At 72.0% G+C, this 57,472-nt stretch carries 50 protein-coding genes and 5 pseudogenes (1 of these 55 cut by a window edge); 34 read left to right on the top strand and 21 right to left on the bottom strand.

Translation table 11 applies throughout. The features are described 5' to 3' along the window. On the bottom strand, positions 1-268 hold the 5' portion of the coding sequence (gene mftB, locus KME75_RS07725) for a mycofactocin biosynthesis chaperone MftB (RefSeq protein WP_219413840.1). Its footprint begins 26 nt before the window's first position; the window shows 268 of its 294 coding nt (coding positions 1-268); the start codon lies at positions 266-268; the stop codon falls past the left edge of the window. A 47-nt stretch (positions 269-315) separates the two neighbouring features. Next, on the bottom strand, positions 316-432 hold the full coding sequence (mftA, locus tag KME75_RS07720) for a mycofactocin precursor MftA (protein ID WP_219413839.1): 117 nt from the start codon (positions 430-432) through the stop codon (positions 316-318). Positions 433-525: 93 nt separating this feature from the next. On the opposite strand from mftA, the gene mftR reads away from it, so the two are divergent. Both mftR and KME75_RS07710 read left to right on the top strand, forming a co-directional pair. After that, positions 526-1,128: a mycofactocin system transcriptional regulator MftR gene (gene mftR / locus KME75_RS07715; protein ID WP_219413838.1), complete on the top strand. Its 603-nt coding sequence runs from the start codon at positions 526-528 to the stop codon at positions 1,126-1,128. A 214-nt stretch (positions 1,129-1,342) separates the two neighbouring features. Next, positions 1,343-1,951, top strand: coding sequence for a dihydrofolate reductase family protein (locus tag KME75_RS07710; protein WP_219413837.1), 609 nt, complete (start codon positions 1,343-1,345; stop codon positions 1,949-1,951). Here KME75_RS07710 and KME75_RS07705 read toward each other — a convergent pair. The 6 genes from KME75_RS07705 to KME75_RS07680 all read right to left on the bottom strand — a co-directional run bounded on the left by KME75_RS07705 (position 1,921) and on the right by KME75_RS07680 (position 8,037). Continuing rightward, on the bottom strand, positions 1,921-3,195 hold the full coding sequence (locus tag KME75_RS07705; protein ID WP_219413836.1) for a benzoate/H(+) symporter BenE family transporter: 1,275 nt from the start codon (positions 3,193-3,195) through the stop codon (positions 1,921-1,923). The genes KME75_RS07710 and KME75_RS07705 overlap by 31 nt on opposite strands. Positions 3,196-3,300: 105 nt before the next feature. After that, positions 3,301-4,686 (bottom strand): MFS transporter, encoded by a 1,386-nt coding sequence (locus KME75_RS07700; RefSeq protein ID WP_219413835.1) that lies wholly within the window; start codon positions 4,684-4,686, stop codon positions 3,301-3,303. A gap of 75 nt (positions 4,687-4,761) precedes the next feature. Next, positions 4,762-5,076, bottom strand: a complete 315-nt coding sequence (gene catC, locus KME75_RS07695) for a muconolactone Delta-isomerase (protein WP_219413834.1) — start codon at positions 5,074-5,076, stop codon at positions 4,762-4,764. Beyond that, positions 5,073-5,933 (bottom strand): catechol 1,2-dioxygenase, encoded by an 861-nt coding sequence (catA, locus tag KME75_RS07690; RefSeq protein ID WP_219413833.1) that lies wholly within the window; start codon positions 5,931-5,933, stop codon positions 5,073-5,075. Before catA ends, catC begins: the two co-directional genes overlap by 4 nt. 68 nt (positions 5,934-6,001) lie before the next feature. After that, positions 6,002-7,105: a mandelate racemase/muconate lactonizing enzyme family protein gene (locus tag KME75_RS07685; RefSeq protein WP_219413832.1), complete on the bottom strand. Its 1,104-nt coding sequence runs from the start codon at positions 7,103-7,105 to the stop codon at positions 6,002-6,004. Next, entirely contained in the window at positions 7,102-8,037 is a 936-nt protein-coding gene (locus KME75_RS07680) for a LysR family transcriptional regulator (protein ID WP_219413831.1), read from the bottom strand. The genes KME75_RS07685 and KME75_RS07680 overlap by 4 nt, the downstream gene beginning before the upstream one ends. Before the next feature lie 228 nt (positions 8,038-8,265). Here KME75_RS07680 and benA point away from each other — a divergent pair, with 228 nt between their 5' ends. The 4 genes and pseudogenes from benA to KME75_RS07660 form a co-directional block, all read left to right on the top strand. Next, positions 8,266-9,624: a benzoate 1,2-dioxygenase large subunit gene (benA, locus tag KME75_RS07675; RefSeq protein WP_219413830.1), complete on the top strand. Its 1,359-nt coding sequence runs from the start codon at positions 8,266-8,268 to the stop codon at positions 9,622-9,624. 5 nt (positions 9,625-9,629) lie between these two features. Then, positions 9,630-10,145 carry a benzoate 1,2-dioxygenase small subunit gene (gene benB / locus KME75_RS07670; protein WP_219413829.1) on the top strand — a complete coding sequence of 172 codons (516 nt, stop codon included), beginning with the start codon at positions 9,630-9,632 and terminating at the stop codon, positions 10,143-10,145. An 11-nt stretch (positions 10,146-10,156) separates the two neighbouring features. Continuing rightward, the gene (benC, locus tag KME75_RS07665) at positions 10,157-12,421 is read left to right on the top strand and encodes a benzoate 1,2-dioxygenase electron transfer component BenC (protein WP_219413828.1); all 2,265 of its coding nucleotides are present in this window, start codon (positions 10,157-10,159) and stop codon (positions 12,419-12,421) included. A 60-nt stretch (positions 12,422-12,481) separates the two neighbouring features. Beyond that, positions 12,482-15,121 (top strand): annotated as a pseudogene (locus tag KME75_RS07660) (AAA family ATPase); the annotation flags it as partial. Positions 15,122-15,252: 131 nt separating this feature from the next. Here KME75_RS07660 and KME75_RS42810 read toward each other — a convergent pair. Continuing rightward, positions 15,253-15,882, bottom strand: a complete 630-nt coding sequence (locus tag KME75_RS42810; protein ID WP_308282631.1) for a TetR/AcrR family transcriptional regulator — start codon at positions 15,880-15,882, stop codon at positions 15,253-15,255. Between the two features lie 101 nt (positions 15,883-15,983). On the opposite strand from KME75_RS42810, the gene KME75_RS42805 reads away from it, so the two are divergent. From KME75_RS42805 to KME75_RS07570, 19 genes and pseudogenes are all read left to right on the top strand, one after another. Continuing rightward, on the top strand, positions 15,984-16,955 hold the full coding sequence (locus KME75_RS42805) for a flavin-containing monooxygenase (RefSeq protein WP_246631676.1): 972 nt from the start codon (positions 15,984-15,986) through the stop codon (positions 16,953-16,955). A gap of 881 nt (positions 16,956-17,836) precedes the next feature. After that, positions 17,837-20,080 (top strand): HNH endonuclease signature motif containing protein, encoded by a 2,244-nt coding sequence (locus KME75_RS07650; protein WP_219413826.1) that lies wholly within the window; start codon positions 17,837-17,839, stop codon positions 20,078-20,080. Then, positions 20,034-20,249: a hypothetical protein gene (locus KME75_RS07645; protein WP_219413825.1), complete on the top strand. Its 216-nt coding sequence runs from the start codon at positions 20,034-20,036 to the stop codon at positions 20,247-20,249. The genes KME75_RS07650 and KME75_RS07645 overlap by 47 nt, the downstream gene beginning before the upstream one ends. Continuing rightward, positions 20,246-21,655, top strand: coding sequence for an FAD-binding oxidoreductase (locus KME75_RS07640; RefSeq protein ID WP_219413824.1), 1,410 nt, complete (start codon positions 20,246-20,248; stop codon positions 21,653-21,655). Before KME75_RS07645 ends, KME75_RS07640 begins: the two co-directional genes overlap by 4 nt. A 188-nt stretch (positions 21,656-21,843) precedes the next feature. Then, complete coding sequence (locus KME75_RS07635) at positions 21,844-22,476, top strand: D-sedoheptulose-7-phosphate isomerase (protein WP_219413823.1); 633 nt, start codon at positions 21,844-21,846, stop codon at positions 22,474-22,476. Between the two features lie 146 nt (positions 22,477-22,622). Further along, complete coding sequence (locus KME75_RS07630; protein WP_219413822.1) at positions 22,623-22,835, top strand: HypC/HybG/HupF family hydrogenase formation chaperone; 213 nt, start codon at positions 22,623-22,625, stop codon at positions 22,833-22,835. A 29-nt stretch (positions 22,836-22,864) separates the two neighbouring features. Continuing rightward, a pseudogene (locus KME75_RS07625) lies at positions 22,865-23,556 on the top strand (D-sedoheptulose-7-phosphate isomerase). Positions 23,557-23,688: 132 nt separating this feature from the next. Continuing rightward, positions 23,689-24,770 (top strand): annotated as a pseudogene (locus KME75_RS07620) (NADH-quinone oxidoreductase subunit B family protein). Positions 24,771-24,792: 22 nt separating this feature from the next. Next, positions 24,793-26,588: pseudogene (locus KME75_RS07615) on the top strand (nickel-dependent hydrogenase large subunit). Between the two features lie 4 nt (positions 26,589-26,592). Continuing rightward, positions 26,593-28,209 (top strand): DUF5947 family protein, encoded by a 1,617-nt coding sequence (locus tag KME75_RS42800; RefSeq protein WP_246631675.1) that lies wholly within the window; start codon positions 26,593-26,595, stop codon positions 28,207-28,209. Continuing rightward, positions 28,202-28,846, top strand: a complete 645-nt coding sequence (locus tag KME75_RS07600; protein ID WP_219413821.1) for a DUF6084 family protein — start codon at positions 28,202-28,204, stop codon at positions 28,844-28,846. The genes KME75_RS42800 and KME75_RS07600 overlap by 8 nt, the downstream gene beginning before the upstream one ends. Continuing rightward, positions 28,843-29,169 (top strand): hypothetical protein, encoded by a 327-nt coding sequence (locus KME75_RS42795; protein WP_246631674.1) that lies wholly within the window; start codon positions 28,843-28,845, stop codon positions 29,167-29,169. The genes KME75_RS07600 and KME75_RS42795 overlap by 4 nt, the downstream gene beginning before the upstream one ends. Further along, positions 29,157-30,260 (top strand): hypothetical protein, encoded by a 1,104-nt coding sequence (locus KME75_RS07595; RefSeq protein WP_308282630.1) that lies wholly within the window; start codon positions 29,157-29,159, stop codon positions 30,258-30,260. Before KME75_RS42795 ends, KME75_RS07595 begins: the two co-directional genes overlap by 13 nt. Continuing rightward, the gene (locus KME75_RS07590) at positions 30,257-30,775 is read left to right on the top strand and encodes a hydrogenase maturation protease (RefSeq protein ID WP_219413847.1); all 519 of its coding nucleotides are present in this window, start codon (positions 30,257-30,259) and stop codon (positions 30,773-30,775) included. The genes KME75_RS07595 and KME75_RS07590 overlap by 4 nt, the downstream gene beginning before the upstream one ends. A gap of 5 nt (positions 30,776-30,780) precedes the next feature. Then, the gene (locus tag KME75_RS46625) at positions 30,781-30,882 is read left to right on the top strand and encodes a DUF6893 family small protein (protein WP_372452573.1); all 102 of its coding nucleotides are present in this window, start codon (positions 30,781-30,783) and stop codon (positions 30,880-30,882) included. Positions 30,883-30,944: 62 nt separating this feature from the next. Next, positions 30,945-31,217, top strand: coding sequence for a HypC/HybG/HupF family hydrogenase formation chaperone (locus KME75_RS07585; protein WP_219413820.1), 273 nt, complete (start codon positions 30,945-30,947; stop codon positions 31,215-31,217). A 12-nt stretch (positions 31,218-31,229) separates the two neighbouring features. Further along, positions 31,230-32,386: pseudogene (hypD, locus tag KME75_RS07580) on the top strand (hydrogenase formation protein HypD). After that, positions 32,383-33,480 carry a hydrogenase expression/formation protein HypE gene (gene hypE / locus KME75_RS07575; RefSeq protein WP_219413819.1) on the top strand — a complete coding sequence of 366 codons (1,098 nt, stop codon included), beginning with the start codon at positions 32,383-32,385 and terminating at the stop codon, positions 33,478-33,480. The pseudogene hypD and the gene hypE overlap by 4 nt, the downstream one beginning before the upstream one ends. Before the next feature lie 62 nt (positions 33,481-33,542). After that, positions 33,543-33,911, top strand: a complete 369-nt coding sequence (locus KME75_RS07570; protein ID WP_219413818.1) for a hypothetical protein — start codon at positions 33,543-33,545, stop codon at positions 33,909-33,911. A 98-nt stretch (positions 33,912-34,009) separates the two neighbouring features. Here KME75_RS07570 and hypF read toward each other — a convergent pair whose 3' ends face one another. The 4 genes from hypF to KME75_RS07550 form a co-directional block, all read right to left on the bottom strand. Continuing rightward, positions 34,010-36,274, bottom strand: a complete 2,265-nt coding sequence (gene hypF, locus KME75_RS07565; protein ID WP_219413817.1) for a carbamoyltransferase HypF — start codon at positions 36,272-36,274, stop codon at positions 34,010-34,012. 13 nt (positions 36,275-36,287) lie between these two features. Further along, the gene (gene hypB, locus KME75_RS07560; RefSeq protein WP_308282628.1) at positions 36,288-36,692 is read right to left on the bottom strand and encodes a hydrogenase nickel incorporation protein HypB; all 405 of its coding nucleotides are present in this window, start codon (positions 36,690-36,692) and stop codon (positions 36,288-36,290) included. A 192-nt stretch (positions 36,693-36,884) separates the two neighbouring features. Next, positions 36,885-37,217, bottom strand: a complete 333-nt coding sequence (hypA, locus tag KME75_RS07555; RefSeq protein WP_219413815.1) for a hydrogenase maturation nickel metallochaperone HypA — start codon at positions 37,215-37,217, stop codon at positions 36,885-36,887. 92 nt (positions 37,218-37,309) lie between these two features. Beyond that, on the bottom strand, positions 37,310-39,178 hold the full coding sequence (locus KME75_RS07550; RefSeq protein ID WP_308282627.1) for a sigma-54-dependent Fis family transcriptional regulator: 1,869 nt from the start codon (positions 39,176-39,178) through the stop codon (positions 37,310-37,312). Between the two features lie 304 nt (positions 39,179-39,482). Between KME75_RS07550 and KME75_RS07545 the strand changes: the two genes are divergently transcribed. The 5 genes from KME75_RS07545 (at position 39,483) to groL (ending at position 45,673) form a co-directional block, all read left to right on the top strand. After that, complete coding sequence (locus tag KME75_RS07545; protein WP_219413845.1) at positions 39,483-41,120, top strand: ferritin family protein; 1,638 nt, start codon at positions 39,483-39,485, stop codon at positions 41,118-41,120. Positions 41,121-41,246: 126 nt separating this feature from the next. After that, positions 41,247-42,302, top strand: a complete 1,056-nt coding sequence (locus KME75_RS07540; RefSeq protein WP_219413814.1) for an FAD-binding oxidoreductase — start codon at positions 41,247-41,249, stop codon at positions 42,300-42,302. Beyond that, entirely contained in the window at positions 42,299-43,501 is a 1,203-nt protein-coding gene (locus tag KME75_RS07535; RefSeq protein ID WP_219413813.1) for an aromatic/alkene monooxygenase hydroxylase subunit beta, read from the top strand. The genes KME75_RS07540 and KME75_RS07535 overlap by 4 nt, the downstream gene beginning before the upstream one ends. Then, positions 43,498-43,869, top strand: a complete 372-nt coding sequence (gene mimD / locus KME75_RS07530; RefSeq protein ID WP_219413812.1) for a propane 2-monooxygenase effector subunit MimD — start codon at positions 43,498-43,500, stop codon at positions 43,867-43,869. Before KME75_RS07535 ends, mimD begins: the two co-directional genes overlap by 4 nt. Positions 43,870-43,984: 115 nt before the next feature. Continuing rightward, positions 43,985-45,673 carry a chaperonin GroEL gene (gene groL / locus KME75_RS07525; RefSeq protein WP_219413811.1) on the top strand — a complete coding sequence of 563 codons (1,689 nt, stop codon included), beginning with the start codon at positions 43,985-43,987 and terminating at the stop codon, positions 45,671-45,673. A 59-nt stretch (positions 45,674-45,732) separates the two neighbouring features. On the opposite strand, the gene KME75_RS07520 is transcribed toward groL, so the two are convergent. Genes KME75_RS07520 through KME75_RS07510 form a run of 3 tightly spaced genes read right to left on the bottom strand, consistent with a single transcriptional unit; the run spans position 45,733 to position 48,543 of the window. Continuing rightward, positions 45,733-46,434, bottom strand: coding sequence for an iron-sulfur cluster assembly protein (locus KME75_RS07520; protein ID WP_219413810.1), 702 nt, complete (start codon positions 46,432-46,434; stop codon positions 45,733-45,735). Then, complete coding sequence (locus KME75_RS07515; RefSeq protein WP_219413809.1) at positions 46,434-47,498, bottom strand: amidohydrolase family protein; 1,065 nt, start codon at positions 47,496-47,498, stop codon at positions 46,434-46,436. Before KME75_RS07515 ends, KME75_RS07520 begins: the two co-directional genes overlap by 1 nt. Positions 47,499-47,514: 16 nt before the next feature. Beyond that, positions 47,515-48,543, bottom strand: coding sequence for an NAD(P)-dependent alcohol dehydrogenase (locus KME75_RS07510; RefSeq protein ID WP_219413808.1), 1,029 nt, complete (start codon positions 48,541-48,543; stop codon positions 47,515-47,517). A 107-nt stretch (positions 48,544-48,650) separates the two neighbouring features. Between KME75_RS07510 and KME75_RS07505 the strand changes: the two genes are divergently transcribed. The 3 genes from KME75_RS07505 (at position 48,651) to nicT (ending at position 50,814) form a co-directional block, all read left to right on the top strand. Then, positions 48,651-48,905 carry a hypothetical protein gene (locus tag KME75_RS07505; protein ID WP_219413844.1) on the top strand — a complete coding sequence of 85 codons (255 nt, stop codon included), beginning with the start codon at positions 48,651-48,653 and terminating at the stop codon, positions 48,903-48,905. Positions 48,906-48,946: 41 nt separating this feature from the next. After that, positions 48,947-49,561 (top strand): hypothetical protein, encoded by a 615-nt coding sequence (locus KME75_RS07500; RefSeq protein ID WP_219413807.1) that lies wholly within the window; start codon positions 48,947-48,949, stop codon positions 49,559-49,561. A 137-nt stretch (positions 49,562-49,698) separates the two neighbouring features. Then, positions 49,699-50,814: a Nickel transporter NicT gene (gene nicT, locus KME75_RS07495; RefSeq protein ID WP_219413806.1), complete on the top strand. Its 1,116-nt coding sequence runs from the start codon at positions 49,699-49,701 to the stop codon at positions 50,812-50,814. A gap of 33 nt (positions 50,815-50,847) precedes the next feature. On the opposite strand, the gene hpaD is transcribed toward nicT, so the two are convergent. From hpaD to KME75_RS07470, 5 genes are read right to left on the bottom strand one after another with little or no spacing between them, the layout of a single operon-like run. Further along, positions 50,848-51,927 (bottom strand): 3,4-dihydroxyphenylacetate 2,3-dioxygenase, encoded by a 1,080-nt coding sequence (gene hpaD / locus KME75_RS07490; RefSeq protein WP_219413805.1) that lies wholly within the window; start codon positions 51,925-51,927, stop codon positions 50,848-50,850. A gap of 18 nt (positions 51,928-51,945) precedes the next feature. Then, the gene (gene hpaE / locus KME75_RS07485; protein WP_219413804.1) at positions 51,946-53,478 is read right to left on the bottom strand and encodes a 5-carboxymethyl-2-hydroxymuconate semialdehyde dehydrogenase; all 1,533 of its coding nucleotides are present in this window, start codon (positions 53,476-53,478) and stop codon (positions 51,946-51,948) included. Positions 53,479-53,482: 4 nt separating this feature from the next. After that, positions 53,483-54,430, bottom strand: a complete 948-nt coding sequence (gene dapA, locus KME75_RS07480) for a 4-hydroxy-tetrahydrodipicolinate synthase (RefSeq protein WP_219413803.1) — start codon at positions 54,428-54,430, stop codon at positions 53,483-53,485. After that, positions 54,427-55,110, bottom strand: coding sequence for a GntR family transcriptional regulator (locus KME75_RS07475; protein WP_219413802.1), 684 nt, complete (start codon positions 55,108-55,110; stop codon positions 54,427-54,429). The genes dapA and KME75_RS07475 overlap by 4 nt, the downstream gene beginning before the upstream one ends. Beyond that, positions 55,107-56,552, bottom strand: coding sequence for a fumarylacetoacetate hydrolase family protein (locus KME75_RS07470; RefSeq protein ID WP_219413801.1), 1,446 nt, complete (start codon positions 56,550-56,552; stop codon positions 55,107-55,109). Before KME75_RS07470 ends, KME75_RS07475 begins: the two co-directional genes overlap by 4 nt. Before the next feature lie 160 nt (positions 56,553-56,712). On the opposite strand from KME75_RS07470, the gene KME75_RS07465 reads away from it, so the two are divergent. Continuing rightward, entirely contained in the window at positions 56,713-57,318 is a 606-nt protein-coding gene (locus KME75_RS07465; RefSeq protein WP_219413800.1) for a TetR/AcrR family transcriptional regulator, read from the top strand. Positions 57,319-57,472 lie beyond the last annotated feature (154 nt).

Here is a 57,472-nt window from a genome sequence, read left to right as displayed (position 1 = left end):
TCATGTCGGCGGCGGCGAGGCCCGCCAGCGCGTGGGCGTAGGCGCCGTGCTCGCGCTCGGGGACGCCCGCCGCGACGAGCGCGGACCGCACGTCGGGGTGCTCGGCCAGCCCCCGCACGGCCGCGACGAGCTCGGGCCGCTTGAGGAAGGTGAGCTTCCGGTTGCCGAAGTGGTAGGCAAGGGCACCGAACGGCTCGGGGCGCAGGGCGACCGGCGGCGCCAGCGCCCATGCCTCGTCGAGCATCCCCACGGTGGTCGATCGCGTCATCGCGGCGGGCCCGGGCTCAGTATCACTGTTCGCTCCGCAAGCTTCGCTCAGTAGACGCCGCACATGCCGTCGATCGAGACCTCCTCGACCAGGACCTCGACCGTCAGGTCGTCGGCGGCCGGGGTCTCGGCGTGCTCGCGGGTGCTGTGCTCTCCGTGGTTCATCGCGGTGGTCCCTTCGTTGTGACGGCGTTCACGAGGAAGTTATGGCACTCGTGGCCAAAAAGGCAACACCCGCGGCTGTACTAGCGTTGGCCCATGCCGGTCGGCGACCCCCCACGCACCCCGGCGAGGGGACGGCCGGTCGCGACGTCCCACGGGGAGATCGAGCAAGCCGCGTTCCGGCTCTTCCGGCAGCACGGTTTCGCGCGTACGACGCTCGACGACATCGCCCGCGAGGTGGGTGTGGGGCGGCGCACGCTGTTCCGCTACTACGCCTCGAAGAACGACATCCCCTGGGGGCAGTTCGACCGCACGCTCGACGGCTTTCGCGCGATCTTGGACCGGATGCCCGAGGACATCCCCGTGCACGAGGCCGTGCACCGCGGGGTGCTGCTGTTCAACGACTTCCCCGCCGACGCGCGCCCGAGCCACCGGGAACGGATGCGCCTGATCCTCACCACTCCCGAGCTGCAGGCCCACTCCGTGCTCCGGTACGCGGAGTGGCGGCACGTCATCGCCGAGTACGTCGCGCGGCGTACGGGCGAACGGCCGGGTGACCTGCTCCCCCGGACCGTCGGCCGGGTGTCGCTCGCCGTCGCGCTGTCCGCCTACGACGTGTGGCTCGACGACGAGTTCGCGGTGCTGTCCGACCTGCTCGACGCGAGCATGCGCGCGGTGCGCCGGTACCTGCGGTCCTGAGACGGCCAGGAGCACCTCGACGAGCGCCGGTCAGCGCGTCGTCCCCCACACCGCATGGCGTGCGTGCACACGGCCCGAGATGTCCTCACCACCGTCGACATGTGCACAGGAACCGAGAACCTCCGGCGGCGATGTCGAGACCGCCGCGGGCGCTCCGACCAGTGGGCGACGGCGCGGGCGAGAGGCCCCGCCACGACCGGAGGAGCGATCGACGATGAGCACGGTCACCTGTGACATGGCGATGTCGATGGACGGCTTCGTGGCCGGCCCGCACCAGGGCCCGGACGCGCCGTTCGGGGAGGGCGTCGGCGACAGCCTGCACCGCTGGATGTTCGAACGGCCCGAGGAGCACGCCGACGAGCTCGCGGCGCTGACCGAGGCGGGCGCGTTCGTCATGGGCCGCAACATGTTCGGGCCCGGCCGCGGCGCGTGGGACCTGGAGTGGACCGGCTGGTGGGGCCCGGAGCCGCCGTACCACGCCCCGGTCTTCGTCCTCACCCACCACGGGCGGGAGCCCGTGGAGATGGCGGGCGGCACGACGTTCCACTTCGTGACCGGCGGCATCGACGAGGCGCTGCAGCGGGCCCGCGCTGCTGCGGACGAGCGGCCCGTCGCGATAGCGGGTGGCGCAGCCACCGTCAACCAGTACCTCGCCGCCGGCCTGGTGGACGAGTTGCGCCTGCACGTCGCGCCGGTGGTGCTGGGCCGCGGCGAGCGGTTGTTCGACGGCGTCGGCCGCCTCGACCTCACGCCCGTCGCCGTGCGGCACACCGACCTGGTCGCGCACGTCCGCTATGCCGTCGGCCGCCCGGCCGGCTCCTGAGCGGCGAAGTCCTTCCGCTCCAGCAGCCACGAACACGCCAGCCCGGCGAGGAGCCCCCAGAACGCCGCTCCGATGCTGAGGACGGTGACGTCGGCGACCGTCACGACGAACGTCACCAGCGCGCCGAGGGTGAACCGGCTGCGGAAGGCGGTGACGAACGCGGCCTGCAGCACGCGCAGCATGGCCAGGCCCGCGAGCGCGGCGATGAACGCGGGCGGCGCGGCCAGCATCAGCCGGGTGAACAGCGGGGCGAACAGCCCGAACCCGATCGCCAGCAGTCCGCAGCAGATCCCGGCGACGTAGTGCCGGTCCCGTTCCCCGGACGCCGCCAGCAGCGCGTTCGTGGGCCCGGTCAGGCAGGTCGACACCGCGCCGACCGCGGCCGCCAGCATCGACCACAGCCCGCAGGCCACGGTGACCACGTTGACCGGGGCGGCGTGCCCCGCCGCGCGCAGCACCGCCACCCCCTGCCCGTTCTGCACCACGAGCACGGTGATCGCGAGTGGGAGGACGAGCTCGACCATCGCCTGCACCGACCACTGCGGGGCCTGCAGCACCGGCGCCGCGAGCCAGCCCGACGCGTCCGGCTCCGGGCGGAAGCGGCCCGAGAGCGCGACCGCACCGACCCCGACCAGCAGCGCCCCGATGATCGGCGGGATCCGCCGCCCGGCCGCGGTCCAGGCGCTGAGCACCAGGAACACCACGACCATCGGGGCGGCGATCGGGGCGTCGGCGGCGAGGGCGTCGACCAGCCCGGTGCCGAAGCTCAGGAAGACGCCGGCCACCATGCCCATCACGATCGGCATCGGGATTGCCGCCATCGCCCGGCGCACCCACCCCGTCAGGCCCAGCACCAGCATCAGCAGCCCGGTGGCGACGTACGCCCCGACGACCTCGGCGAAGCTCAGGTGCCCCAGCGCCGGGCCGACGAGCACCGTGCCGGGGATGGTCCAGAAGAACGCCAGCGGCTGCCGGTAGACCCAGCAGGCGAGCACCGTGAGGATCCCGTTCAGGAAGAACACCCCGAACAGCCACGACGCGAGCTCGGCCGGCGACAGCCCGCCCTGCACCCCGACGGCCAGGATGACCGCCACCGGCCCGGTCGCGGCGAAGACCAGCCCGACCAGCCCGTTCGCGGCGTAGAGCACGCCGACGTCGTGGACGAGCCGCCGCGGGCCCGGCAGCGGCCGGGGCGGCCGCTCGAACCGCGTCGACGCCGCCACCGTCGTCCCACCGCTCGTCATGACGCCTCCCGCCCAGGTCGACGATTCTCGACGGCACACATCATGGGTGGGCCGCACACACCGGCGGCGGTGTGTGCGGCCTCCACCCGCTGTGTGCCGTGGCGCTCAGCCGGCTTGGCCGGACGCGGGCGCGGGCTCACCGACGACCGGCTGTCCCGCGGCCGGCTGCGCGGTCGCCCGGCCGCGCCGGGCCGCCGTCGGCACGACCAGCGTCAGCAGCGTGCCCACCACGGCGATGACGGCCAGCACGTAGAAGATCGCGTCGAGCGCGAGGCCGGAGGCGATCAGGACCCCGCCGAGCAGCGGACCGCCGACCCCGCCGAGGCGCCCGAAGCCCGCGCACCACGCCACCCCGGCGCCGCGGACGTTCGTGCGGTAGTAGGTGGCGACGAACCCGTAGATGAGGATCTGTGTGCCGCTCGTGCCGAGCCCGACGACGGCGACGAACGCGAGCAGGACGCCGAGCGGGAGGCTGACGGTGAGCAGCCCGATCGCCGCCGCCCCGAGCAGGAACGACACCGCCACCACCGGCTTCGGGCCGAACCGGTCGGCGAAGCGGGAGGCGATGAGCGCCCCGATCACCGCACCGCCGTTGAGGACGAGGAGGAACGCGAGCGACCCGTTGGTGGAGAAGCCGGCCCGGCCCATCAGCTCGGGCAGCCAGGTGTTGAGCGCGTAGACCAGGACCAGCCCGGTCGCGCTGAGCAGTCCGAGCAGCAGGGTGGGCAGCAGGTACGAGCGGCCGAAGAGCCCCGCGAAGCCCGACCGCTCCTGCGGGGCCGGCTTCGCGGTGTCCCTGCCCACTTCGGCGGGCTCGTTGATCGACACCCCGGTCCGCTCCGCCACCGCGCAGGCCTCGGTCAGCCGGCCCCGCGACACGAGCCACGCCGGTGACTCCGGCATCTTGACCAGCGCCAGCGGCAGCAGCGTCACCAGCGGGAGCGCCCCGATGAGGAACATCCCGCGCCAGCCGATGGATTCGAGCAGCAGGATCGCCAGCAGCGCGGCCAGCAGGCTGCCCAGCGGCACCCCGCTGTAGGTGATCGCGTTGCACAGGTTCTTGCGGCCCCGCGGGGCGAACTCGGCGACCAGCGCCCCGGTCGTGGCGACGAGCGCGCCGACGCCGAGACCGGTGACGAACCGCAGGATCCCGAACGCGGTCGTGGTCGTCGCGAAGGCCGTGAGGGCCATGCCGACCGAGAACCACGCGTAGGCGGTCAGCATGACCTTTCGCCTGCCGACGATGTCGCCGACGCTGCCGGCGAGCAGCGCGCCGACCAGCACACCGACGAGCGCATAGCTGCCCAGCGCGCCGGCCACGGCCGGGGTGACCGCCCCGATCTGGGCGGGGTCGCGCAGGAACAGCGGCACCAGCGTGCCGTAGACGACCAGGTCGTACCCGTCGAAGACGAGACCGACGGTGGCCAGCGAGACGATCCACGTGACCGATCTGCGGCGGAGCGCGTCCTGCTTCTCCCGAACGGAAGTCATCGTTGTCCTCCTGAAAATGGGCGTGCGACATCGGTGCCCGACCCGGACGGCGTCGGGGACTTTGACGTGCAGAGATCAGTCGTCCGCCGACAGCGCCACCGAGGATCGGGCGATGTCGGACGGGTGGCCGGCCAGCGGCGTGACCGTGATCGTCATGTAGGGGAACAGCGGAAGGCCCCAGAGGATCTCGTGGAGCTGCTCGTTGCCCTCGACGTCGAAGATGCTGAGGTTGGCGTACTCGCCCACGCAGCGCCAGATGTGCGGCCAGTGCCCCGAGCGCTGCCACTGCTGGGACCAGGCCTTCTCCCGGGCGAGGAGGTCGGCGCGCTCCGCCGGGTCCATGTCCGGCGGGAGCGCGACGTCCATCCGCACCGCGTACAGCTGGCTCATGCCGGGTCGAGCGGGAAGTCGTAGGTGACCTCGTTGCCCGCGCCCGACGCGGCGGGGGTCGGGCGCAGGATCAGCTCCGGCTTCACGGCCTGCGCCACGTCGTTGTCGACGTAGTCGCCGCCGTCGAAGTACAGCTGCGTGGTGACGAGCTGCCGGCCCGGTGCCGAGACCTTCAGGTGCAGGTGGGCGGGCCGCCACGGGTGCCAGCCCGCGGCCGAGATGAGCGCGCCGCAGGACCCGTCGGTCGGGATCTGGTACGGCGCGGGCTGGATCGTGTGGAAGGTGTAGCGGCCGTCGGCGCCGGTGCGGATCGCGCCGCGCAGGTTCCACTCCGGGATCCCCGGTGCGAACTGCGAGTAGAAGGCGGCGTCGTCGGCGTGCCACAGCTCGACCAGCGCCCCTTCGATCGAGGCGCCGTCGAGGTCGGTCACCGTGCCCTGGAACAGCAGCGGCGTGCCCACCTCGCCGTCCCGCATCGGCAGGGTGGCCTCGCCGGCGAACTCCGGCGCGCCGGGCACGTAGTAGGGGCCCTCGATGGTGCCGGTGGCGCCCTTGCGGTCGGCGTTGACGACCTCCTCGACGACGTGCTCGACGAACACGTCCAGGAACAGCGGCCACTCGCCGTCCTCGCCGACCCGGATCAGCCACGCCTTCAGGGCGTCGTACTCGGCGTAGGTCAGCTGGTGCTTGCGAATGACCCCGTGCAGGGCGGCCAGCGCGTCCGTGGCGACGGCGCTCACCCGGGCCTGGTCGACCGGAGCGGCGCTGCGCTCCTTCTGCGCCGTCTTCTGGGCGAAGGTCGCGGTCGCGGAACGACCGGAACCTGCGGCCGTCGCGTTGATCTCGGTGGTGGTCATGGTGGTGGTGTCTCCTCACGCGTCAATGCGATTCGGGAATGCGCGCGGTTTCGGGAAGGGACGCGGACCTAGCGGTCCTGGCGGTAGCGCGCGAGCTTGTCGGGATCGATCTCGATGCCGATCCCCGGTCCGGGACGGACGGCCAGCTCGCCGCCGCTGATCTGCAGCGGCTCGGTGAGCAGGTCGTCGCTCATGTCCAGGAAGTTCGACAGTTCGCCCGCCCGCCGAGAGGTGTGCCGGTGGGCGGCGCCGAAGGCGACGGTGCAGGCGGTGCCGACCTGGCCGTCGATCTGGTTGCCCATGACGACCTCGACGCCGAGGCCCTCGCACTGGTGCAGGATGCGCTGCGAGGTGCTGAACCCGGTGCGGGCCGTCTTGATGCTGATCATGGTCGCGGAGCCGCCGAGCAGTTCGCGGGTGACCTCGCCCGGGGTGGTGGCGCTCTCGTCGGCGACGGTCGGCACCGGCGTCTGCCCGACGAGCCAGCGGCGGCCCAGGACGTCGTCGGCCGGGCAGAGCTCCTCGGACAGGGTCAGGTCGAGATCAGACATGGCGCGCAGCGCCCGCGCGGCCTCCGACGGCGACCAGCCGCGGTTGCCGTCGACGTAGAGCTCGACCTCGGGGCCGAGCGCCGCGCGCAGGGCCCGGCAGGCGCCGACGTCGAGCTCGACCGGCCGGCGGCCGACCTTCACCTTGAACGTCGTGATCCCGTACCGGTCCCGGACGCGCTCGGCGTCGGCGACCATCTCGACGTCGGGCGCGAAGCCGACCATGTGCGACACCCGCATGCGGTCGGTGTAGCCGCCGAGCAGCTGCGTCACGGGCAGGTCGAGGCTGCGGCCCAGCGCGTCCCACACGGCCATGTCGACGGCCGCCTTCGCCGCCGGGTTGCCCACGGTCCGGTCGAGCCGAGCGTGCATCACCTCGCGCTCGAGCAGCGACAGCCCCACCAGCTCGGGCTCGAAGATCCTCTCGATGACGGCGACGATGGACGCCTGGGTCTCCCCGTAGGTGTAGGGGCGCGGGGGCGCCTCGGCGACACCGATCACCCCGTCGTCACTGTGCACCCGGACCAGCACGTGGTCGGCGGTGTGCACCTCGCCGCTGGCGAAGCGCAGCGGCTTGCGGTACGGGATCGCGAACGGGATCGCCTCGATCTTCACGATCTTCATCGAACTGCTCCTGGGTAGGCGTGCTGCGGCCAGGGCGAGGTGGCGGGCGGCGGGACGAACCCGTTGGCCTCCAGCACCTCGATCAGCCGGGCGAGTGCGGGGTTGACGTCGTCGAGCCGCCAGGCCAGCGCGAGGTCGACGTGGGCGTCGTCGGCGACGGACACGAACCGGACACCGTCGACCCGCAGCGTCCGTGCCGACTCGGGCAGCAGGGCGACGCCGAGGCCCGCGGCGACCAGGGTGAGCATGATCGAGGTCTCGGCGGCCTCGTGCGCACGCCGGGGCAGGAAGCCCGCGGCGAGGCAGGCCTGGGCCACAGCGGCGTTCACGACCGAGTCGGGGGTTCCGTAGCCGACGAAGTCCTCGCCCGAGAGCTCGGCGAGCGCCACGGGATCGTCCCCGGCGAGGCGATGGTGCTGCGCGACCGCGAGCACGAACCGTTCGCGGCCGATCACCCGGGAGCCGAGCCCGGGCCGGCGCAGCGGGGGACGCAGCACCGCGACGTCGATCCGGTCCTCGGCCAGCGCCGTCTCCTGCTCCGGCGTCAGCAGGTCGGGGACGTAGCGCAGGATGAGGTCGGGCAGCTCGCGCGCGGCGATCCGCGCCAGCTGCGGCAGCTGCGTGTACGCCGCCAGCCCCGTGGAGCCGACGCGCAGCAGGCCGCTGTGGCCGTCACCGATGCGCCGCACCCGTTCCTGCGCGGTCTCGACCGAGGCGAGGATCCGCTGTGCGTCGCGGAGGAACGCCTCGCCCGCGGCCGTCAGGTCGACCCGGCGGGTGGTCCGGTGGAACAGCGTGGCCCCGACCTGGGACTCCAGCTGCCGGATCGCCTGCGACAGCGGGGACTGGGCCATGTGCAGCCGCTCGGCGGCCTGCCCGAAGTGCCGGGTCTGCGCGACCGTGACGAAGTAGCGGAGCTGGCGGATCTCCACGTCGCCTCCCTTCGTCGGTGCTGGTCAGGTCACCACGGTAGGTCGAGGTGCGTGTAGAGACAAAGACCTAGTACAGCTGCACTGAGACACCTGGAGTCTCAATAATTGCTGGGTCAGGACTAGGCATAGTGCTGACGCGAACGCATCCGGGTCGCGGCGACAGTCGACGGTCAGTACCGAACTCGACACCCGAACTCGACTTCCCGCAGCTCGACCGGAGGCCTTGCCATGACCGCCACCGCCGACGTGTCCCACGTTCGCGAGGTCCTCGACCACGCCGTCATCGACGACTCCGAGGCCGGCATCTACCGCGCCAACCGCCGGATCTTCACCGACGAGGAGATCTTCGAGCTGGAGATGGCGCACATCTTCGAGGGCAACTGGATCTACCTCACCCACGAGAGCCAGCTGCCGAACCCCGGCGACTACTTCACCACCTACATCGGCCGCCAGCCCGTCGTGATCACCCGCGGCAAGGACGGCGAGCTGCACTGCCTGATCAACGCCTGCGCCCATCGCGGGGCGATGCTCTGCCGCCGCAAGACCGACAACCGCCCGACGCTGACCTGCCCGTTCCACGGCTGGACGTTCCGCAACGACGGCAAGCTGCTGAAGGTCAAGGACCCCGACGGCGCCGGCTACCCCGCGACGTTCGACACCGACGGGTCGCACGACCTCACGAAGGTCGCCCGGTTCGACTCCTACCGCGGGTTCCTGTTCGGCAGCCTGAACCCCGACGTCGTGCCGCTGGCCGAGCACCTGGGAGACACCACCACGGTCATCGACATGCTTGTGGACCAGTCCCCGGAGGGCCTGGAGGTGCTGCGCGGCTCGTCCACCTACACCTTCGACGGCAACTGGAAGGTGCAGGCCGAGAACGGCGCCGACGGCTACCACGTCAGCGCCACCCACTGGAACTACGCGGCCACCACCTCCCGGCGCAGCACCGGCGAGTCGAAGAACCAGACCAAGGCCCTCGACGCCGGGGGCTGGGGCAAGTCCGGCGGCGGCTACTGGTCCTACCCCAATGGCCACCTCTGCCTGTGGACGTGGGCCGCGAACCCGCAGGACCGACCACTGTGGGACCGGATGGACGAGCTGAAGGCCGAGTTCGGCGACGCCAAGGGCGAGTTCATGGTCAAGGGCAGCCGCAACCTGTGCCTCTACCCGAACGTCTACCTGATGGACCAGTTCTCGACGCAGATCCGGCACTTCCGCCCGATCGCGCCGGACAAGACCGAGGTCACGATCTACTGCATCGCCCCGAAGGGCGAGAGCGCGCAGGCCCGCGCCCACCGGATCCGCCAGTACGAGGACTTCTTCAACGCCTCCGGCATGGCCACGCCCGACGACCTGGAGGAGTTCCGCTCCTGCCAGCTCACCTTCCGCGCCACCGCGGCGCCCTGGAACGACATGAGCCGCGGCGCCGAGCACTGGCTCACCGGCCCGGACGAGGTCGCGAAGTCGCTCGGGATGGACGGCGTCATCTCCGCCGGCATGCGCAACGAGGACGAGGGCCTCTACCCCGTCCAGCACGGCTACTGGCTGAAGACCATGCGCGCGGCCGTCGAGTCCCGGGAGGCCTGAGGACCATGACCACCACCGAACGCACGAGCACTCTCATCACGCAGAACGCGATCGAGCAGTTCCTCTACCGCGAGGCCCGCCACCTCGACGACCGCGAGTTCGAGAAGTGGCTCGAGTGCTACGCCGACGACGTCGTCTACTGGATGCCGGCGTGGGGCGACGACGACCGGCTCACCGAGGACCCGCAGCGCGACATCTCGCTCATCTACTACGACAACAAGGGTGGCCTGGAGGACCGGGTCTTCCGGATCCGGACCGAGCGCTCCAGCGCCACCTCGCTCCCGGAGCCGCGCACCAGCCACAACATCTCGAACGTCGAGGTGATCGAGCGCCGCGGCGACCTGGTCGACGTGCGCTTCAACTGGCACACGATGTACTTCCGGTACAAGACCGTCGACCCGTACTACGGCACGTCGTTCTACACGATCGACTTCTCCGGCGAGTCGCCGCTCATCCGCCGCAAGACCGTGGTGCTGAAGAACGACTACATCCACCACGTGGTCGACGTCTACCACTTCTGAAGGGGGCGGCCATGAGCGAGCTCGCGAGTGAAGCATCGGCACAGCGTCATCGAGTAGCGCTCTCCTTCGAGGACGGCGTCACCCGCTTCATCACCTGCGACGCGGACCAGACGGTCGCCGACGCGTCCTACCGCTCACGTATCAACATCCCGATGGACTGCCGGGACGGCGTCTGCGGCACCTGCAAGGCGTTCTGCGAGTCCGGGGAGTTCGACGGCGGCTCGTACCTCGAGGACGCGCTCTCGCCGGACGAGGAGCGCGCGGGTTACGTGCTGACCTGCCAGCTGAAGCCGCGGTCGGACCTGGTGGTGCAGATCGCGACCACGTCGGCGGTGGCCAAGACGGGCGCCACCACCCATCGCGGCACCGTGACCGGGCTGGAGCGGCTCTCCCCCACCACCGTGGCGTTGACGATCGAGATCACCGACCGGGACGCGCTCACGTTCCTGCCCGGCCAGTACGTCAACATCGGGGTGCCGGGCACCGAGGAGTCGCGTTCCTACTCCTTCAGCAACGCCGCGGAGGACGAGGCGCTGACCTTCCTGGTCAAGCTCACCCCCGGTGGCGTCATGTCGGAGTACCTGGAGCAGCGGGCGCGGGTCGGAGACGCGATCAGCTTCACCGGCCCGCACGGGAGCTTCTTCCTCCGCGACGGCGACGCGCCGCTGCTGCTGCTCGCGGGCGGCACCGGGCTCGCGCCGATCCTGTCGATCCTGCGCGCGCTGGACGCGGCAGGCAGCACCCGCCCGGTGCACCTGCTCTACGGCGCGACGACCGACGCCGACGTGGTCGAGCTGGCGACCATCGAGGCACTCGCCTCCTCGATCGAGCACCTCACCTGGGACCACTGCGTCGCCGACCCGAACACGCGCGCGCCGCACCAGGGGTACGTGACCGGGCTGATCGGGCCGGAGCACCTGCACGGCGGCGGCACGGCGGTGTATCTGTGCGGCCCGCCGGCGATGGTCGACGCGGTGCGCGGCCACTTCGCGGAGCAGGACATCGTTCCGGCGGGCTTCTTCTACGAGCGGTTCGCCCCGGCCGGCACCTCCGGCGCCGAGGAGGTGCGCGTTCCCGAGGCCGGCGCGGAGCAGCCCGCGGCCGTCGCGGATGCCGCCCGGGACGAGGACGCGGTGCCGGTGAGCCCTCCCCCGCTGCCGAGGGCACGGCGGGCCGAGCTCCTCGTGCTCGCCGGCGGGGGCCGCGCGGTCACCGGCCAGGTCGTGCTGCCCGGCGTGGACCTCGCGCCCCTCCGGGCCGCCGCCTCGGCAGCGCCGGACCGGGTCCGGGGCATCTGTGGGCAGGAGCTGTTCGGCTCCGCGCAGCGTGGTGCCCCGCCCGCGCCCCTGGACGAGGACGACGACCTCCTCGTCGGCGGTGGCCGGTCCCTGGCGGGGCAGGAGCTGCTCCCGCCGTCCCCGATCGCGCCGCTCACTCCGCCGTCCCGGGTCCCCCCGCCCGACGGCGTCCCCGCCGGCGGGCCGCGCTTCGTCAGCCCGGGGCGCTTCGACCGCAAGGTCGTCGTGGTGACCGGGGCCGCGCAGGGCATCGGCCGGGCCGTCGCGGAGCGGGCCGCCGCCGAGGGCGGGCAGCTCGTGCTGGTCGACCGGTCCCCGCTGGTGCACGAGGTCGCCGACGCGCTCCTCGCCGACGGGGCGAAGGCACTCGCGATCGAGGCGGACCTCGAGGACCACGCGGGTGCCGCAGCCGCGCTGACCGAGGCGCGCAGCTGGCAGGGCCACATCGACGTGCTGGTCAACAACGTCGGCGGCGCGATCAACTTCAAGCCGTTCGTGGAGTTCACCGAGGCCGAGATCACCGCGGAGATCCGCCGCTCCCTGATGCCCACGCTGTGGTGCTGCCACGCGGTCCTTCCCGGCATGGTCGCCCGCGGCGGTGGCGTGATCGTCAACGTGTCATCGGCGGCGACGCGTGGCATCCACCGGATCCCCCACTCGGCGGCCAAGGGTGGGATCAACGCCCTCACGGCGTCGCTCGCGTTCGAGTACGCCGACGCCGGGATCCGGGTCGTGGCCACCGCGCCCGGCGGCACCGAGGCCCCGCCGCGCCGGATCCCCCGCGGCACGCCGACACCGGAGACCGAGCAGGACAGGGCCTGGTTCCAGGCCCACATCGGCCAGACCATCGGTTCGTCGCTGCTGAGGCGCTACGGCACGCTCGACGAGCAGGCGGCGGCCATCCTGTTCCTCGCCTCCGACGAGGCGTCGTACATCACCGGGAGCGTCCTGCCCGTCGCCGGGGGCGACCTGGGCTGACCATGCACACCGGAGGGGGACCATGCACATCCCCGAGCATGTGCACCGTCCACCGGCGGTGTGCACCGTCGGGCCCGCGAATACCGTGAGGTCGTGAACCGCGAGGACGCCCACGTCGTCGGGCAGACCGGGGAGGTCGAGCAGCTCGACGCGCTGCTCGGCCGGGCCGCGTCGGGCACCCCGGTCGTCGCGGTCCTCGAGGGCCTCCCCGGGGTCGGGCGGACCACCCTGCTGCGCCGGTTCCTCGAGCGGCATCCGGCGCTGCCGGTGACGTCCGCGGCCGGGCTCGCCTGGGAGAGCGGCCGGGCGGGCGCGCTCGCGCGCCGCCTCTGGTCCGCCGATCCGGCTCCACCCCCGTCCCCCGCCGAGGACGACCCCGGCGCGTGGGGTGAGGTGTTCGCCGAGCGGTGGCAGGCCCGGGCCGCCGACGAGCCGCTTCTCGTCGTCGTCGACGACGCCCACGACAGCGACCCGGTCTCGATGCAGGCGATCTCCTCTGCGGTCGCCCGCATCGGGAACGCGCGGGTGCTGGTCCTGCTCGTCACGGCCGTCGGCCCCGGGGTCGCCGTCCATCCCGACGTGCAGGACGTCCTCGACGGGCTCCCGGCCGTCCGCGTCCGGGTGTCGCCGCTGCGGCCCGACGAGACCCGCCTGCTTGCCGCCCGCATCGCGGGGATCGACCTGCCCGTGCCCGTCGCCCGCAGACTCTGCGAGCACGCCGGCGGGATCCCCCGCCACCTGCTGGAGATCCTGCGTGACACCCCGCCGATCCGCTGGTCGGACTGGCAGACGCGGCTGCCGGCGCCGACGTCGGTCCAGAACCGGGTCCACGCCGCGCTCGACGCCTGCGCCGCCCCGACCAGGCGCCTCGTCGAGGCCGCGGCGGTACTCGGGTCGCCGGCGAACCTCGCCGACGCCGCGGCGCTCGCCGGGGTCGACGACCCGATCGGCGCCCTCGACGAGGCCTTCGCCGCGGGCCTGCTCGCCCCGGCCGCCGGCCACGGGCTCGACTCCGTCACGTTCCCCGGCCGGTTCGTCCGCACCGCCGTGCACGCCGGCCTCGCGCCCAGCCGGCGCCACGACCTCCACCGGCGCGCCGCCGAGGTCGTGACCGATGAGGTCGAGCGGCTCCGGCACCGGGTCGAGGCCAACCCGCTGCCCGACGCCGAGCTGGCAGCCGAGCTGCTCGACCTGGCCCGCCGCAAGTCCGACGACGGCGCGTGGGCCGTCGTCGCCGGCGCCCTGATCGACGCGAGCCGGATCAGCCCCGACCGCGCCGAGCGCGAGGACCGGCTGATCCAGGCCGTCGACGCACTCGCCGGGGCCGGGCTCCTCGGCCAGGCCGTCGACGCCCTCCCCGAGGTCGAGGCCCTCCCCGCCGGCTCCCGCCGCGACGCCGTCCTCGCCTACGTCGCCGTGCAGCGCGGCAGGCGCGCCGAAGCCGTCTCCTACCTCGACAGCGCCTGGCGGCTGCGCGGCACCGACCGTCGCGCCGCCGCCGTCGTGTGCCAGCGCCACGTCCTGCACGCCCTCGCCGACTGGGACGGCGACGAGCTCGTCCGCTGGGCCGGTCGCGCCGTCGAGCACGCCGAACCGGGCTCGCCCGCCGCCGTGGAGTCCCGGGCGATCATGGGGCTGGGCCACGGCGCCCGCGGCGACATCGACGCCGCCTTCACCGCGTACCGCTCCGCGGTCGTGGAGAGCCCGAGCGGGCCGCAGCACCAGCGCGCCCGGATGGGCCTCGGCTGGCTGCTGCTGGCCCAGGACGAGCCCGAGGCCGCCCGCCGCGAGCTGGAGTACGCCGTGCCGAGCGTGCGCCGCACGGGCTCGAACCGCATCTCGCTCTGGGCATTGATCTGGCTCGCCCGCACCCGGTTCGCCCTCGGCGACTGGCCCGGCGCCCTGCACTGCGTCGACCAGGCCCAGATCCTGCTCGGGGCCACCGACCTGGACCTCCTGCGCCCGCTCGTGCACTGGACCGGAGCCCAGATCCACGCGCTGCGCGGCGAACCGGACGCCGCGGGGCGGCACCTCGGCCTGGGTGCCGCCGCCGACCACGACTACACCGTCATGACCGTGCCTGCCCTGCTGGCCCGCGCCCACGTCGCCGAGGCGCGCTCGGACCACGAGGCCGTCGTCCGGCACCTCACCCCGCTCGTGACCCGCCGCCCGCGGGGCGGCCTGGACGAGCCCGGGTTCTGGCCGTGGCACGACCTCTACGCGAACGCGCTCGTGCTCACCGACCGCCTCGCCGACGCCGATGCGTTCCTCGCCCCGCTCGAGGGGCTCGTGCGCACGCGCGGCCACCGCTCGACGGCCGCGCGAATCGGCTACGTGCGCGGCCGGCTGCTGGGGGCGCGCGGGGACCTCGCCGCGGCCGAGGAGGTCTTCGGCCACGCCCGCGCGCAGCTCGAGGACCTCCCCCTGCCCTACGACCGGGCCCGGGTCGACTTCGCCCACGGCCTCACCCTCCGCCGCGCCGGTCGCCGCCGGGACGCCACGACCGTGCTGACCGCGGCCCGGCAGGCCTTCGCCGCCCTCGGCGCGCAGGTCTACGTCGAGCGGTGCGACCGGGAGCTCAAGACCGGACGGCCCGGTGCCCGGCCGCTGGACAACGACGTCGACGCGCTGACCGAGCAGGAACGTACCGTCGCCGAGCTCGTCGCCACGGGCATGACCAACAAGGAGGCCGCCGCCGCGATGATGCTGTCGGTCAAGACCGTGCAGTTCCACCTCACCCGGATCTACGCCAAACTCGGCTCCGTTCCCGCTCCGAGCTCGCCGCGCACTTCCCGCGCGCGGCCGCCTCCCGCTGACGCAGCGGGGAGCCCTCACCGCGCCGCGGCCAGGGCAGCGGCCAGCGCCGCCTCGATGACCTGGGCCGACACCGCGGCCACCTCGTCGGGGGTGCGGCCGAAGTCGCCGGCCAGGGACTGGGTGCTGAACCCCGAGAGGTGGACCGAGACGGCGTCGACGAGCCAGGACGGCGGTTCGCCGGGCCCGCCCCTGGCCTGCCAGATGCGGGAGGTCACGGCCACCGCAAAGCGCCGGCGGCTCGCCCGGCGCTCGGCCGCGGCCTCGGCGAGCTCGTCGGACAGGTCGTCCGGCGCGAGCACCGCCAGCTCCCAGTAGATCCGGCCGTTGCGGGCGTTGAGCCGGTGCGTGACGACCAGCAGGTCGAGCAGCCACGCGCGCAGGTCGTCGCCGTCGGGGGCGGGCGGGATCTGCTGCGCGTAGCGGCGCACACCCTCACCGATGGCGGCCGCGAACAGCCGGTCGCGCGTGGCGAAATGGCGGAACACGGTGCGCCTGCTGACGCCGGCCGCCGCGGCGACATCGTCGACCGTGGCGTCGAGACCGCGCTCGGCCAGCACGACCCGCGCGGCGTGCAGGATCCGGGTGCGGGCGACGTCGCGCTGTTCGACGGCGAGCGAGGTCGCGCTGCCGGCGTCGTGGGCCACCCGCGGATCCTACCGGCTCACCCTTGTCCGGTGTCACTCATGAGTGACATCCTGGCACGAACGAGGGACACCAGTCCCCCTTGGACGCCTCCGGAGCATGCATGAGCGTCAGCGAACCGCCCACGAGGCCCGACGGCACCGTCATCGACAAGGAGGCGGTGCGCCGGAAGTACCTGCAGGAACGCGACAAGCGGCTGCGCCCCGACGGCAACGACCAGTACGTGCGCCTCACCGGGCGCTTCGCGCACTACCTCGAGGATCCCTACACCCCGCGGACCGAACGGGAACCGAAGACCGACGACCGGACGGTCGTGTTCATCGGCGGCGGCTTCGCCGGGCTCGTCACCGGCGCCCGGCTGAAGGAAGCCGGCATCGACGACGTCCGGATCATCGAGAAGGGCGGCGACTTCGGCGGCACCTGGTACTGGAACCGCTACCCGGGCGCGCAGTGCGACACGGCGTCGATGGTGTACATGCCGCTCCTCGAGGAGACCGGTCACATGCCGAGCGAGAAGTACGCGCATGCGCCGGAGATCCTCGAGCACTGCCAGCGCATCGGCAAGCACTTCGGGCTCTACGAGGACGCGCTGTTCCACACCGAGGTCACCGGGCTGCAGTGGGACGCGGCGCGCTCGCGGTGGGTCGTCCGCACCAACCGCGGCGACCACTTCACCGCGCGGTTCGTCGCCATGGGGATCGGCCCGCTGCACGTCCCGAAGCTGCCGGGAATCCCGGGCATCCAGTCGTTCGCCGGGCACTCGTTCCACACCAGCCGCTGGGACTACGACTACACCGGCGGCGACCCGTCCGGCGCGCCGATGGAGAAGCTGGCCGACAAGCGGGTGGCCGTCATCGGCACCGGCGCGACGGCGGTGCAGTGCGTGCCCCACCTCGCCCGGGCGTGCGGGAGCTGTTCGTGTTCCAGCGCACGCCGTCGTCGGTCGACGTCCGCGGCAACCACCCGATCGACCCCGAGTGGTTCGCCCACATCAGCACCCCGGGCTGGCAGCAGCGCTGGCTGGAGAACTTCACGGCCAACCAGACCGGGGGCAAGGCGGACGAGGACCTGGTGATGGACGGCTGGACCGAGATCGCGCGGCGGGTGCGCGCGAAGGTCACGACGCTGCCGGCCGAGGACCGCACCCCGATGACGATGCTCGCCGCCTTCGAGGACTCCGACCACGAGAAGATGGAGGAGATCCGGGCCCGCGTCGACGCGATCGTCGAGGATCCGGCCACCGCCGCGAACCTCAAGGCCTGGTACCGCCAGCTGTGCAAGCGGCCGTGCTTCCACGACGAGTACCTGCAGGCCTACAACGTGCCCGGCACGCACCTGGTCGACACCGACGGCAAGGGCGTGGAACGGATCACCGAGACCGGAGTCGTCGTCGCCGGCACCGAGTACCCGGTCGACTGCATCATCTACGCCTCCGGCTTCGAGGTCGGCACCCCCTACACGCGGCGGGCCGGGTACGAGGTGACCGGGCAGGACGGCGTGACGCTGTCGGAGTACTGGGCCGACGGCATGCGGACGCTGCACGGCATCCACGCGCGCGGGTTCCCGAACGCGTTCTTCGTGCAGCCCACGCAGGGCGCGAACCTGATCTCCAACGTCCCGCACAACCTCACCGAGTCGGGCCGGACGATCGCGACGATCATCAGGCACGCGGTGGACTGCGGCTTCGCCGAGGTCGAGGTGAGCCGGGAGGCCGAGGACGCCTGGGTGGCGCTCCTGCTGAAGGGCCCGGGCCGGATGACCGGGGCGCCGGACTGCACCCCGGGCTACTACAACAACGAGGGCCAGGACCCGGGGCGGCGCGCGCTGCTCAACGTCGGCCTCCCCGCGGGCCCCACGGCCTTCTTCGCCCACATCGACCGGTGGCGCACGGCCGGCACCTTCGAGGGCCTCGAGTTCCGGTGACGCGCGCCAGACTGCCCCACCGTTCGCCGCACGATGTCACGAGCAGTCGAACAACGTCGACAAGCCGCTGATCAGGCCGCTAGAATAGAACTTATGTTCGAGCAGTCGGTCGTCGAGTCCGCGTTGGACGAGGACTGGCCGGCGTCGTTGGATCACTTCGGTGAACCAGCCGACGACTGGGGCGACCCGGGCGAGACTCCGTTCGCGCAACTGCTGGAGTCGCTGCCCGCGGATCTGCTGGACCTGCCGGCGCCGACCGAGGACGGCGGTCCCGAATGGGAACCCGGGATGGACTCCGGGGCGGTGGCCGACTACACGGTCGCGCGGATGCGGCCGTCGGGGTTGCTCGCCCTCGACCTGGACTCGTCCACCGCCGACCCGGCCGTGATGTCCGACGCCGGCCTGATCGATGCGATTATCGGCTGGGAACGGGTCGCTGCCTGGGCGCAGGCCCGGCAGGCCCGACTGCTGGCGGAGTTCGCCCGGCGCCGCCCGGGCGACGCGCGCGACCTCTCGATGGCGGACAGGGCGTCCGGGCTGAGCCGGTACGCCCCGGACGAGGTCGGGCTCGCCCTGCACCTGTCCCGCGGCACCGCGAAGGCTCGGGTGTGCGAGTCGGTGCGGCTCGACGCCGAACTGGTCGCCGCCCGGCAGGTGTGGGAGGACGGCCTGATCGACGAGCGCAAGATCCGCGCCCTCTGCGACGCCACCCTCTACCTGAAGCCCGAACAGGCCACGGCCGTGCAGGACCGGGTACTCGACCGCGCCCCGAAACAGACCCTGGCCCAGTTCCGGGCCGCGTTGGCCCGCGCGGTGATCGCGGTCGACCCGGAGGGTGCGAACGACCGGCATCGGCAGGCCCGCAAGGACCGGCGGGTCGTGGTCGGCGACGAGAAGGACGGCATGGCCGCGCTGTGGGCGATGCTCTCCGCCCCGGACGCGCACTCGGCCTACCAGTGGCTCACCCGGCTCGCCCGGGGCCTCGGCAGCGACGATGGACGCGGGATGGACGCCCGCCGCGCCGACCTGCTGGTCGCCCTGCTCACCGGCCAGATCACCTACGCCGCCACTGGCAGCACCGACACAGACAGCACCGACACCGGCAGCACCGACACCGGCGCGGATGGCGCCAGCACTGCCGCCGACGGTGCCGACAGCACCGACCCGGCCGAGACCGGCACCACGGTGTGGTCCGGGCCGGCGCCACGGCCCGTCAACCCCGGCAAACCCTTGATCCAGATCGTCATGCCGCACACGACCCTGCTCGGGCGCGACGACCAGCCCTGCGAACTCGTCGGCTACGGGCCCATTCCCGCAGCGCTGGCCCGCGAGATCGCCGCCGACGCCGTCTGGCACCGCCTGGTCACCGACCCGCTGTCCCTGGCGCTGCTCGACTACGGACGCAAGACCTACACACCCCCGGCCGCACTGGCCGACTTCGTCCGCGCCCGCGACGTCACCTGCCGACACCCGATCTGCCGCCGTCGAGCCCTCGACAGCGAACTCGATCACATCGTCCCGTTCCCGAACGGCCCCACCGCCGAACCGAACCTCATGGACGGCTGCGTCCACCACCACAAGAACAAGCACGCCGCCGGCTGGCAGGTCATCGCCCACAACGACGGCCGGATCGAATGGATCACGCCGACCGGACACAGCTATGTCAGCGAGCCCTTCGACTACCGTCCCGAACCATCCCCCCACCCGCACGACGGGGGGCATCGACACAAGCGGCCCCGGCAGCCCGCCCGCGCATCGATCCATGGGCGGCGCCCGGGCACGATGACTCCGTCGGAACCCACGATCACCCGCCACCGTTCTGAACCGGCCGCGGGTGATCGAGTTCGGGCATCTCCACGTCCGCACCGACACGCCGGGCCCTCAGCCGCGCGGCCGGCGCGCCGTCACCGCGTCGAGCAGTTCGTGCAGGCGCAGGGCCAACTGCACCTCGAGCGCCGTTCGGGTTCCCGCCAGATCGGCCCCATCAGCGCGGTGATCCGCTCCAGTCGCCGGGTAGAGCGTGTTGCGCCCGCCGGATCGATCACGACGACCGTCGTGGCCGCGTCGAGGTCGATGCGTCGTCGGTCCGCGATCACGGGAGGGATCTCCCTCGGCTCCCGACGGGTGCAGGTGGTTCCCTGGAGGAGGCGGCGGGGCCACCACGGCGAGGAGGATGTCGATGACGACCAGCACGGGCACCGTCTGCACGAGCGACGGCGTGGTCCTGCACGTGACCGACGAGGGCGCGGGCCCGCCCGGGGTCCTCGTGGCCGGTGACGGCGCCCCGGCCGCGAGCCGGGCCTTCCACTGCAAGGACCTGCACGACGCCCTGACCGGGCTCGGGCTCCACGAGGTGGTGCTGGTCGGCAGCTCCGGGCACGCGGCCAACTCCGACCAGGTCGAGGCGTTCAACAGCGCGCTCCTCGACTTCCTGGGTGAGCTGTGAGCGCGCCCGTCGACCGCGACGTCCTCGCAGAGATCGCCGCCCACGTTCCCGAGCAGCGAATCCTCCGCGACCCCGACGTCGTCTCCTCCCTGAGCCACGACGAGGCGGAGTGGGCGCCCGTCGGTGCCGCGCTCGCCGTCGTCCGGGTGACCTCGGCCGAGGAGACGCGGGAGGTCGTGGCGGCGTGCCACCGGCACGGCGTCCCGGTCGTCGCCCGCGGTGCGGGAACCGGGCTCTCCGGGGGCGCCAACGCCGTCGACGGCGGGATCGTCCTCGCGATGGACCGCATGAGCCGGATCGTCGAGATCGACCCCGTCGAGCGGCTCGCCGTCGTCGAGCCGGGAGTGGTCAACGACGATCTGCGTGCAGCCGCCGCGGCGCAGGGGCTGTGGTATCCGCCCGACCCCGCGAGCTCCCCCTGGTCGACGATCGGCGGCAACGTCGCCACGAACGCAGGCGGGCTCTGCTGCGTCAAGTACGGCGTGACCCGGGACTACGTCCTCGGGTTGCAGATGGCGACCGGCACCGGCGAGCTGGTCCGACTGGGCCGGCGGACCGCGAAGGGCGTGGCGGGCTACGACCTCGCCGGACTGGTCGTCGGATCCGAGGGGACGCTCGGCGTCGTCACCGAGGTCACGGTACGGCTGCGCCCGCTGCCCCCGCCCGCCATCACCGTGGTCGGGTACTTCGCGTCGGTCATCGACGCCGGCCGTGCCGTGGCCGCGAGCGCGGCGGCGGGCCTGACCCCGGCCGCGTTGGAGCTGGTCGACCGGCACTGCCTGCGCGCCGTCGACGCCTGGAAGAACATGGGGCTCTCGGTCGACGCCGACGTGGTGCTGCTCGCCCGCCTCGACGAACCGGGCCCGGCCGGGGAACAGGCGGCCGAGCGGATGCTCGCGTGCTTCGAGGGCGCAACCTGGGCGGCGCGGTCGACCGACGAGGCCGAGGCCGAGGCCCTGTTCGCGGCCCGCCGGCTCGCCTATCCAGCCCTGGAGCGGCTCGGCCCGGTGCTCACGGAGGACGTCTGCGTGCCGACCGCGCGGGTCCCGGAGATGCTCGCCCGCATCGAGGCGACTGCGGAGCGGCACCGCACCACGATCGCCAACATCGCGCACGCCGGCGACGGCAACCTGCACCCGCTGCTGATCACCGAACCCGGCGACGACGCCGCCCGGGTCCGCGCCCAGGCCGCGTTCGACGACATCGTCGCCGACGCGCTCGCGCTCGACGGCACCGTCACCGGCGAGCACGGCATCGGGCTCCTCAAGCGGGGCGGCCTCGTGGCCGAGCTCGAACCCGCGGTCCTCGACCTGCACCGGGCCGTCAAGCGCGCACTCGACCCGGCGGGGATCCTCAACCCCGGCAAGGTCATCGGAGGAGCTCCCGCCGCGGGCGTCCCCGGCTGATCACGCCGGTCCGGACCGCCCCGGCACCGCGTGTGGCTCGCTCGCCCTACGGCGTTTCCTCGTCACGAGCCGTTCCCCCGTCCGCGCTCGACGGTTCGGACAACAAGCCCAACGAGACCATCCACCGGGCTTGCGTGCGCTTTGTGAAGGAGAGCACACTGGCTTGATCTCCCACCACGGAGTTGATAATGGCACTGTCCGCTCCCGGGGACGTCCGACCCGTCGCCGAGATCTTCGCCCGCCGAACGGCGCCCGGGCGCGCACTCGCCCAGGACGCCGCACGAGTCGCCGCCGCCTGCCACGCCATGGCCGCCCGCCTGCACCGCGGTGGCAAGCTCCTCGTCTTCGGCATGGGCGCGGCGGCCACCGACGCCCAGCACGTCGCTGTGGAGTTCGTGCACCTGGTGATCGTCGGCAAGCGGGCGTTCCCGGCGCTGTCGCTCACCAACGACGTCTCCACCGTCACCGGCCTCATGGGCGACGAGGGTCCGCACGAGGTCTTCGCGCACCAGATCGGCCACCTGGCCCGGCCGGACGACATCGCGCTGGGCGTGTCCGACGACGATCGCTGCCCCGCGGTCCTGCGCGGCCTCGAGGTGGCCGCGTCGCGGGGGCTGCTGACGGTCGCGCTGGTCGGTGGCACCGGGGCGCTCGAGGGCCCCATCGCCACCAGCCCCGCCGTCGACCACGTGGTGCCCGCCCGCAGCGACGACCCACGGATCGTCAAGGAGCTGCAGGTCACCACCTACCACGTCCTGTGGGAGCTGGTGCACGTGTTCTTCGAGCAGCCCGGAGTGCTCGGTCCGGGCGTCGTGCGATGAGCGAGCTTGCGAGCGAATCATCAGCACAGCGCCCGCGCGAAGCGCCGGCCGAGCCTCGGCGAGGCCGAGCGATGAGCGAGCTTGCGAGCGAATCATCAGCACAGCGCCCGCGCGAAGCGCCGGCCGAGCCCCGGCGAGGCCGAGCGATGAGCAGTCCGCCGGAATGCCATGGGGACACCTGCATCACGTGCTCGGACGAAGCGCTGCCGTTCGTCGTCGTGCGGCTGCTCGACCACGACCTCGCGCTCGTCGACACCGGCGGCGGGGCCGAGGAGATCAGCATCGCGCTGGTCGAAGCGGACGTCGGCGACACGGTGCTGGTGCATGCGAAGGAAGCGATCGCCGTACTGACCCGATGAGCGGCCCGCACCGGAGAGGGGAGGACGAGATGGCCGGACCGGATCCGGGGATGCAGGCCCTCTACCCCTTCCTGTATGCCGAGACCTCCGACCTCGACGCGGTGCTGGAGCAGGCCCGCCGCTCCACCGAGGCCAAGGTCGAGGAGATCGTGCTGCTGCGGGAGCAGGTCGCCGAGCGCGACGGCGAGCGGCTGGTGGCCTGCGCACGGGCGATGGCCCATTCGTTCGACGCCGGTGGCCAGCTGTTGGCCTTCGGCAACGGCGGCAGCAGCACCGACTCGCGCAGGACCTCGCCGGTATGTTCCTGCACCCGGGCGGCGGCGCACGCGCGCTGCCCGCGCTGTCGCTGACCGCCGACATCGCCGTCGTCACCGCGCTGTCCAACGACGTCGGCTTCGACGTGGTGTTCGCCCGCCAGATCGCGGCGTTCGGCCGGGCCGGCGACATCGCCGTCGGGCTGTCCACGAGCGGCAACTCCGCGAACCTGATCCGAGCCTTCGAGGAGGCGTCCCGGCGCGGGATGGTCACGATCGGCCTGGCCGGCTACGACGGCGGCAAGATGGCCGAGACCGACACAATCGACCACCTCTTCGTGGTCCCGTCGGCATCGGTGCACCGCATCCAGGAGGCGCAGACCTCCGTCTACCACGTGCTGTGGGAACTCGTGCAGCACGAGCTCGGAGATCCGAAACGGGCCAGAGTGTCCAGCGCGGGGCGCTGACCGCCGAACGACAGTCGCCCCGCTGCGTGGACCGGAGGCAGTTCCGGCGGGTTCCGCCGCACGTCCTTTCCTGCGCCGATCTCCCGGTCGGCCAGCTCATCGTCCCCACGTATCGCCGAAGGCGGGTGTGCCATGACGGCACCGGAGACACCGGCAGCCCACACGGACGCAACACAGCCCGAACAGGAGGAGCCGGTCGTCCACATCCTCTGGACCAACGGCGGGTTGAGCTGCGACGGCGACTCCGTCGCGCTGACCGCCGCGACCCAGCCGAGCATCGAGGACATCGTGCTCGGCGCACTGCCGGGCCTTCCGAAGATCGCCGTGCACTGGCCGCTGATCGACTTCGAGTGCGGCCCGGAGCAGGGCGCTGACACGTTCATCGAGTGGTTCCACAAGGCCGACCGCGGCGAGCTCGAGCCGTTCGTGCTGGTCGTCGAGGGCTCCATCCCCAACGAGGCCATCAAGAAGGAGGGCTACTGGTGCGGGTTCGGCAACAACCCCGCCACCGGGCAGCCCATGACCACCAGCGAATGGCTGGACCGGCTGGCCCCGAAGGCCACCGCCGTGCTGGCGGTCGGCACGTGTGCCACGTACGGCGGCATCCACGCGATGGCCGGCAACCCGACCGGCGCGATGGGCGTGCGTGACTACCTCGGCTGGGACTGGAAGTCCAAGGCCGGCCTGCCGATCGTGAACGTCCCGGGCTGCCCGATCACACCCGACAACCTCTCCGAGACCATCCTCTACCTGCTCTACCAGGTGGCCGGGCAGGCCCCGATGATCCCGCTCGACGAGGCGGGCCGCCCGCAGTGGCTGTTCGGCAAGACCGTGCACGAGGGCTGCGACCGCGCCGGCTACTACGAGCAGGGCGAGTTCGCCACCGAGTACGGCTCCCGCTGTGCCTGGTGAAGCTGGGCTGCTGGGGCCCCGTCGTGAAGTGCAACGTCCCGAAGCGGGGCTGGATGAACGGCATCGGGGGTTTCCCGAACGTGGGCGGCATCTGCATCGGCTGCACGATGCCGGGCTTCCCCGACAAGTTCATGCCGTTCATGGACGAGCCGCCGGGCGCCAAGGTCTCGACGGCCGCGAGCGGGATGTACGGCAGCGTGATCCGGACGCTGCGCAAGACGACGATGAAGACGGCGGACGCCGAACCGAAGTGGCGCAAGCGGGGCCGGAGCCTGACCACGGGCTACAAGCCCGGCTGGTGAGCAGAGAGGCGTGACGAGAGCGATGACGACAACGGCGAGGCCGAGCACCGAGAACGAGCACGACCTGTCCCCCAACCTCACCGAGATGGCCTGGGATCCCATCACCCGGATCGTGGGCAGCCTCGGGATCTACACGAAGATCGACTTTGCGGCCAAGAAGGTGGCCGAGTGCTACAGCACCTCGTCGATCTTCCGCGGCTACTCGATCTTCATGAAGGGCAAGGACCCCCGCGACGCGCACTTCATCACCAGCCGGATCTGCGGCATCTGCGGTGACAACCACGCGACCTGTTCGGTCTACAACCAGAACATGGCCTACGGCGTGCGCCCGCCGCACATCGCCGAGTGGATGATCAACCTCGGCGAAGCCGCCGAGTACATGTTCGACCACAACATCTTCCAGGAGAACCTGGTCGGGGTGGACTACTGCGAGAAGATGGTCGCCGAGACCAACCCCGGTGTCCTGGATCTCGCCAACCGCACGGAGGCGCCGCACGCCGACGAGCACGGCTACAAGACCATCGGCGACATCATGCGGTCGCTCAACCCGCTCGAGGGCGAGTTCTACCGCGAGGCGCTGCAGGTCAGCCGCTACACCCGCGAGATGTTCTGCCTGATGGAGGGGCGCCACGTGCACCCCTCCACGCTGTACCCGGGCGGGATCGGCGCGGTGGCCACGATCCAGCTGTTCATGGACTACCTCACGCGGCTGATGAAGTACGTGGAGTTCATGAAGCGGGTCGTGCCTATGCACGACGACCTGTTCGACTTCTTCTACGAGGCCCTGCCCGGGTACGAGATGGTCGGGTACCGCCGCACGCTCCTGGGCTGCTGGGGCAGCCTGAACCACCCGGAGTACTGCGACTTCACCTACGAGAACATGGCCGACTGGGGCCGCAAGATGTTCGTGACGCCCGGCGTGGTGGTGGACGGGAAGCTCATCACCACCAACCTGGTGGACATCAACCTGGGCATCCGGATCCTGCTCGGCTCCTCGTTCTACGAGGACTGGGAGGGCAAGGAGACCTTCGTCAGCCACGACCCCCTCGGCAACCCGGTGGACTCCCGGCACCCGTGGAACCAGCACACGATCCCCCGGCCGCAGAAGCGCGACTTCGACGACAAGTACAGCTGGGTGATGTCGCCACGCTGGTTCGACGGGAAGGACCACCTGCCACTGGACACGGGTGGTGGGCCGATCGCCCGGCTGTGGACCACGGCGCTGGCCGGCCTCGTCGACCACGACTACATCAAGGCCACGGGACACAGCGTGGTGATCAACCTGCCGCGCACCGCTGAAGCCCGAGAAGAGCTTCGAGTGGAAGATCCCGCAGTGGTCCAACGCGCTCGAGCGCAACCGGGCCCGGACCTACTTCCAGGCGTATGCGGCGGCGTCGGCGCTGTACTTCGTGGAGCAGGCTCTGGTGGAGCTGCGCGCGGGCAACACCAAGACCTGGGAGAGCTTCACGGTGCCCAAGGACGCGGTGAGCTGCGGGTTCACCGAGGCCGTCCGCGGCGTGCTCTCGCACCACATGGTGATCCGGAACGGCAAGATCGCCAAACTACCACCCCTACCCGCCGACGCCGTGGAACGGCAGCGTCCGCGACTCCTACGGCACGCCCGGTCCGTACGAGGACGCCGTCCAGAACACACCGATCTTCGAGGAGAACTCGCCGGACAACTTCAAGGGCATCGACATCATGCGCGCGTTGCGCAGCTTCGACCCCTGCCTGCCCTGCGGCGTGCACATGTACGTCGGCGGCGGGAACACGGTCAAACGGATGCACCCGCCGACCATGATGAACAACGGGATCTGACGGCATGCCCGGCGCAGGGCCTCCCGGGAGCCCGAACCCCCGGGAGGCCGGGGCCCGCATCGAGCAGCTGCTCGAGGAGTTCCGCTCGGCGGCGCCGCCCGAGGTGACCGACCGCGCGGAGGAGCTGGTGGCGTTGCTCGTCGAGCTCTACGGCGCGGGCCTGGAACGCATCGTCGGGCTCCTCGCAGAGGAGCCCGACGGGGAGGACGTGCTGCGGCGGCTCGCGGGCGACGACCTCGTCGCCGGCCTGCTGGTGCTGCACGACCTCCATCCCGACGACACCGAGACGCGGGTGCTCGCCGCGCTGGACCAGGTGCGGCCCTACCTCGGCTCGCACGCCGGCGGCGTCGAGTACCTCGGCATCGACGACGACGCCGCGCACGGGATCACGGTGCGGCTGCGCCTGCAGGGCAGCTGCGACGGCTGCCCGTCGTCGCTGGTCACCGTGAAGATGGCGATCGAGGGGGCCATCGAGGCGGCGGCGCCGGAGGTCGCCCGGGTGGAGGTCGAGGGCGTCACCGCGGAGCAGCCCGGCCCGCACCGGTCCGCAGCTCCTCGAGCTGGCACCACCGCCCCCGCGCCCGGACGGCGAGTGGTCGGCGCTGGGCGCCCCGCTCGTGCTCGACGACGGGGAGTCGACCTCCATCGTGCTCGAGGGCACCGGGATCGCGCTGTGCCGCGTCGCCGGGCGGCTCTACGCCTACCTCGACCGGTGCCCGCGCTGCGCGTCCGGCATCGGCGGGGCGGGCGTGGCGGACGGCTCGCTCGGCTGCCCCGGCTGCGGGGAGCGCTTCGACGTGCGGCTCGCCGGCCGCGGCAGCGAGGAGGGGCTGCACCTGGACCCGCTCCCGCTGCTCGGCGACGCGGACGCGGTGCGGATCGCGGTGTCCAGCGGGGCCGTGCGATGAACACCGGGCTGCGGAGGTTCGTCCCGTCCGCTCGGGAGCGGCGACGGTCGCGCGCTCCGGACGCCACCGCGACCCCGGATCAGGTCGCGCAGGCTCCGCGCGCCCCGGTGGCCCAGCGGTGCGAGCTGTGCGGCACTCCGTGCGGTCCGGAGGGCACGGTCGCGAGCCCGGGCCACGGGCACGTGGTGGACCTGGAGCACCGGTCGATCCGCTGCGTCTGCCGCCCCTGCTACCTGCTGTTCACGCAGCGCGGGGCCGCGGGCGGGCGCTATCAGGCGGTGCCGGAACGGTTCGTGCACGTCCCCTCCCCCGAGCTGACCCCGGTGCGGTGGGACGCGGTGCAGATCCCGGTCCGCATCGCGTTCCTGTTCCGCAGCTCCGGCACGGCGGAGGACGCGGACGCCGAGGAGTGGGTGGCCTTCTACCCGAGCCCGGCCGGGGCCACCCAGTCGCTGCTCGAGCTCGACAGCTGGGGCGACGTGGTGGCCGCGAACCCGGTGTTCGTCACGGCGGAGCCGGACGTCGAGGCGGTGCTCGTGCAGCGCACCGGGGACGGCTTCGAGGCGTTCGTCGTCCCGATCACCGCCTGCTACGAGCTGGTGGCGCGGGTGCGGATGCACTGGCAGGGCTTCGACGGCGGGGAGGAAGCCCACGCCCAGATCGCCGGGTTCTTCGCGGCCCTGCGGGAGCGGTCGGAGCCCGCCGATGAGTGAGCTGGCGATCACTTGTGTCGACGTGCGACCCGATCTGTACGCGGCCGCACCGACGATGGTGTTCCGGCTGCGGGTGACCGAGTCCACCGGCGTCCGGGTGCACGCGATCGCACTGCGCTGCCAGATCCGCATCGAACCCGCCCGGCGCCGCTACGACGCCGGCGAGGCCGAGCGGCTGCTGGAGCTGTTCGGCGAGACCCCGCAGTGGGGCGACAGCCTCAAGCCGATGCAGTTCGCCTCCGTCGGGGTGATGGTGGCGAGCTTCGCCGGGCAGACCGAGGTCGACGTGCCGGTGGCGTACACGTACGACTTCGAGGTCGGCACGGCGAAGTACTTCCACGGCCTGGCCGGTGGCGAGATCCCGATGCTGCTGCTGTTCAGCGGCACCGCCTTCCGCCGCACCGACGATGGTGGGTTCGAGGTCGAGCAGGTGCCCTGGAGCCTCGAGGCCCGCTACCGGGTGCCGGTGACGGTGTGGCGGGACCTCATGGACCGCTTCTTCCCGAACAGCGGCTGGATCCGGCTGCGCAGCGACACGATCGACGCGCTGCAGCGATACAAGGCCGGCAAGGCGCTGCCCACGTGGGAGGACGCCTTCGCGGCGCTGCTCAAGCAGGCCGGGGAGTACCCACCATGACCGCCGACGCGACCCCGACCGCCACCGGGCCCGGCCTCTTCGACCCCGCCCTGCGGGTGGCCGACGCGGTGCTGTTCGAGGGCTACCTGCTCTACCCGTACCGCGCGCCCGCCGCGAAGAACCAGGTGCGCTGGCAGTTCGAGGTGCTCATGCCGCCGAGCTGGACCGACGGCGGGGAACCTTCGGCGCACCAGACCGAGTGCCTGCTCGAGCCCGACGGCGACGGCGCGGTGCTGCACCTGCGGGTGCGGTTCCTGCACGTGCAGACGAAGAGCCTCGAGCGCGCCGACGGGGGGCCGGCTTCACCCCGGTGCCCGAGCTGACGGTCGACGGCGAGCGCCTGTTCGGATGGGACGAGGCCGTGGAGACCGAGTTCGACACCGCCGTTGCGGTGGCCGAGCTGGTCGGGCAGGAGCGCGCCGTGCCGTTCCGGATCGCGGCGGAACGACTGGAGGAGCCCCTTCGCGACGCGTCCGGGACGACGGTCGGCCGGATCGTGCGGGAGCGGCGGCAGCTCGACGGCGTGCTGCACCTGTCCCCCCGGCCCCTCCCGGGTCCCTACGTGCTGCGGGTGCACGCCCGGGTGGAGAACGCGTCGGCCGAGCCGGTCGGGTCGCGGGAGGAGGCGCTGCGCCGCGCGCTGGTGGCGGCGCACACCGTGCTGGCGGTGACCGGCGGCGAGTTCCTCTCGCTGCTGGAGCCCCCGGAGTGGGCCAGGCCGATCGTGGCGGGGTGCGAGAACGTCGGCGTCTGGCCCGTGCTGGTCGGCGACCGGGATCGGCGCGACGTCCTGCTCGCCTCCCCGATCATCCTCTACGACCACCCGGAGATCGCGCCGGAGAGCCCGGGCGAGCTCTTCGACGGGCTGGAGAACGACGAGATCCTCTCGCTGCGCACGATGGTGCTCACCGACGAGGAGAAGCGCGAGGCCAGGGCCACCGACCCGCGCGCCGCGGCGATCATCGACCGGGTCGACGGCATGCCCCAGGAGGTGCTGGACCGGCTGCACGGCGCGATCCGGTACCTGCCCGGCGTCGCCCCGCACCCGCGGTCCGCCACGACATCGGGGGCGGGGTCGGACGACCCGGCCGAGCTGGCACCGTGGTGGGACCCGGGCTCGGACGCGTCGGTGTCCCCGGAGACCGACTCGGTGATCGTGGCCGGCGTGCCGGTCGCCCGCGGCAGCCGGGTCGTGCTCCGGCCCCGGGGCAACCGGACCGACGCCCAGGACATGTTCCTCGACGGCAGCGTCGCCACCGTCGCGGCCGTGCTGTGCAACGTCGACGACGAGTGGCACCTCGCCGTCACACCGGACGACGACCCGGACGCGGCCGAGGTGATGCTCGCCCACGGCCGCTACCTCTACTTCTCCCCCGACGAGGTCGAGCCGGTGGAGGTGGGACCGTGCCGATGATCGTCGCGGGCGTGGGCAACGTCTTCCTCGGGGACGACGGCTTCGGCGTCGAGGTGGTGCGCCGCCTGGCGCAGGAGCCGCAGCCCGACGGCGTGCAGGTCGCCGACTTCGGCATCCGCGGCCTGCACCTGGCCTACGAGCTGCTCGAGGGCTACGACAGCACGATCCTGGTGGACGCCACCCCCCGCGGTGGCACGCCGGGCGAGGTCTACGTCGTGGAGGTCGGCGCCGAGCACGTTCCCCCGGTGCCCTCCTCGGACGAGCTCGTCGAGCGGGGCGCCGTCCTCGACGCGCACGCCATGGCACCCGCGGAGGTGCTCGCGCTGCTGGAGATGCTGGGGGGCACGCCGGGACGGGTGCTGGTCCTGGGCTGCGAGCCCGCCGTGGTGGAGGAGCGCATGGGGCTGTCCGAGCCCGTCGCCGCTGCGGTGGACGTCGCGCTCGGCGAGCTGCGCCGCCTGATCGGCGAGGAGCTCACCTCCCACCCCGCCGCCACCGTTCGGGAAGGGAGGTGAAGAACGTGCGCAAGCTGGTCGTGTTGGCACTGATGGGTGCCGTCGCCGTGGCAGTGGCCAAGACCCTCCCGGACATCAACCGTTACCGCAGGATCCGCGATATGTGAGGGACGCACCCGCGGAAGAGCTGTCCGTCCTCGCAGGAACCGAGTCGGAAGAAGGTGGCGGCATGTGCCTCGGGATACCGGGAGAAGTCGTCGAGATCCACGTCGATCGGGCCGACCTGGCCACGGTGGACGTCAGCGGCGTGAAGCGCGCGATCAACATCGGCCTGCTCGAGGACGGCGAGGTCGGCCCTGGTGACTGGGTGCTGATCCACGTCGGCTTCGCCATGTCGAAGATCGACGAGGCGGAGGCGAAGGCCGCGCTGGACTTCCTGGAGAGCATCGGGCAGGCCTACGAGGACGAGATGGCCGCCCTGCTCGAATCGCAGATCGAGTAGGAGGGCGTCGGGATGCGTTTCGTCGACGAGTTCCGGGACGCGGCCAAGGCACGGGCGCTGGCCGCGCAGATCGCCGCCCTGTGCGAACCCGGCCGCCACTACAAGTTCATGGAGGTGTGCGGCGGGCACACGCACACCATCGACAAGCACGGGCTGGAGGACTACCTGCCCGAGACGGTCACGCTCGTGCACGGCCCCGGCTGCCCGGTGTTCGTGATCCCGATGGGCCGGGTGGACGCGGCATCGCCATCGCCGAGCGACCCGACGTCATCATGACCACGTTCGGCGACATGATGCGGGTGCCTGGCTCGCGGGGGTCGTTCCTCGACTCGAACGCCGCGGGCGCCGACATCCGGATGGTCTACTCGCCGCTGGACTCGCTCAAGATCGCCCGGCAGAACCCGGACAAGCGGGTGGTGTTCATGGCGATCGGGTTCGAGACCACGGCCCCGTCCACCGCCATGACGGTGCTGCGGGCGGCCGCCGAGGGGATCGAGAACTTCTCGATCTTCTGCAACCACGTCACGATCATCCCCGCCATCAAGGCGATCCTCGACTCGCCGGACCTGCGGCTGGACGGGTTCGTCGGACCGGGGCACGTCTCCACGGTGATCGGCTGCCGACCGTACGAGTTCATCGCCCGCGACCACGGGAAGCCGCTGGTGTGCGCGGGCTTCGAGCCGCTGGACATCCTGCAGTCGGTGTACCAGCTGCTGCTCCAGCTCGCCCAGGGCCGGTGCGAGGTGGAGAACCAGTACAGCCGGGTGGTGCCGTGGGAGGGCAACCTCAAGGCGCTGCGGGCCATCGGCGAGACGATGGAGCTGCGGCCGTACTTCGAGTGGCGCGGGCTGGCCTTCATCTCGCACTCGGCGCTGCAGGTGCGGCCGGCGTACAGCGCGTTCGACGCCGAACGGATCTTCGACGTGCCCGGCGTCCGGGTGGCCGACCCGAAGGCCTGCCAGTGCGGCGAGGTGCTCAAGGGCGTGCTCAAGCCCTGGGAGTGCAAGGTCTTCGGCACCGCCTGCACGCCGGAGACGCCGATCGGCACCTGCATGGTGTCGTCGGAGGGCGCGTGCGCCGCGTACTACAACTTCGGCCGGTTCAGCCGCGAACGGGTGCGCCGAGCGACGGCCCTCCCGACGCCGTCGGTGCGGGCGACGGGCCGATGACCGGGCAGATCACCGGCGCGCAGGCGGGCCGGGAGCAGCAGGTCCTGGACCGGATCGACAAGGCGCGCCGGCGCAAGGCGAAGATCCGTGAGGAGCGGATCACGATGGCGCACGGGGCGGGCGGCAAGGCCACGCACACCCTGATCGAGGCGCTGTTCCTCGACGCGTTCCGCAACCCGGTCCTCGAGCGGCTGGAGGACCAGGCCGTCTTCCCCGCCGCGGGCGGCCGCCTCGCGCTCACCACCGACTCCTACGTCGTCTCGCCGCTGTTCTTCCCCGGGGGTGACATCGGTGAGCTCGCGGTGAACGGCACCGTCAACGACCTCGCGATGTCCGGGGCGCGGCCGTTGCACCTGTCCGCGGGGTTCATCCTCGAGGAGGGCTTCCCGGTGGCGGACCTGCAGCGGATCGTCGCGTCGATGGCCGCGGCCGCCAAGGCGGCAGGGGTCACCATCGTCACCGGGGACACCAAAGTGGTGCAGCGGGGCAAGGCCGACGGCTGCTACATCAACACCGCCGGTGTCGGCGTGCTGGAGCGCGACGTCACGCTCGGCGCGGACCAGGCGCGCCTCGGGGACGCCGTGCTGGTGTCCGGCCCGATCGGCGACCACGGCGTGACGATCATGCTGGCCCGCGGGGAGCTCGATATCAGCTCCGACATCACCTCCGACACCGCACCGCTGGCCGGCCTGGTCGACGCCCTGCTGACGGGCACCGACGGCGTCCGCTGCCTGCGCGACGCCACCCGCGGCGGGGTGGCCACGATCCTCAACGAGGCCGCCGCGGCGTCCGAGGTGGCGGTCGTGGTGGACGAGGCCGCCGTCCCGATGCGGGCCGAGGTCCGCGGCGCGTCGGAGATCCTGGGCATCGACCCGCTCTACGTGGCGTGCGAAGGCCGGATGGTCGTCGTCGTGGACGGGACGCGGGCCGAGGCCGCGCTGGCCGCGCTGCAGGCGCACCCGCTGGGTGCCGGCGCGGCGATCATCGGGGAGGTCAAGGCCGACCCCCCGACCCTGGTGCTGCTGCGCACCGAGTTCGGCGGCACCCGCATCGTCGACATGTTGATCGGCGACCCACTGCCCCGTATCTGCTAGCCGGAATCCGTCAGGAGGACGCGATGAGCATCCCAGGCCCCCCGCAACAGGAAGCGCAGGGCGTGACTCCTCCCTATGAGAAGGAGGAGCCGGCGATCCAGGAGAACCCGATCAGCAGGTCGTCGGGCGACTCCGCGGAGACGCCGCCCGAGAACGAGGTCTCCAGCACCGGCAACCCGGGCCGGGTGGTGTCCGACGAGGAGCGGGACGGCATGGGCGACACCGACATGGCGCCCGAACCCGCGCTCGGCGTCGGCGAGCACCTGACCACGGCGGGCGAGGACCGGTCCGGGCAGGACGCCGGCGAGGAGGGCCGCAAGGGCGAGTCGGGCCGTCCGCACGGCAAGGAGCCGGACGAAAGCGGGATCTCGCAGCAGCCCGACGAGACCGACAGCCCGGTGGCGGGCGAGCCGGGCGACCAGGGCGGCTGACCGGCACCACGCACGCCCGGTACGGCAGCAAGGTGGGGATGCAGCAAGGTGGCAATACTGTCACTGGACAGCAGCATTGCCACCTTGCTGCCATTCCCTCACGCGTGCGTCGCGGCGGCGATCGCTGCCTGGCCCAGGCTGATGCCGCCGTCGTTGGTGGGCACCCGGGAGTGCACCAGCACCGCGAAGCCGGCGGCCTCCAGGGCGTCGACCGCGCTCGTGAGCAGCAGCACGTTCTGCCACACCCCGCCGGACAGTGCGACCGTGGTGGTCCCGGTGACCTCCCGGGCGCGCCGGCACCCCGCGACGACGGCTGCGGTGAGCCCGTTGTGGAACCGGGCGGCGACGGTCCCGGTGGCCACGCCCGCGACGACGTCGTCGGCGACACCGCGGACGAGGTCGGAGCCCAGTACGCGGAACGGGTCCTCGCCCACCAGGCGTGCTGGGTAGCTCCCGCGGTGGGCGCGGTCGGCCCGCTGCTCCAGCTCCACGGCCGCCTGGCCCTCGTAGTTCACCGCGTCCCGCACACCGAGGATCGCCGACGCGGCGTCGAAGAGCCGGCCCGCGCTCGACGTCAGCGGCGAGTTCAGGCCGCTGCGCGCCATGGCGGCGACCGGCGCCCACCGCTCGCTGTTGCGCCGGGCCACGTCGAGGCCGTCGGGCAGCCCCTCGGGGTACGCCGCGCCGAGGTAGGCCGCCGCCATCCGCCAGGGCTGCCGGATCGCGGCGGCCCCGCCCGGCATCGGCACCGGGTCCAGGTGCCCGAGGCGCCGGTGGCCGACGAGGTCGGCGAGCAGGAATTCCCCGCCCCAGATCGTGCCGTCGGTGCCGTATCCCAGGCCGTCGAGCGCCACACCGATCACGGGCCCGGTCACGCCGTTGTCGGCCAGGCAGGACGCGACGTGCGCGTGGTGGTGCTGGACCCCCACCAGCTCCACGCCGTCGAGCTCGCGGGCGTACTTCGTGGACAGGTAGTCGGGGTGCAGGTCGTGCGCCACGACCTCGGGGACGATGTCGAACAGCCGCCGGAAGTGCGCGATCCCCTCGGTGAACGACCGGTAGGTCTCGTAGTTCTCCAGGTCGCCGATGTGGTGGGAGACGAAGGCGTGGCGGTCGCGCGCCAGGCAGAAGGTGTTCTTCAGCTCCGCCCCGCAGGCGAGCACGGGGCGGTGCGCCGGCGACGGCAACGGCAGCGGATGCGGCACGTACCCGCGGGAGCGGCGCAGCGGGTACTCCCGGCCCCGGAAGAGGCGGACCACCGAGTCGTCGGTGCGGGTGTGGATCGGCCGGTCGTGGGTGAGCGTCGCGTCGACGATCCCGCCGAGCCGCGCGGCCGCGTCGGTGTCGGTGTAGGCGATCGGCTCGTCGGAGACGTTGCCGCTGGTGAGGACGAACGGGCGGCCGAGCGCGGCGGCGAGCAGGGTGTGCAGCGGCGTGTATGGCAGCACCAGGCCGAGTGAGGCGTTGCCGGGGGCCACCGCCTGCGCCACCGCGGCGTCCGCGCGCCGGGGCAGCAGGACGATGGGGCGGCGCGCGCTCGTCAGCACGGACTCCGCGGCCGCGTCCACCGCGCAGAGCCGACGGGCCGCGTCGAGGTCGGGCACCATCACCGCGAACGGCTTGTCCTCCCGGTGCTTGCGGGCACGCAGCGCCGCCACCGCCCCCTCGCAGGTGGCGTCGGCCGCGACGTGGAACCCGCCGAGCCCCTTGACGGCGAGCACCGCCCCCGAGGTGAGGAGCGCGGCCGCGCCGGCGACCGGGTCACCGTCGCGCGGGCCGCCGTCGGCGTCGAGCAGCCGCAGCGCGGGCCCGCACGCGGGGCAGCAGATGGGCTGCGCGTGGAACCGGCGGTCGGCCGGGTCGGAGTACTCCGCCGCGCAGGCGGCGCACATCGGGAAGCCGGCCATCGTGGTGGCCGGGCGGTCGTAGGGGACGTCGGTGACGATCGTGAACCGGGGCCCGCAGTGGGTGCAGCTGAGGAACGGGTGCCCGTGGCGCCGGTCGTCCGGGTCGGCGAGCTCGGCGAGGCAGGCGGCGCAGGTGGCGGTGTCCGGGGAGACGAGGGTGTGCCTCGCCGGGCCGGCCCGGCTGGCCACGATGGTGAAGGCCCGGTCGCCCCGCGGGGTGCACTCCTCGGCGGTGACCCGCTCGATCACGGCCAGCGGCGGGGCGTCCCGCCGCAGTGCGTGCTGGAACTCCCCGACCGCCGCCGCGTCGCCCTCCACCTCGACGAACACGCCCTCGGAGTCGTTGCCGACCAGCCCGCCGAGGTCCAGGCGCATGGCCAGGGAGTGGGCGAACGGACGGAACCCGACGCCCTGCACCACCCCCTCGACGCGGATCCGGGCCCGGACGACGGTCATGGCGGGACGCCCGTCATCGCAGGTCACGCTGCGCGCGCAGCCACGCGTACCAGGCGTCCAGCCCGTCGCCGCGGGTCGCCGAGAGCTGCAACACCTCCAGGTCGGGGTTCACCTGCATCGCGTAGTCGACGCACCGCGCCACGTCGAAGTCGACGTAGGGCAGCAGGTCGACCTTGTTGAGGACGAGCACCCCGCCGGCCCGGAACATGTGCGGGTACTTCAGCGGCTTGTCGGCACCCTCGGTCACGGACATGATCACGACCTTGGCGCGCTCCCCCAGGTCGAACAGCGCCGGGCACACCAGGTTGCCGACGTTCTCGATCATGACGACGGAGCGGTCGACCGGCTGCAGCACCCGCAGCCCGCGCTCGAGCATCTCGGCGTCCAGGTGGCACCCGCTGCCGGTGTTGATCTGCACGGCCGGGCATCCGGTGCCCTCGATCCGCGCCGCGTCGAGCAGCGCAAGTCGTTCTTGGCGAGGATGTCCTGCTCGAGCGTGATCACGCGCGAGGGTGCGGGGTCGTGGTCGTGGTCGTGGTCGTGTTCGTGGTGATGGTGCTCGCCGTCCACCCGGGTCCCGGCGCCGGAGCACCCGCAGGTCGCGCACACGTCAGTCCCCGATCTCGAGCTGTTTGATCTTCAGCTGCCGACCGCCCGTGATCTCGAGGTTCGCGCTGCCGCACGGGCACAGGGCGATCTCGTCGGGCAGTTCGATCTCGTCCCCGCAGTCCCGGCAGCGGGCGCGTCCCGGCGTGTCGACGATGTCGAGCCGCGCGCCTTCACAGGGGGTGCCGTGGGCGCACAGCTCGAAGCAGAAGCGGACCGAGTCGGGCACGACGCCGGACAACCGGCCGATCTCCAACGTCAGGGAGCGCACCGGCGTGCTGCCCACGTGTTCGGACACGGCGGCGATCACGCTCTCGGTGATGGACAGCTCGTGCATGGCAGGCACCGTCCTCGCTGACCCACCCATCAACGCACCCGGCGGGCACCCTGTCAACGATCAGCAACTGACAGCGGACGGGCGACCGAGCGCTACCGGGAGCGCGACCCGAGCGCGCTCGGCATCGTGATGCCGTACTCCCGGACCTTCCGGTAGATCGTTGCGCGCGAGGTGCCGAGCAGGCGTGCGGCCTCGGCCTTGTTGCCGTCGGTGTCGAGCAGGGCGTCGACGATGGCGTCGCACTCGATCGCCTCGAGCGGTGTGAGCACCCGGCGGGTGCCGGCCCGGCAGTCCGGCGGCAGGTCCCGCACCTCGATGACGCCGGACCGCCGCTTGCTCACGACCTTGCGCAGCACGGCGTAGAGCTGCTCGACGTTGCCGGGCCAGCGGTTGTGCATGAGCAGGCGCATCGCCTCGGGCGAGCACGTCAGCTCCGAGCCGCGGGTCAGGCGGGCCAGCAGGTGCGCCACCAGCTCGGCGACGTCCTCGACGTGGTGGCGCAGCGGCGGCACCTCCACGGTGCGCGGGAAGGACGACAGCAGCCGGTCGAGGCGGTCGTCGATGTCGCGGACGCCGCGGGTCAGGGTCGCGACCACCCAGGGGCGGTCGGGAGCGGTGGACTCGCGGTGCGGCTCGAGCACGTCGGCCAGCGCCTGTATCCCCTCCGGCGGGAGCCGCTCGACGTGCTGCAGGACGAGCGAGCCGCCCCCGGCGTCGAGCTCCTCGGCGACCTCGGTGATCCACCGTGGTCCGTAGCCGTCGGCGTCGAGGACCCGCAGGTGCGCGGCGGGCGCGAGGCTCTGGTGGGTGGCGCGGGCGAGGGTCGTCTTGCCGCAGCCGGGCTCGCCCTCGAGGACGAGCCACTCCCGGGTGCGGAAGTGCCGGTCGACGGCTTGGCAGCTCTTGGTCCACAGGGCCCCCGACCCCACCGCCGCGGAAAGGGCACGTCGCTGCGGGGCCGGGGCCGGCGGCAGGCTGCGCGCGCCGACCAGCTGCACGTGCAGGACGCCACCGGTGATCGCGCCGTCCCGGAAGCTCGGCCGGCACTGCACGCGGGCGGTGAGGCCGCTCGGCAGGTCCACCATGAGCTGGTAGCGGCGACCGGAGCTCAGCGCCTCGGCCGCTTGGGCGAGCAGCGGAGCCTGATCGGCCGGGTCGAGCACGGCCCGCGCCCGGTCGTTCATCATCAGCAAGTCGTCGCTGAGTGCGAACACCGCTCCCCGGTTGCGCCGGCACGCGGCCAGGTAGTCGTGCATCAGGGCAACCTCACGCCTGCCGGACTGCTCGAGCAGCGTCTCCTCGACGCGGCGGGCGATGATCGACGCCGCGGTGCTCAACGTCATGCCCGCGTCGCGCCGCCAGCAGGTGAGGTCGATGACGCCGAGCACCGTGCCGCGCACCGGGTGCCGGATCGGGACACCGGCGCACGCCAGGTCCTCGAGGTGCTCGACGTAGTGCTCGTGGCCGAAGACCTGGGCGGGGCCCCCGCCCTCGAGCGCGGTGCCGATGCCGTTGGTGCCGACGGCCGACTCCGCGTAGCTGAATCCCGGCGCCAGGCTGACCCGGTCGAGGTGCTGGTCGAGCGCCGAGTCACCGGTGCAGCGCAGGAGCACCACGCCGTCGGCGTCGCACAGGATCAGGCTCACCGGCTCGGTGGCGAACTGGTCGGCGACGTCGTGCACGACCGGTCGGGCGGCGCGCACGAGCAGCGTGTCCTCGTCGAGGTCGCACTCGTAGGGCAGCTCGATGTGATCGGTGGGCACGCTCCACAGCCGGGACCTGGTCCAGGACGCCAGGATCGGTTCCCGGACGCTTCCCGGCGCCACCGGCTCGTCGACCAGGAACGCCGTGCGGGCCTGCGCGACCTCGGCCGAGCCCGCGTGGACCGGCAGCGATCCGCCGGCCTGCCGCTCGTCGCCGCGGCCTGCCGGGCTCGTCCATCGGTGTCCGGACTCGGTCAACGACCTGCCTCCTCGGGACGTCCTCGGTCCGCGGCGGCGCGCACGGCCCCGCAGCTCCGAGAATAGATGCAGACGGGCCGCGCACTATCTCATATTGAGACCACCGGGCATCTGCCGGAGCGGTGTGATCCGGGACACGAGGCGAGCGACGCTCGGGCCCGTCCTGTGCCGTCCGCCTCGGGTCCACTCCGGAGCCCGCGACGCCCGCGTCCGTCCCGGCTCCCGGATGCGGGCGACGACGGCACTCCACCGGGGCTCGCCCCGTCCACCACCACCGTGAGGAGACGACGTGAGTCGGCAGAGTCTGGCGAAGGCTCACCAGAAGATCCAGGAGCTGGCCTGGGAGCCGCAGTACCACGAGCCGTACATGAAGTACGGCACCGACTACACCTTCCGGAAGGCCGCCAAGAAGGACCCGCTCAAGCAGGTGCTGCGGTCGTACTTCCCGATGCAGGAGGAGAAGGACCACCGCGTCTACGGGGCCCAGGACGGCGCCATCCGCGGGAACATGTTCCGCCAGGTCCAGGAGCGCTGGCTGGAATGGCAGAAGCTGTTCCTGTCGATCATCCCGCTGCCCGAGATCTCCGCGGCGCGCTCGATGCCGATGCTGTTCCACGTGGTGCCCAACCCGGAGCTGCACAACGGGCAGGCCATCCAGATGATCGACGAGGTCCGGCACTCGACGATCCAGCAGAACCTCAAGCGCCTGTACATGAACAACTACATCGACCCGGCGGGCTTCAACAACAGCCTGCGCAACTTCCAGAGCGACTACTGCGGCACCATCGGCCGTCAGTTCGCCGAGGGGTTCATCACCGGGGACGCGATCACCGCGGCGAGCGTCTACCTCACCATCGTGGCCGAGACCGCGTTCACGAACACGCTGTTCGTGGCCATGCCGGCCGAGGCCGCGGCCAACGGCGACTACCTGCTGCCCACCGTGTTCCACTCGGTGCAGTCCGACGAGTCGCGGCACATCTCCAACGGCTACGCCACGCTGCTGATGGCGCTGTCGGACGAGGACAACCGCCAGCTGCTCGAGCGCGACCTGCGCTACGCGTGGTGGAACAACCACCGCGTGGTGGACGCCGCGATCGGCACCTTCATCGAGTACGGCACGAAGGACCGGCGCAAGGACCGCGAGTCCTACGCCGAGATGTGGCGCCGCTGGATCTACGACGACTACTACCGGTCCTACCTTGTGCCGCTGGAGAAGTACGGCCTGGTGATCCCGCACGACCTGATCGAGGAGTCCTGGAAGCAGATCTGGGAGAAGGGCTACGTCCACGAGGTCGCGCAGTTCTTCGCCACCGGTTGGCTCGCCAACTACTGGCGCATCGACGCGATGACCGACGAGGACTTCGAGTGGTTCGAGTACAAGTACCCGGGCTGGTACGACAAGTACGGGAAGTGGTGGGAGAACTACGGCCGGCTGGCCACGCCCAACGGCCACAACCCGATCGTCTTCGAGGACGTGGACTACGTCTACCCGAACCGCTGCTGGACCTGCATGGTCCCGTGCCTGGTGCGCGAGGACATGGTCACGGCCGAGGTCGACGGCGTGCACCGCACCTACTGCCACGCGATGTGCCGGTGGACCGACGTCGAGGCGTTCCGGCCGGTGTACCAGGGCCGCGAGACCCCGAACATGGGCCGGCTGGTGGGCCACCGGGAGTGGGAGACGCTCTACCACGGGTGGAACTGGGCCGACGTCGTGTCCGACATGGGCTTCGTGCGCGACGACGGCAGGACGATGACCGCGCAGCCGCACCTGGACCTGGACCCGAAGAAGATGTGGACGCTCGACCACCTGCGGCGGTGCCCGCCGTTGCAGAGCCCGGACGTCCTGTTCAACGAGCTGAGCGACGCCGACCGCGCCGCCTTCGTGGAGAACTACCGCAAGCAGGGCCCCGCCGGGCGCCCCGCACCCGCTGACGCCTGAGCGCGGGCCAGGCGAAGGGGGAGGTCCCGCCCGGTCGGGCAGGCCCTCCCCCTGCCCGGCCCTGCCCTCCTCCGCTCGATCACCGGCACCGGTCCGCCGGAGCCTCAGGAACGAAGGGTGGATCCGTTGGGTGACAAGCACGTGGTGCGCTTCGAGCCGGTCGGCATCGAGATCGAGGTCGACGAGAGCCAGACGATCCTGCGCGCCGCCGCCGAGCAGGGCGTGCAGCTCATGCACGGCTGCAAGGAGGGCCAGTGCGCGGCCTGCAAGTCCTTTGTGCTCGAGGGTGAGGACATCGAGCTCGACAGGTACTCGACCTTCGCGCTCCCGGACTACGAGAAGGAGGAGGGCTCGACGCTGCTGTGCCGGGCGCACGCGTACGAGGACCTGGTGATCGAGCTCCTCAACTACGACGAGGAGATCATCCGGTCGGGGCTGCCGCTGCGGAAGGGCGTCGTCGAGGTCGTCGCGAACGACGCCGTCACGCACGACATGCGCCACCTCGTGGTGCAGCTCGTGGAACCGGAGGAGATCAAGTTCTTCCCGGGCCAGTACCTCGACTTCACGGTTCCCGGCTCCGGGGAGAGCCGCTCGTTCTCGATGGCCAACACCCCGAACCGGGACGGCCGGTTCGAGTTCGTCATCAAGATCTACCCCGGTGGCGTGTTCTCGGAGTTCCTGTCCGAGCGCGTGCACGCCGGCGACCGGCTGGAGGTGGAGGGCCCGTTCGGCACCTTCACCCTGCGGGAGAGCCGGGTCTCGGATCTGATCTTCGTCGGGGGCGGCGCCGGGATGGCCCCGGTGCTCGGGTTGCTGCGGTCGATGGCCGAGCGCGGCGTCGAGCGGAAGGCGACCTTCTACTACGGGGCCAGGGCGGCGCGCGACCTCTGCTTCGAGAAGGAGCTGGAGGCGCTCGCCGAACGGCTTCCCGGGTTCCGCTACATCCCCGCACTCTCCGAGCCCGGTCCCGACGACGTCTGGGACGGCCACACCGGGCTCATCACCGACATCGTCCGGCGGAACGAGTCGGCGTTGCACGGCTCGGACGCCTATGTATGCGGTCCGCCGCCGATGGTGGACGCGGCGATCGCGACGCTCACGGCCCTCGGTGTGCGCGAGGAGAACATCTTCTACGACAAGTTCACCACCACCGGTGAACCGGAAGGCGAGGACGGCCAGTGACGACCACGCAGACCCCCATCGAGCGGCCGGAACGCAGCGTTCCGAAGCCCGTCTTCACCGACGCGGAGGCCGGTGCCCGGGAGTTCCCCGACTCCGGTGCGAGCGCGCGCCGGTACAACTACTTCGCCCCGGCGAAGCGCAAGCAGAGCCACTACGAGGACGTCACCGTCGAGGTGCAGCCCGACCCGCGGCACTACCTGACGCAGGGGTGGATCTACGGGTTCGCCAACGGCGACGCCGGCTACCCGCTGCACTGGACGAAGCTCAAGGCGTGGGGCGTCGACCGGCCCGAGCCGCAGCGCGGCGTCGGCTCGGGCGGCATGCCCAAGGACTTCAGCTGGCCTGCGCACGGGTGGCACGAGTTCCGCGATCCCAACGAGGAGTGGGAACTCACGATGTACCGCTACAACGCCAACGTCGTCCGGCAGCTGAACCAGAACGTCGAGAACGCCCGCCAAGCGAAGGCGTTCGAGCAGTGGTCGCGCAACTGGGTGCAGTTCGTCGAGCGTCACCTCGGCGCGTGGATGCACGTCGAGCACATCCTCGGCCTCTACGTGTTCGCGGCGTGCAACCGCTCGGGTCCGACGAACATGCACAACACCGCGATGGTGGTCAACAGCGAGCACAAGATCCGGTTCGCGCAGGACCTGGCGCTGTACAACCTCACCCTCACCGAGGAGATCGAGGGCTTCGACGGCACTGCGCACCTCGAAGCCTGGAACGACGACCCGGTCTGGCAGGGCGTCCGGAAGGTGACCGAGGCGCTCACCGCCGTCGAGGACGACTGGGGCGAGTCGATCTTCGCGACGAACATCGTGTTCGAGCCGCTGCTCGGGGAGCTGTTCCGCAGCAACCTGGTGCAGCAGGTCGCCGCGGGCAACGGCGACTTCGTGACCCCCACGCTCGTCGGCGCGGGCGAGTACGACTACGCCCAGCGCGACCTGCGCTGGACGGCCGCGTGCTTCGGCCCGCTCGTGCACGACCTCGAGTTCGCCGACCACAACAGGCAGCTCATGCAGGGCTGGCTCGCGCACTGGGTCCCGGGGTGCCTCGAGGCCGCGCGCATCCTGCAGCCCATCTGGTCGCAGGTCGACCACAAGCCGCCGCGGTTCGAGGACAGCCTCGACAAGGCCAAGAGCCGGTTCGCCGGGATCGTGACCGATCTCGGGCTGGAGATCCCGAAGGAGCTGACGCAGTGACCGCGTTCAGGACGACCGAGAGCCCCTACAAGTCCGACAACACCGCGTCGAACATGTGCGGCTTCACGCTGATGAACAACCAGGTCGGCGCCGTGATCGCCACGGTGCTCGGACGCCTGGACAACGTCACGGTCACCCACCTGCCGTCGATGATCCGGGTCGACGGCAGGGGCCGCTTCGACACCGTCTACGCCGACATCGACGAGGAGGCGGGCGAGGAGGAGGGCTGGTTCGACGCGGCCGAGTTCGAGGAGAACATGTCCACCCACTACGGGCGCATGGTCCACCTCGACGACCGCACGATCATGTTCGCCAACCCCGAGGACGCGGCCGAGTACATCGACTTCGACCTTCAGCCCGTCACCTAGCACGACTTCCCCGGGCCGCCGTCCGCCGCTGCGCCGCGGGCGGCGGCCAGGTTCGCCGTTCTGCACCCGCGCAGCCGACCGACGAGACCCGCGAACGTCCAGGAGGACCGATCCCATGGCGAAGGAACTGCGATTCGGAGCGGACGCCCGGCACCTGCTCCAGGCCGGCGTGGACCAGCTGGCCGAGGCCGTGAAGAGCACGCTCGGGCCGAAGGGCCGCAACGTCATCCTGGAGAAGATCACCGGGACGCCGGAGGTGACGAACGACGGCGTCACGATCGCGCGGGAGATCCACCTGCGCGACCCGTTCGAGAACATGGGCGCGCAGCTGCTCAAGGAGGCCGCGATCAAGACCAACGACATCGTGGGCGACGGCACCACCACCGCCACTGCGCTCGCGCAGGCGATCGTGCGCGAGGGCATGGCGGCGATCGAGGGCGGCGGCAACCCCGTGCTGGTCAAGCGGGGCATCGACGTCGCGGTCGGCGCGCTGGTCGAGCGCCTCGCCGAGGTCGCCCACCCCGTGTCGAGCGAGGAGGACTACGCTCGGGTCGCCTCGATCTCCGCCAACGACGACGACGTGATCGGGCGGGTCGTCGCCCGCGCCCTGCACACCGTGGGCGACGACGGCACCGTGACGGTGGAGGACTCGCCGGCGATCGGCCTCGGGGTGTCCTTCGTGGAGGACTTCTCGTTCGACAACGGCTACGTCTCGCCCTACATGGTCACCGACCCCGGGCGGCTCGAGGCCGTGCTCGACGACGCGTACCTGCTCTTCTCCGCCGAGAAGATCAAGGACGTGCGCACGCTGATGCCGGTGCTGGAGCAGATCGTGCGCGCCGAGCGCAGGCCGCTGGTCGTGATCGCCGAGACCGTCGAGGGAACCGCACTGCAGATGCTCGTGCACAACCACGTCAACGGCACCTTCCCCAACGTCGCGATCAAGGCGCCCGGGTTCGGGGACAAGCGGATCCACCTGCTGGAGGACGCAGCGGCGCTGTGCGGCGGGAAGGTGCACAGCAGGAGCTCGTCGTTCGCGCTCGAGCAGGTGACGCCGGAGCACCTGGGCCGCGCGGCGCAGGTGCGGGTCACCGGCGACCGCACGACGATCATCGGCGGCGCCGGCAGCCGGGAGGCCGTTGAGCTGCGGCTCACCCAGCTGCGGGCCGAGCTGGAGCGCGCCACCATCGGCACCGACGAGGACTTCCTCACCGAGCGCATCGCCCGGCTGTCGGGCAAGGCGGCGGTCATCCGGGTCGGCGCCCCCACCAACGCCGAGGCCAAGGAGATCCGGCACCGGGTGGACGACTCCCTGCAGGCCACCCGCGCGGCGATCGCCGAGGGGATCGTCGCGGGCGGCGGGGCGGCGCTCCTGCACGCCGAGACCGCGCTCGACGCCCTCGACGTGACCGGCGACTACCGGATCGGCGTCGAGATCGTCCGCGGCGCCCTGACCGAGCCGGTGCACCTCATCGCCTCCAACGCCGGCTACGACGGCGACGAGGTCGTCAAGCAGGTCACGACGATGTCGGTGGACGAGGGCTTCGACGCGCTGGAGGGCCGCTACGGCGACATGATCGGGATGGGCATCATCGACCCGCTGCGCGTCGTGCGCTCCGCGCTGCAGAACGGCGCGTCCGTCGCCGGGCTGATCCTCACCACGAACTCGCTGGTGGCCGAGGAGCAGACCCCGTGGAACAAGGCGCTGATGACCGAGTTCGGCCCGCTCGACGAGGGCATCCCGCAGCCCTCACCCGACTCGAGCACCCCGCAGTCCCTCGGGCTGGGCCCCCAGGTCGGCTGAGCCGACCCGGCACGGAAAAGAGGCGCTCCGGCCCACCGGCCGGAGCGCCTCTTGCTCGCTCAGTGCTGCGCGGACGCCGCCGTGCCGTACCGCGCGGTGAGGAGGCTGCGGCAGAGCTCCCCGTTGATCTCGATCCCGACGCGGGTGAGCCTGGCCCTGCGCAGGTGCAGCGGCACCTGGTCGGAGCGCACACCGGACCCGTCGGCCTGCATCAACAGCGGAGCGGCGTCGTCGTGGGGCAGCCCGAGTGCGGCCCGACGCGCGCGCAGCCGGGTCAGGTCGGCCGACGGCGGCACCCCGCCGAGGGTCAGGGCGGCCAGCTCGTCCGGCCCGGCCCCGGCGTCCACGAGCGGCCGCGCCACCCGGTCCTGCCCGGCGAGCACCGCCTTGGTGAGGAATACCGCGCGCAACTCGTCGAGCTCCGCCTCCGCCTCGCCCTCGAACGACCCGACGAACCCGGCCTGCGCCGCCACCCCGCCGTTGATCTCGGCCGAGGCGTGGTGGTCCTCCAGCACGATCTCCGCGCGGCTGATCCCCGGCACCGCCGACACCGCGTCGTGCGCATCGGCGACCATGAGGAAGGAGAAGTTGGGCGCGCAGAAGAACGTTGGCAGCCGCAGGCGCACCCGCGCCACCCCGTCGTCGGAGACGGTGCACGACGCCACGAACCCGAGATCCGTGATCGGCTCGTCGAGCTCGGGGTCGAGCACCGTCCCCAGCGCACGCCGGACGGCGGGCGCCGCAACCACGGGGCGCAGCATCAGGCCTGGGCTCCGGCGACGCCGGCCACGAGCTCCTCGGCGGGCTGCCGCGGCTCGCCCGCGTCGGTGGCCAGCTGCAGGTCGGCCGGGACGGGGATGTCGTAGAGCTTGGCGGCGTTGAGACCCAGGATCTTCTTCTTGGTGGCCACGGTCAGCTTGGCGTAGTCGGTGAACGCCTCGTCGTCGGGCATCTGCCAGGCGACGAACCCCTCGACCTGCCACTTCGGCACCCAGATGTTGTAGTCGCCGCCGAAGAGCATCTTGTCCTCGCCGACCCAGAACATCAGCTCGCCGATGCACTTGGCGAAGAACTTCGGCCGCGCGTGCATGAGCCCGCCGATGACGACCGACAGGCCGGCGTAGACGTTGGGCTCCTGCACCGCCATGAAGCAGAAGTCCTCGATGCGCGGCAGCCCGACGTGCTCGACGATGAAGTTCAGCCCGGTGAAGTCGCTCGCCACCTGGTCCACGTCGGCGACGTCGAAGGCGTCCTTGTTCAGCGGCCAGATCGTCGGGCCCTTGTGCACGTGGATGTTCCGGATGCCCAGCTCCTGGCACTTCTCCAGGAACCGGTACGACTCGGGGTCGGTCAGCTTCCAGCCACGGGATCCACCGTTCCACTCCGCGGTGTAGAGCTTCACGCCCTTCAGCCCGTACGTCTCGGCGTCCGCCTCGAGCTCCGCCATGCCGGCGTCCCCGTCCCGCGGGTCGAACCGGCCGTTGACGATGAGGCGGTCGCCGAACCTCGCCAGCAGCTCGGCGTTCCGCTCGGCGGTGTTGAAGCCGGTCGTGTACCACTCCTTGAGGTACGTCGACTGGAAGATCGCGTGGTCGACGTGGCCCTCGACGAACATGTCGCGCTCGAAGTCCTCGGCGGTGACCTTCAGGTACTTCTCGTAGTCCCAGTGCGTCTCGGGCGGGCCGAGCTGGTGGTAGCCGTAGAAGCAGTCGATCCAGCCCTTCGCGTACTGCTCGGCGCCCGGCTTCCAGTTCTCCCGGCTCGCGTCCCAGAAGTGGGAGTGGGAGTCGACGATGAAGTACTTCTCGCCGTCCTTCTCGTACATGGTGGCCCTCCGGGAGTCAGGGGACGAGGATCGCGCGGCCGCGGACGCGACCAGCGTCGAGATCGTGGAGAGCGTCGAGCGCCGCATCGAGCGGGTAGCGGCGCGTGTGCAGCGTGACCCTGCCGGCCTGCGCCAGGACCATCAGCTCGGCGAGGTCGCTGTAGGTGCCGACGATGTTGCCGATGATGTTCTTCTCGCCACCGACGAAGTCGAGAGTCGGGATGCGCACCTCGCCGCCGTACCCGATGACGTAGTGCGAGCCCGCGGGCGCCGTCATCTGCCAGGCGTCGTTCTCCGCCCCCTGCTCGGCCACGAAGTCGAACACGACCTCGGCGCCCGCCCCGCTGGTGAGGTCCTTGACGGCGTCGACGTGCGTGCCGTCGGCGAGCACCGTCTCGTCGGCGCCGATCTTTCCGGCCAGCGCCAGCGCGTCGGGGTTGCGGTCGACCACGACGATGCGGGTGGCCGTGAGCGCGGCCAGCGCCTGGATGCCGATGTGGCCCAGCCCGCCCGCGCCCTGCACGACGGCCGTGGTGCCGGGATACAGGGACGGCACGGCCTTGCGCACGGCGTGGTAGGCGGTGATGCCGGCGTCGGCGAGCGCCGCGACGTCGGCGGGGTCGGTGTCCGGCTGGAGCTTCACGCAGGCCCGGGCGGTGGTGCGCAGGTACTCGGCCATCCCGCCGTCGTCGTTCGACAGCCCCGGGAAGAAGGCGTTCCGGCACTGCATGTCCCGGCCTGCGCGGCAGGCCGGGCACAGTCCGCAGCTGGGCTGCGGGTGCAGGATGACGGTGTCGCCCACGGCGACGTTCGTGACGCCCTCGCCCACCGCGTGCACCCAGCCGGCGTTCTCGTGCCCGATGACGTAGGGCAGGTCGGGGCTCATCGCCGCGTCCCACTGGCCCTCGAGGATGTGCAGATCGGTGCGGCAGACCCCCGCACCCCCGATCTTCACGACGACGTCGAGCGGACCTCGCAGCGTCGGCTTCGGGATCTCGTCGATCGTCGGGTCCGTGTGGTACGCGTGGACGCGGACGGCCTTCACCGGCGCACCTCCTGGACGTCGATCCGCATGGTCGGAAACTACGGACGGTCGACTGTGGCGGACGTCTCATGTTGAGACGCCCGATCGCGGCGCGGGGTACCAGGCTCATGGCCGTGAGCGACCCGTCCGCGCGTGAGACGTACAACCCGTGGACCGTCGTGGACCTGGTGTTCCACCACCTGGCGGGCGAGGGCCTGCACCCTGTACTCGGGGGTTGCGGCAACCCGGAGTCCGCCGCCGCGGCGCTGCTGACCGCCCTCGGGATCGCGCCGGGGCGCGGCGGCGAAGGCCGCGCGGCCGCGCCGATCCAGGCCGTGTTGGCGGACATGCGGAAGCAGATGTTCCCGGACGTCGGCGAGTAGCGCCGGCGTGCGACCACGAGGACGACGCGAGGAGGCGGACCGTGACGACCGATGCGCAGGGGGCCGGAACACGCGGTGACGCCGCCGGCCCGGCCGCCGTGCGCCGCCTCGACCTCCCGTCGGCCACGGAGCTGGCCGCACTCGCCGCCGTGTTCGAGGACCTCCAGTACGTGCTGCGGTGCTGCGAGCACCTGGTCTCCGCGCTCGGGGTGCCCCGCGACCCCGACGCCGCGCTGGTGGAAGCACTGTGGACCGGCGCCCTCGTCGGCTACGTCCGCTGCTTCTCGCCCCGCTCCGCGGTCCTCACCGACGCCGACCTCGCGAACCTCGAGCTCGACGGGGACGTCCAGCAGTTCCACGAGTCGCTCCGGACGCTGCGCGACCACCTCGCGTCCCGGCACGTGAACCCGCGGGAGGCGATCACCATCGGTGCGGCCCAGGCGAACGACGGCACACCCACCGGCGTGGCGGTCGTGTCGAGTCCCTGGCCGCTCGTCGACGAGGCGACCGTGCGCATGCTCGGGGGCCTCGCCTACCGGCTGTCCGGGCTGGTGGACGCCCGGATGCAGGAGTGCCAGAACCGGGTGATGCAGGCGGCCGTGCAGCTGACGCCCGGACACCTGGCCCGCCTGCCGCTCGTGCAACTCAGCACCTAGCAACAGGCGTCGGGAGGCACCGGCTCCGCGCCCGCGGTCCGAGGCGACGACGCCCCGCTCGTCCCGCCCGTCGACAGGTGAGGACGCCACTACTGCAAGCCCTGGGCAGGAGCCCAGTGCTCGTGCATCATCGGGGCATGACGCAGACGGGAGCCAGGACGCGACCGGCTCGGTGGGACCGCAGGGAGCTGTCCTCGGTCGCCGGGATGGCGGCGTTCGTCCTCCTGCTCCACGTGGTCGGCTGGGGCGTGCTGCTGTTCGCCGTCGCTCCGGCGAACTACACCCTCGGCAGCGCGGGGGTCTTCGGCGCCGGTCTCGGCCTCACCGCGTACCTGCTCGGGGTGCGGCACGCGTTCGACGCCGACCACATCGCCGTCGTGGACAACACCACCCGCAAGCTGGTCGGCGAGGGCAAGCCCGCCGCAGGGGCCGGGTTCTGGTTCTCCCTGGGGCACTCGAGCGTCGTGTTCGGGCTGAGCCTCCTGCTCGCCCTCGGCGTCCAGGCCCTCGTCGGACCGATGCGGGACGAGGACTCCGCGATGCTGCAAACCCTCGGCCTCATCGGGTCGATCGTCGCCGGCACGTTCCTCATCCTCATCGGCCTCAGCAACCTCGGTGCGGTCGTCGGCATCACCCGGGTGCTCCGCCGCATGCGCGCCGGCACTTTCGACGAGGCCGAGCTGGAGCACCACCTGCACAACCGGGGCTTCCTCGCCCGGCTGCTCGGCCGGGTCCTGCGACGGGTCGCCAAACCGTGGCACCTCTACCCCGTCGGCCTCCTCATGGGACTCGGGTTCGACACCGCCACCCAGGTGGCCCTGCTCGTGCTCGCCGCAGGCTCGGCCGCCTTCACCCTCCCCTGGTACGCCGTCCTCGTCCTGCCGATCCTCTTCGCCGCGGGCATGAGCCTCTTCGACACCGCCGACGGCGTCTTCATGGCCCGGGCCTACGGGTGGGCGTTCCTCAAGCCGGTGCGCAAGGTCTTCTACAACCTGACCGTGACGGTGCTGTCGGTCACCGTCGCCCTCGTCATCGGCACCATCGTGCTGACCGGCCTGCTCGTCGACCGGCTCGGCATCGAGTCCGGCCCGCTCGCGTGGATCGGCGCACTCGACCTCGAGTTCGTCGGCTTCACGATCGTCGGGCTGTTCGTGCTCACCTGGGTGGTCGCCGTCGCGGTGTGGAAGCTGGGCAAGGTCGAGCAGCGGTGGAACCCGTCCCCGCGCACGTCAGTGGCCGCCGACGCCGAGTAGCCCAGGCACCGTCCGGGCGGCGCGGCGGCCGGGTCAGACCTGGCTGCCCAGCTTGAAGCCGCGCGGCGCAGCGCCCGCCTCCTCGGGGCGGGTGTAGGAGAAGCCGTCCGCGCCGATCGTCACGTCCGCCTCCTTCGCCTCGGTCCGCTCCTGCAGCGCGCGGGGCTTCCCGTCCAGGTCCAGCACCGTCGACGCCTCCGCGTACCAGGACGGGACGACCGGATTGCCCCACCAGTCCCGGCGCTGGTTGTCGTGCACGTCCCAGCGGACGACCGGGTTGTCCGGATCGCCGGTGTAGTAGTCGTGCGTGTAGATCTCGATGCGGTGCCCGTCCGGGTCGCGCAGGTACAGGTAGAACGCGTTCGACACGCCGTGGCGGCCCGGGCCGCGCTCGATCATGTCGGAACGGCGGACCGCCCCGAGGTGGTCGCACAGGTGCAGGATCTGGCTGCGCTCGTGCGTTGCGAACGCGATGTGGTGCATGCGCGGGCCGTCGCCGCCGGTGAGGGCGATGTCGTGCACGGTCGCCTTCCGGTACAGCCAGGCGGCGTAGACGGTCCCGTCGCCGTCCTCGATGTCCTCGGAGACCCTGAAGCCGAGGCCCTCGTAGTAGCGCTGCGCGGCCGGGACGTCTGGGGTGAGGACGTTGAAGTGGTCCAACCGGCTGATCGCGCCCGCCCCGTGCAGGTCGTAGCGCTGGGTGAGGCGCTCGACGTGCTCGGCGTCGTAGAAGAACTCCACCGGGAAGCCCAGCGGGTCCTCGATGCGGACGGCCTCGCCGATGCCCCGGGTCGTCCCGGCCGGCATCCGCTCGACGCGCACGCCCAGCGCCCGGTAGTACTCCTCGGCCCGGTCGACCTCGGCGGCCGAGCGCACCCGGTAGGCCAGCCGCGCGCACGCGGCAACCTCGCCGCGGCGCAGCACGAGCGAGTGGTGCAGGTACTCCTCGAAGGCCCGCAGGTAGATGGCGTTCTCGTCCTCGGCGGTGACCACCAGGCCGAGCAGGTCGACGTAGAACCACCGGGCCGCGGCGAGGTCGGTGACCACGAGCTCGGCGTAGGCGCAGCGGATCACGTCCGGCGGCGGGACGGCGGGGGTGGATGGTGCGGACATCTGTCGTCTCTCCGTCGCTCAGTAGTCGATCTCGGCGGCGGACCGCGCGCCGAACCGGGGCGTGTGCACCTCGCCGAGGCTGACGTGCACCGCCTGTTCCTCGGTGTAGAAGTCGATCGAGCGGTGGCCGCCCTCGTGGCCGAGCCCGGACGCCTTCACCCCGCCGAACGGGGTGCGCAGGTCACGGACGTTGTGCGAGTTCAGCCAGACCATCCCGGCCTCGATCGACTGGGCGACCCGGTGGCCGCGGGTCAGGTCGCGGGTCCAGACGTAGCCCGCGAGCCCGTACTTCACATCGTTGGCCAGCGCGATGGCCTCCGCCTCGTCGTCGAACGGGGTGAGCGCCACGACCGGGCCGAAGATCTCCTCCTGGAAGATCCGCGCGGTCGGTGGCACGTCGGCGAACACCGTGGGGGCCAGGTAGTTGCCCTCCGGCAGGTGCTCGGGGCGGCCGCCGCCCGCGACCAGCCTGCCCTCGCTCTTGCCGATCTCCACGTAACCCAGCACCCGCTCGTAGTGCTCCGGGTGCACGAGCGCGCCGACCTCGGTCCTCGGGTCGTGCGGGTCGCCGACGACGACGTTGCGCGCCCGCGCGGCGTACCGCTCGACGAACGCGTCGTAGACGCTGCGCTGCACGAGGATGCGCGAGCCGGCCGTGCAGCGCTCGCCGTTGAGGGAGAACACGCCGAACAGCGACGAGTCCAGCGCGGCGTCCAGATCCGCGTCCTCGAAGATCACCACCGGGGACTTGCCGCCGAGCTCCATCGACAGCCCCTTGAGGTGCGGGGCGGCCGCGCGGAAGATCGTGTGCCCGGTCGTGGTCTCGCCGGTGAAGGAGATCAGCCGGGTGCCGGGGTGCGCGACGAGCGCGGCACCCGCCTCCTCGCCGATGCCGTTGACCAGGTTGAACACGCCCTGCGGCAGCCCGGCCTCGGTGAAGATCTGCGCCCACAGGCTCGCCGAGAGCGGCGTGAACTCCGCGGGCTTGAGCACCACGGTGCAGCCAGCCGCGATCGCCGGGGCCAGCTTCCAGGACTCCAGCATAAAGGGCGTGTTCCACGGCGTGATCAGCCCCGCCACGCCGACCGGCTTGCGGTTGACGTAGTTGATCTGCCGGCCGGGCACCTGGTAGGCCTCGTCGGTCTGGGCGACGATCACGTCGGCGAAGAACCGGAAGTTCTCCGCGGCCCGCTGCGCCTGGCCCTTGGCCTGGGTGATTGGCAGGCCGGTGTCGAACGTCTCCAGCTCGGCCAGCCGATCGCCCTGGGACTCCACCAGGTCGGCGATCCGGTTGAGCACGCGGGCCCGCGCGCGGGGGGCCATCGTCGGCCAGGGGCCCTCGCTGAAGGCGCGCTGCGCGGCCGCGACGGCGGCATCGACGTCCTCGGCCTGCCCCGCGGCCGCGGTGGCGTAGGTGCGGTTGGACACCGGGTCCAGCACGTCGAACGTCGCGCCGCCGACGGAGTCGCGCAGCTCGCCGTCGATGAAGTGCTGCAGGTGCGTGGGCAGGCCCTCGGGGACGTGCCGGGTCACAGGTTGCGTCTGGGTCATGCGGTCACCTCGACAGAACTGGGGCGGCGATCTCGACGGGGGTGAGGTACTGCTCGGCGGCCGCGGCGAGCGCGCGGACCTTCGCCTGCCCGCTCTCGGTGAGCGGGATCAGCGGCGAGCGGACGTGGTCGCTCGCGATCAGGCCCCGCTCCTTCATCAACCACTTCGCCGGGGCGGGGTTGGTCTCGACGAACAGCAGGTCCACCAGCGGGTGCACGCCGTAGTGGATCTCGCGGGCCCGCTGCACGTCACCGGCGACGGCGGCGTCGTACATCTGCGCGACCGCGGCCGGGGCGATGTTGGCCAGCGCGGAGACGAAGCCGACGCCGCCGAGGGACAGGATCGGCAGGCACAGCAGCTCGATGCCGGACCAGACGAGCAGGTCGGGGCCCGCGGCGTGCAGCACGCGGGAGAAGTGCTCGAAGTCCTTGGTCGTCTCCTTGACCCCGACGAAGTTGTCGTGGTCGCGGTAGAGGCGCCCGACCGTCTCGGGGGCGATCTCCACCGCGGTCCGGGACGGCACGTTGTACGCGACGATCGGCAGGTCCGGGAACTCGCCCGCGATCGTCGAGTACCACACGTACAGCGCCTCCTGGGTGGGGCGCGCGTAGTACGGGGTGATGATCAGCGCCGCGTCCGCGCCGGCGTCGCGCGCGGCCGCGGTGAGCTCGAGGGTCTCGGCGAGCTTCGCCGAGCCGGTGCCGGGCAGGAACGGAACGCGGTCACCGACCTCGGCGGCGACGGTGCGGATGGCCTCGGCGCGCTCGGCGATCGACTGGGCCGAGGGCTCGCCGGTCGAGCCGCCGAGCGAGATCCCGTGCGAGCCCGCCGCGAGCTGCCAGCGGACGAGCCGGCGCAGACCGTCGTGGTCCACCTCGCCGTCGTCGCTGAACGGCGTGACCAGCGGCGCGATCGAGCCGCGGATCCGGGAGGGGTCGGAGCGGAACTTCATGCTGGTCCTTTCGATGCGGTGGCAGCCTGGCTGTGCAGGACCGCGTGCAGGGTCGCCTCGCGGTGGGCGCGGGCCGCGGCGTCGATCTCGGCCGCGGGTGCGCCGCGCGCGATGAGGTCGAGGAGGGCGTCGTGCTCGCGCACCGACTCGGCGGCCCGGTCGGGGACGAACGAGAACACCGACGACCGCAGGGCGGCCACCCGCGTCCACCCGCGCTCGACGAGGTCGAGCAGGTGCGGGTTCGGGCACGGGTCGGTGAGCGCGCGGTGGAACTGCTGGTTGAGGCGGGTGTGGCGGAGCGGGTCGAGGTCGGCGAGCCCGTCGCGCATGGCGTCGTTGAGCCGGCGGGCCTCGGCGAGGGCGGTGGCGGGCAGGCGGGCGGCGGCCATGCCCGTGGCGGCGCCCTCGACGACGGCGAGCGTCTCGACCGTCCAGCGGTACTCGACGGGGTCCAGCCCGCGAACGGTCGCGCCGACGTTGCGGACGACCTCGACGAGGCCCTCGGCCTCCAGCCGCCGCACCGCCTCCCGCACCGGAACGGTGGAGACGCCGAGCGCCTTCGCGAGCGTGCCGAGCACCAGCCGGTAGCCGGGGGTGTAAGCGCCGTCGAGGATGCGGCGGCGGATGAGGTCGTAGGCGAGATCGACCTTGGAGACGGTCGTGTCCGCTGCCGGGGTCACGGCGCGGCCTCCCCGTTGTCGTAGCGCTCCCGCCACGTGCCGGCGAGCGGGTAGAGGCCCTTCAGCCCGGCCCCCTCGGCGACCCGGGCGGCGATCCAGGTCTCCTCGCGCTCCTGCTGCTCGGCGGCGGCGAGTACCTCCTCGACCAGGCCGGGCGGGATCACGACGGCGCCGTCGTCGTCGGCCACGATCACGTCGCCGACCTGCACGGTGGCGCCGCCGCAGGCGATCGTCACGTCGGTCTCCCACGGCACATGCCGCCTGCCGAGCACGGCGGGGTGCTGCCCGGAGGTGTAGACGGGCAGGTCGATGGCCGCCACGGCGACGGCGTCCCGGGCGGCGCCGTCGGTGATGACCCCGGCCGCGCCTCGGACCTTCGCGCGCAGCGCGAGGATGTCGCCGAGCGTTCCCGCGGTCGGGTCGCGGCGGGCCTCCATGACGAGGACCTCCCCCTCGCGGAGGGAGTCCACGGCCCGCTTCTGGGCGTTGTAACCGCCGCCGTGGGAGGCGAACAGGTCGGGGCGGAACGGGACGTAGCGCAGCGTGCGCGCGGGGCCGACGAGCCGGCGGCCCGGGACCAGCGCGCGGACGCCGTCGATGCTGGCGTCGTCGAAGCCCCGCTTGCGCAGTTGCACCGACAGCGTGGCGACGGCGACGCGGTGCAGCCGCTCGCGCAGCTCGTCCGACAGGCCGGGCGGCGCGGCGGGCGGCGTTCCCCAGGCGTCGGCGCGGACCGCGTCGTCGACGGAGGCGGGCGAGCCCCACGGGGCGAGCGGCGGGCCGTCGACGACCGCGGTGCGCAGCCGGCTCGTGCTGCGGGCGCCGTCGACGGTGCCGACCTCGACCTCGATCACCTGTCCCGGCTGCGCCACCGACGCGCCCGCCGGGGTGCCGGTGAGGATGACGTCGCCCTCCTCGAGGGTGAGCATGCGGGACAGGTCGGCCACCAGGTGGCCGAAGCCGAACAGCAGGCTGTCGCTGGTGTCGTCCTGCACGAGCTCGCCGTCGAGCCAGGTGCGGATCCGCAGGCCCGCGGGGTCCAGCTCGGCGGCGGGCAGCAGCGCGGGGCCGAGCGGCGTGTAGCCGTCGCCGCCCTTGGACCGCACGTTCGAGCCCCGGTCGGCCATGCGCAGGTCCTGCAGGCCCAGGTCATTGGCGGCCGTCACCCAGCCGACGTGCGCCCAGCCCTCTTCCGGCCGGACGTGCCGGGCGGGCTTGCCGATGACCAGCGCGATCTCCCCCTCGAACGCCAGCAGTTCGGTGCCACGGGGCCGCTCCACCCTGCCGCAGCCCGCGAGCGACGAGGACGGCTTGAGGAAGTAGGAGGCCGCAGCCGGGGTGCGCCCGCGCTGGGCGACGCGCGACGGGTAGTTGAGGTGAAGGGCGATCACCTTGCCGGGCCGTCTCCCCAGCGCCTCGGTCACCGCGTCCGGTCCTTGCATGCGGGCTCCTCCACATCGCGGCCGTTTCGTCTACGAGATCGTATATCTTCTCGTGTCAGATCGCGACCCCCTCCTGAGAGGTACTTCCGACCCGCAGCGCGGGCGCGCGGCGTTGCGTAAGGTCGGCCGATGCACCGACGCGCCAGCACCGGAGCCTGCCGTGCCCCGCAGGGTTGACCACGCCACCCGCCGTCTGGAGATCATCCGCGCCACCTGGCGGACGATGGCCCGCGAAGGCGTGGAGGCCACGACCCTGCGCAAGATCGCGGAGGAGGCCGGGTTCGCCAACGGCGCGATCGGCCACTACTTCCACGGGAAGGACGAGCTGCTCGCCGCCGCGTACACCCACGTGTTCACGCGCACGAACGAGCGCATCGCCGCCGTCACCCACAACCTGCACGGGATGGCGGCGCTGCGGGCGTACTGCCACGAGATCCTGCCGCTCGACGAGGACCGCCTGCTGGAGGCGCGGATCGTCCTCCCGTTCTGGCAGCAGGCCCTCACCCGCGACGGGCAGCAGGAGATGTACGAGGGCCACATGGCCAGCTGGACGCAGGAGCTGGTCGGCCTGATCGAGCAGGCCCGGACCGACGGCGCGATCACCTCCGCACAGCCCGACGCGGACATCGCCGGCCAACTGCTGGCGATGCTCACCGGCTGGCAGGTGCTGGCCCTGCTCACCCCGGCGAGCGCGGACCCGGCCGTCCAGGTCGCCCAGCTGGACGCCTACCTGGACGGCCTCGACCCGGCGGGGCGGGCGGGCTGAGCCAGATCTCCGCGTGCGCGCCCGCCGCGTTGCAGCAAAGTCCCCCATGGCCTTCGGCCGCCACGAGGTATGAGAATCGGGTCGGGTCCGGCTGAGCTCGGTTGGCATTGGTGCGTCTAGCCCGAAGCAAAGTCTGAGGCCTGGGGGCCTTCCC

The organism is Pseudonocardia nigra, from assembly GCF_019396355.1.
Taxonomy (GTDB): Bacteria; Actinomycetota; Actinomycetes; order Mycobacteriales; family Pseudonocardiaceae; genus Pseudonocardia; species Pseudonocardia nigra.
Note: the sequence above shows the minus strand (reverse complement) of the source record. Positions and strands in the feature narration are given on the sequence as shown.

Bases quoted from the DNA above. Each gene is read 5' to 3' on its own strand.
- mftA (WP_219413839.1), bottom strand. From the start codon at position 432: ATGAACCACGGAGAGCACAGCACCCGCGAGCACGCCGAGACCCCGGCC.
- mftR (WP_219413838.1), top strand. From the start codon at position 526: ATGCCGGTCGGCGACCCCCCACGCACCCCGGCGAGGGGACGGCCGGTC.
- KME75_RS07710 (WP_219413837.1), top strand. From the start codon at position 1,343: ATGAGCACGGTCACCTGTGACATGGCGATGTCGATGGACGGCTTCGTG.
- KME75_RS07705 (WP_219413836.1), bottom strand. From the start codon at position 3,195: ATGACGAGCGGTGGGACGACGGTGGCGGCGTCGACGCGGTTCGAGCGG.
- KME75_RS07700 (WP_219413835.1), bottom strand. From the start codon at position 4,686: ATGACTTCCGTTCGGGAGAAGCAGGACGCGCTCCGCCGCAGATCGGTC.
- catC (WP_219413834.1), bottom strand. From the start codon at position 5,076: ATGAGCCAGCTGTACGCGGTGCGGATGGACGTCGCGCTCCCGCCGGAC.
- catA (WP_219413833.1), bottom strand. From the start codon at position 5,933: ATGACCACCACCGAGATCAACGCGACGGCCGCAGGTTCCGGTCGTTCC.
- KME75_RS07685 (WP_219413832.1), bottom strand. From the start codon at position 7,105: ATGAAGATCGTGAAGATCGAGGCGATCCCGTTCGCGATCCCGTACCGC.
- benA (WP_219413830.1), top strand. From the start codon at position 8,266: ATGACCGCCACCGCCGACGTGTCCCACGTTCGCGAGGTCCTCGACCAC.
- benB (WP_219413829.1), top strand. From the start codon at position 9,630: ATGACCACCACCGAACGCACGAGCACTCTCATCACGCAGAACGCGATC.
- benC (WP_219413828.1), top strand. From the start codon at position 10,157: ATGAGCGAGCTCGCGAGTGAAGCATCGGCACAGCGTCATCGAGTAGCG.
- KME75_RS42805 (WP_246631676.1), top strand. From the start codon at position 15,984: ATGAGCGTCAGCGAACCGCCCACGAGGCCCGACGGCACCGTCATCGAC.
- KME75_RS07650 (WP_219413826.1), top strand. From the start codon at position 17,837: ATGTCACGAGCAGTCGAACAACGTCGACAAGCCGCTGATCAGGCCGCT.
- KME75_RS07635 (WP_219413823.1), top strand. From the start codon at position 21,844: ATGGCACTGTCCGCTCCCGGGGACGTCCGACCCGTCGCCGAGATCTTC.
- KME75_RS07630 (WP_219413822.1), top strand. From the start codon at position 22,623: ATGAGCAGTCCGCCGGAATGCCATGGGGACACCTGCATCACGTGCTCG.
- KME75_RS42800 (WP_246631675.1), top strand. From the start codon at position 26,593: ATGCCCGGCGCAGGGCCTCCCGGGAGCCCGAACCCCCGGGAGGCCGGG.
- KME75_RS07600 (WP_219413821.1), top strand. From the start codon at position 28,202: ATGAGTGAGCTGGCGATCACTTGTGTCGACGTGCGACCCGATCTGTAC.
- KME75_RS42795 (WP_246631674.1), top strand. From the start codon at position 28,843: ATGACCGCCGACGCGACCCCGACCGCCACCGGGCCCGGCCTCTTCGAC.
- KME75_RS07590 (WP_219413847.1), top strand. From the start codon at position 30,257: ATGATCGTCGCGGGCGTGGGCAACGTCTTCCTCGGGGACGACGGCTTC.
- KME75_RS07585 (WP_219413820.1), top strand. From the start codon at position 30,945: ATGTGCCTCGGGATACCGGGAGAAGTCGTCGAGATCCACGTCGATCGG.
- hypE (WP_219413819.1), top strand. From the start codon at position 32,383: ATGACCGGGCAGATCACCGGCGCGCAGGCGGGCCGGGAGCAGCAGGTC.
- hypF (WP_219413817.1), bottom strand. From the start codon at position 36,274: ATGACCGTCGTCCGGGCCCGGATCCGCGTCGAGGGGGTGGTGCAGGGC.
- hypA (WP_219413815.1), bottom strand. From the start codon at position 37,217: ATGCACGAGCTGTCCATCACCGAGAGCGTGATCGCCGCCGTGTCCGAA.
- groL (WP_219413811.1), top strand. From the start codon at position 43,985: ATGGCGAAGGAACTGCGATTCGGAGCGGACGCCCGGCACCTGCTCCAG.
- KME75_RS07520 (WP_219413810.1), bottom strand. From the start codon at position 46,434: ATGCTGCGCCCCGTGGTTGCGGCGCCCGCCGTCCGGCGTGCGCTGGGG.
- KME75_RS07515 (WP_219413809.1), bottom strand. From the start codon at position 47,498: ATGTACGAGAAGGACGGCGAGAAGTACTTCATCGTCGACTCCCACTCC.
- KME75_RS07505 (WP_219413844.1), top strand. From the start codon at position 48,651: ATGGCCGTGAGCGACCCGTCCGCGCGTGAGACGTACAACCCGTGGACC.
- nicT (WP_219413806.1), top strand. From the start codon at position 49,699: ATGACGCAGACGGGAGCCAGGACGCGACCGGCTCGGTGGGACCGCAGG.
- hpaD (WP_219413805.1), bottom strand. From the start codon at position 51,927: ATGTCCGCACCATCCACCCCCGCCGTCCCGCCGCCGGACGTGATCCGC.
- hpaE (WP_219413804.1), bottom strand. From the start codon at position 53,478: ATGACCCAGACGCAACCTGTGACCCGGCACGTCCCCGAGGGCCTGCCC.
- dapA (WP_219413803.1), bottom strand. From the start codon at position 54,430: ATGAAGTTCCGCTCCGACCCCTCCCGGATCCGCGGCTCGATCGCGCCG.
- KME75_RS07470 (WP_219413801.1), bottom strand. From the start codon at position 56,552: ATGCAAGGACCGGACGCGGTGACCGAGGCGCTGGGGAGACGGCCCGGC.